Annotated in this window: 57 protein-coding genes (1 of these 57 running past the window's edge); 25 read left to right on the forward strand and 32 right to left on the reverse strand. The window is 72.4% G+C overall.

Annotated elements, in window-relative coordinates:
• On the reverse strand, window positions 1-353 hold the 5' end (the start) of the coding sequence (locus OG730_RS03255; RefSeq protein ID WP_327302700.1) for an S-(hydroxymethyl)mycothiol dehydrogenase. Its footprint begins 733 nt before the window's first position; the window shows 353 of its 1,086 coding nt (coding positions 1-353); it begins with the start codon at window positions 351-353; its stop codon lies off the left edge, out of view.
• A 238-nt stretch (window positions 354-591) separates the two neighbouring features.
• On the opposite strand from OG730_RS03255, the gene OG730_RS03260 reads away from it, so the two are divergent.
• Window positions 592-1,560, forward strand: a complete 969-nt coding sequence (locus OG730_RS03260; protein WP_327302701.1) for a phosphotransferase family protein — start codon at window positions 592-594, stop codon at window positions 1,558-1,560.
• 28 nt (window positions 1,561-1,588) lie between these two features.
• On the opposite strand, the gene OG730_RS03265 is transcribed toward OG730_RS03260, so the two are convergent.
• On the reverse strand, window positions 1,589-2,533 hold the full coding sequence (locus OG730_RS03265; protein ID WP_327302702.1) for a LysR family transcriptional regulator: 945 nt from the start codon (window positions 2,531-2,533) through the stop codon (window positions 1,589-1,591).
• A 70-nt stretch (window positions 2,534-2,603) separates the two neighbouring features.
• On the opposite strand from OG730_RS03265, the gene OG730_RS03270 reads away from it, so the two are divergent.
• Window positions 2,604-3,500: a dihydrodipicolinate synthase family protein gene (locus OG730_RS03270; RefSeq protein ID WP_327302703.1), complete on the forward strand. Its 897-nt coding sequence runs from the start codon at window positions 2,604-2,606 to the stop codon at window positions 3,498-3,500.
• A 111-nt stretch (window positions 3,501-3,611) separates the two neighbouring features.
• Here the strand turns inward: OG730_RS03270 and OG730_RS03275 are convergent, their stop codons facing one another.
• Entirely contained in the window at window positions 3,612-4,160 is a 549-nt protein-coding gene (locus OG730_RS03275; RefSeq protein ID WP_327302704.1) for a putative immunity protein, read from the reverse strand.
• A 423-nt stretch (window positions 4,161-4,583) separates the two neighbouring features.
• Between OG730_RS03275 and OG730_RS03280 the strand changes: the two genes are divergently transcribed.
• A complete protein-coding gene (locus OG730_RS03280; protein WP_327302705.1) occupies window positions 4,584-5,258 on the forward strand; it encodes a LysM peptidoglycan-binding domain-containing protein in 675 nt (224 codons plus the stop codon).
• Here OG730_RS03280 and OG730_RS03285 read toward each other — a convergent pair.
• From OG730_RS03285 to OG730_RS03295, 3 genes are all read right to left on the reverse strand, one after another.
• Complete coding sequence (locus OG730_RS03285) at window positions 5,252-5,617, reverse strand: 5-carboxymethyl-2-hydroxymuconate Delta-isomerase (RefSeq protein WP_327302706.1); 366 nt, start codon at window positions 5,615-5,617, stop codon at window positions 5,252-5,254. The two genes, OG730_RS03280 and OG730_RS03285, sit on opposite strands and share 7 nt — an antisense overlap.
• Before the next feature lie 121 nt (window positions 5,618-5,738).
• Window positions 5,739-6,383, reverse strand: a complete 645-nt coding sequence (locus tag OG730_RS03290; protein ID WP_327302707.1) for a MerR family transcriptional regulator — start codon at window positions 6,381-6,383, stop codon at window positions 5,739-5,741.
• Between the two features lie 60 nt (window positions 6,384-6,443).
• The gene (locus OG730_RS03295; RefSeq protein WP_327302708.1) at window positions 6,444-8,168 is read right to left on the reverse strand and encodes a serine/threonine-protein kinase; all 1,725 of its coding nucleotides are present in this window, start codon (window positions 8,166-8,168) and stop codon (window positions 6,444-6,446) included.
• Window positions 8,169-8,384: 216 nt separating this feature from the next.
• On the opposite strand from OG730_RS03295, the gene OG730_RS03300 reads away from it, so the two are divergent.
• The gene (locus OG730_RS03300) at window positions 8,385-8,870 is read left to right on the forward strand and encodes an NUDIX domain-containing protein (protein WP_327302709.1); all 486 of its coding nucleotides are present in this window, start codon (window positions 8,385-8,387) and stop codon (window positions 8,868-8,870) included.
• 21 nt (window positions 8,871-8,891) lie between these two features.
• Here the strand turns inward: OG730_RS03300 and OG730_RS03305 are convergent, their stop codons facing one another.
• The 4 genes from OG730_RS03305 to OG730_RS03320 form a co-directional block, all read right to left on the reverse strand.
• Window positions 8,892-9,158 carry a GlsB/YeaQ/YmgE family stress response membrane protein gene (locus OG730_RS03305; protein WP_327302710.1) on the reverse strand — a complete coding sequence of 89 codons (267 nt, stop codon included), beginning with the start codon at window positions 9,156-9,158 and terminating at the stop codon, window positions 8,892-8,894.
• A gap of 95 nt (window positions 9,159-9,253) precedes the next feature.
• Window positions 9,254-9,583 (reverse strand): hypothetical protein, encoded by a 330-nt coding sequence (locus OG730_RS03310; RefSeq protein WP_442814812.1) that lies wholly within the window; start codon window positions 9,581-9,583, stop codon window positions 9,254-9,256.
• Between the two features lie 5 nt (window positions 9,584-9,588).
• Window positions 9,589-10,482: a hypothetical protein gene (locus tag OG730_RS03315; protein ID WP_327302712.1), complete on the reverse strand. Its 894-nt coding sequence runs from the start codon at window positions 10,480-10,482 to the stop codon at window positions 9,589-9,591.
• Complete coding sequence (locus OG730_RS03320) at window positions 10,479-11,387, reverse strand: phosphatase PAP2 family protein (protein WP_327302713.1); 909 nt, start codon at window positions 11,385-11,387, stop codon at window positions 10,479-10,481. Before OG730_RS03320 ends, OG730_RS03315 begins: the two co-directional genes overlap by 4 nt.
• Before the next feature lie 195 nt (window positions 11,388-11,582).
• Between OG730_RS03320 and OG730_RS03325 the strand changes: the two genes are divergently transcribed.
• Window positions 11,583-12,227, forward strand: a complete 645-nt coding sequence (locus OG730_RS03325; protein WP_327302714.1) for a TetR/AcrR family transcriptional regulator — start codon at window positions 11,583-11,585, stop codon at window positions 12,225-12,227.
• 182 nt (window positions 12,228-12,409) lie between these two features.
• Here OG730_RS03325 and OG730_RS03330 read toward each other — a convergent pair whose 3' ends face one another.
• Together OG730_RS03330 and OG730_RS03335 are read right to left on the reverse strand one after the other, a co-directional pair.
• Window positions 12,410-12,946, reverse strand: a complete 537-nt coding sequence (locus OG730_RS03330) for a TerD family protein (RefSeq protein WP_327302715.1) — start codon at window positions 12,944-12,946, stop codon at window positions 12,410-12,412.
• Between the two features lie 127 nt (window positions 12,947-13,073).
• A complete protein-coding gene (locus OG730_RS03335; RefSeq protein ID WP_327302716.1) occupies window positions 13,074-14,255 on the reverse strand; it encodes a hypothetical protein in 1,182 nt (393 codons plus the stop codon).
• A gap of 253 nt (window positions 14,256-14,508) precedes the next feature.
• Between OG730_RS03335 and OG730_RS03340 the strand changes: the two genes are divergently transcribed.
• Window positions 14,509-15,324: a glutamate ABC transporter substrate-binding protein gene (locus tag OG730_RS03340; RefSeq protein ID WP_327302717.1), complete on the forward strand. Its 816-nt coding sequence runs from the start codon at window positions 14,509-14,511 to the stop codon at window positions 15,322-15,324.
• A 214-nt stretch (window positions 15,325-15,538) separates the two neighbouring features.
• On the opposite strand, the gene OG730_RS03345 is transcribed toward OG730_RS03340, so the two are convergent.
• Entirely contained in the window at window positions 15,539-16,111 is a 573-nt protein-coding gene (locus OG730_RS03345) for a DJ-1/PfpI family protein (protein ID WP_327302718.1), read from the reverse strand.
• Between the two features lie 235 nt (window positions 16,112-16,346).
• On the opposite strand from OG730_RS03345, the gene OG730_RS03350 reads away from it, so the two are divergent.
• Window positions 16,347-17,180 carry an endonuclease I family protein gene (locus tag OG730_RS03350; RefSeq protein ID WP_327302719.1) on the forward strand — a complete coding sequence of 278 codons (834 nt, stop codon included), beginning with the start codon at window positions 16,347-16,349 and terminating at the stop codon, window positions 17,178-17,180.
• A 25-nt stretch (window positions 17,181-17,205) separates the two neighbouring features.
• On the opposite strand, the gene OG730_RS03355 is transcribed toward OG730_RS03350, so the two are convergent.
• From OG730_RS03355 to OG730_RS03370, 4 genes are all read right to left on the reverse strand, one after another.
• Window positions 17,206-17,646: a GNAT family N-acetyltransferase gene (locus tag OG730_RS03355; RefSeq protein ID WP_327302720.1), complete on the reverse strand. Its 441-nt coding sequence runs from the start codon at window positions 17,644-17,646 to the stop codon at window positions 17,206-17,208.
• 91 nt (window positions 17,647-17,737) lie between these two features.
• Window positions 17,738-19,402: a beta-N-acetylhexosaminidase gene (locus OG730_RS03360; RefSeq protein ID WP_327302721.1), complete on the reverse strand. Its 1,665-nt coding sequence runs from the start codon at window positions 19,400-19,402 to the stop codon at window positions 17,738-17,740.
• Between the two features lie 123 nt (window positions 19,403-19,525).
• Window positions 19,526-19,960 carry a GlcG/HbpS family heme-binding protein gene (locus OG730_RS03365; protein WP_327302722.1) on the reverse strand — a complete coding sequence of 145 codons (435 nt, stop codon included), beginning with the start codon at window positions 19,958-19,960 and terminating at the stop codon, window positions 19,526-19,528.
• 73 nt (window positions 19,961-20,033) lie between these two features.
• On the reverse strand, window positions 20,034-21,260 hold the full coding sequence (locus OG730_RS03370) for an MFS transporter (protein ID WP_327302723.1): 1,227 nt from the start codon (window positions 21,258-21,260) through the stop codon (window positions 20,034-20,036).
• Window positions 21,261-21,439: 179 nt separating this feature from the next.
• Between OG730_RS03370 and OG730_RS03375 the strand changes: the two genes are divergently transcribed.
• From OG730_RS03375 to OG730_RS03390, 4 genes are all read left to right on the forward strand, one after another.
• Window positions 21,440-21,895, forward strand: a complete 456-nt coding sequence (locus tag OG730_RS03375) for a MarR family winged helix-turn-helix transcriptional regulator (protein WP_327302724.1) — start codon at window positions 21,440-21,442, stop codon at window positions 21,893-21,895.
• 223 nt (window positions 21,896-22,118) lie between these two features.
• Window positions 22,119-22,658 (forward strand): hypothetical protein, encoded by a 540-nt coding sequence (locus OG730_RS03380; RefSeq protein WP_327302725.1) that lies wholly within the window; start codon window positions 22,119-22,121, stop codon window positions 22,656-22,658.
• A gap of 83 nt (window positions 22,659-22,741) precedes the next feature.
• Complete coding sequence (locus OG730_RS03385) at window positions 22,742-23,971, forward strand: IS701 family transposase (protein ID WP_327302726.1); 1,230 nt, start codon at window positions 22,742-22,744, stop codon at window positions 23,969-23,971.
• Window positions 23,972-24,215: 244 nt separating this feature from the next.
• A complete protein-coding gene (locus OG730_RS03390; protein WP_327302727.1) occupies window positions 24,216-25,307 on the forward strand; it encodes an IS630 family transposase in 1,092 nt (363 codons plus the stop codon).
• Here the strand turns inward: OG730_RS03390 and OG730_RS03395 are convergent.
• From OG730_RS03395 to pdxR, 6 genes are all read right to left on the reverse strand, one after another.
• Window positions 25,304-25,834 (reverse strand): GNAT family N-acetyltransferase, encoded by a 531-nt coding sequence (locus OG730_RS03395; protein ID WP_327302728.1) that lies wholly within the window; start codon window positions 25,832-25,834, stop codon window positions 25,304-25,306. The genes OG730_RS03390 and OG730_RS03395 overlap by 4 nt on opposite strands.
• Before the next feature lie 9 nt (window positions 25,835-25,843).
• Complete coding sequence (locus tag OG730_RS03400; RefSeq protein WP_327302729.1) at window positions 25,844-26,830, reverse strand: AraC-like ligand-binding domain-containing protein; 987 nt, start codon at window positions 26,828-26,830, stop codon at window positions 25,844-25,846.
• Window positions 26,831-26,940: 110 nt separating this feature from the next.
• Entirely contained in the window at window positions 26,941-27,486 is a 546-nt protein-coding gene (locus OG730_RS03405; RefSeq protein WP_327302730.1) for a hypothetical protein, read from the reverse strand.
• The gene (locus OG730_RS03410) at window positions 27,483-28,145 is read right to left on the reverse strand and encodes a SigE family RNA polymerase sigma factor (RefSeq protein ID WP_327302731.1); all 663 of its coding nucleotides are present in this window, start codon (window positions 28,143-28,145) and stop codon (window positions 27,483-27,485) included. The genes OG730_RS03405 and OG730_RS03410 overlap by 4 nt, the downstream gene beginning before the upstream one ends.
• A gap of 8 nt (window positions 28,146-28,153) precedes the next feature.
• Window positions 28,154-28,645, reverse strand: coding sequence for an LPXTG cell wall anchor domain-containing protein (locus OG730_RS03415; protein ID WP_327302732.1), 492 nt, complete (start codon window positions 28,643-28,645; stop codon window positions 28,154-28,156).
• Between the two features lie 43 nt (window positions 28,646-28,688).
• The gene (gene pdxR / locus OG730_RS03420; RefSeq protein ID WP_327302733.1) at window positions 28,689-30,446 is read right to left on the reverse strand and encodes a MocR-like pyridoxine biosynthesis transcription factor PdxR; all 1,758 of its coding nucleotides are present in this window, start codon (window positions 30,444-30,446) and stop codon (window positions 28,689-28,691) included.
• Between the two features lie 113 nt (window positions 30,447-30,559).
• On the opposite strand from pdxR, the gene OG730_RS03425 reads away from it, so the two are divergent.
• Together OG730_RS03425 and OG730_RS03430 are read left to right on the forward strand one after the other, a co-directional pair.
• Complete coding sequence (locus OG730_RS03425; RefSeq protein ID WP_327302734.1) at window positions 30,560-31,570, forward strand: DMT family transporter; 1,011 nt, start codon at window positions 30,560-30,562, stop codon at window positions 31,568-31,570.
• 32 nt (window positions 31,571-31,602) lie between these two features.
• A complete protein-coding gene (locus OG730_RS03430) occupies window positions 31,603-32,568 on the forward strand; it encodes a helix-turn-helix domain-containing protein (protein WP_327302735.1) in 966 nt (321 codons plus the stop codon).
• Here the strand turns inward: OG730_RS03430 and OG730_RS03435 are convergent.
• Window positions 32,546-35,983, reverse strand: coding sequence for an endo-alpha-N-acetylgalactosaminidase family protein (locus OG730_RS03435; RefSeq protein ID WP_327302736.1), 3,438 nt, complete (start codon window positions 35,981-35,983; stop codon window positions 32,546-32,548). The two genes, OG730_RS03430 and OG730_RS03435, sit on opposite strands and share 23 nt — an antisense overlap.
• A 254-nt stretch (window positions 35,984-36,237) precedes the next feature.
• On the reverse strand, window positions 36,238-36,612 hold the full coding sequence (locus tag OG730_RS03440) for a YbjQ family protein (RefSeq protein WP_327302737.1): 375 nt from the start codon (window positions 36,610-36,612) through the stop codon (window positions 36,238-36,240).
• Between the two features lie 287 nt (window positions 36,613-36,899).
• On the opposite strand from OG730_RS03440, the gene OG730_RS03445 reads away from it, so the two are divergent.
• Window positions 36,900-37,400: a hypothetical protein gene (locus tag OG730_RS03445; protein ID WP_327302738.1), complete on the forward strand. Its 501-nt coding sequence runs from the start codon at window positions 36,900-36,902 to the stop codon at window positions 37,398-37,400.
• Between the two features lie 32 nt (window positions 37,401-37,432).
• Here the strand turns inward: OG730_RS03445 and OG730_RS03450 are convergent, their stop codons facing one another.
• The 5 genes from OG730_RS03450 to OG730_RS03470 all read right to left on the reverse strand — a co-directional run bounded on the left by OG730_RS03450 (window position 37,433) and on the right by OG730_RS03470 (window position 41,278).
• Entirely contained in the window at window positions 37,433-37,792 is a 360-nt protein-coding gene (locus tag OG730_RS03450; protein WP_327302739.1) for a PIN domain-containing protein, read from the reverse strand.
• A 45-nt stretch (window positions 37,793-37,837) separates the two neighbouring features.
• On the reverse strand, window positions 37,838-38,815 hold the full coding sequence (locus OG730_RS03455; protein WP_327302740.1) for a phosphatase domain-containing protein: 978 nt from the start codon (window positions 38,813-38,815) through the stop codon (window positions 37,838-37,840).
• Between the two features lie 4 nt (window positions 38,816-38,819).
• Window positions 38,820-40,034 (reverse strand): RNA ligase, encoded by a 1,215-nt coding sequence (locus OG730_RS03460; protein WP_327302741.1) that lies wholly within the window; start codon window positions 40,032-40,034, stop codon window positions 38,820-38,822.
• A 72-nt stretch (window positions 40,035-40,106) separates the two neighbouring features.
• The gene (locus tag OG730_RS03465; protein ID WP_327302742.1) at window positions 40,107-40,814 is read right to left on the reverse strand and encodes a Rossmann-fold NAD(P)-binding domain-containing protein; all 708 of its coding nucleotides are present in this window, start codon (window positions 40,812-40,814) and stop codon (window positions 40,107-40,109) included.
• A gap of 29 nt (window positions 40,815-40,843) precedes the next feature.
• Window positions 40,844-41,278: a VOC family protein gene (locus OG730_RS03470; RefSeq protein WP_327302743.1), complete on the reverse strand. Its 435-nt coding sequence runs from the start codon at window positions 41,276-41,278 to the stop codon at window positions 40,844-40,846.
• A gap of 176 nt (window positions 41,279-41,454) precedes the next feature.
• Between OG730_RS03470 and OG730_RS03475 the strand changes: the two genes are divergently transcribed.
• Complete coding sequence (locus OG730_RS03475) at window positions 41,455-42,168, forward strand: YoaK family protein (RefSeq protein ID WP_327302744.1); 714 nt, start codon at window positions 41,455-41,457, stop codon at window positions 42,166-42,168.
• Between the two features lie 384 nt (window positions 42,169-42,552).
• Here OG730_RS03475 and OG730_RS03480 read toward each other — a convergent pair whose 3' ends face one another.
• Complete coding sequence (locus OG730_RS03480) at window positions 42,553-43,500, reverse strand: tellurite resistance/C4-dicarboxylate transporter family protein (RefSeq protein ID WP_327302745.1); 948 nt, start codon at window positions 43,498-43,500, stop codon at window positions 42,553-42,555.
• Between the two features lie 309 nt (window positions 43,501-43,809).
• On the opposite strand from OG730_RS03480, the gene OG730_RS03485 reads away from it, so the two are divergent.
• The 10 genes from OG730_RS03485 (at window position 43,810) to OG730_RS03530 (ending at window position 53,686) form a co-directional block, all read left to right on the forward strand.
• Window positions 43,810-44,775 carry an urea transporter gene (locus OG730_RS03485; RefSeq protein WP_442814814.1) on the forward strand — a complete coding sequence of 322 codons (966 nt, stop codon included), beginning with the start codon at window positions 43,810-43,812 and terminating at the stop codon, window positions 44,773-44,775.
• 95 nt (window positions 44,776-44,870) lie between these two features.
• Window positions 44,871-45,176 (forward strand): urease subunit gamma, encoded by a 306-nt coding sequence (locus OG730_RS03490; protein ID WP_243332378.1) that lies wholly within the window; start codon window positions 44,871-44,873, stop codon window positions 45,174-45,176.
• A 54-nt stretch (window positions 45,177-45,230) separates the two neighbouring features.
• Window positions 45,231-46,073 carry a sirohydrochlorin chelatase gene (locus OG730_RS03495; protein WP_327302747.1) on the forward strand — a complete coding sequence of 281 codons (843 nt, stop codon included), beginning with the start codon at window positions 45,231-45,233 and terminating at the stop codon, window positions 46,071-46,073.
• Window positions 46,074-46,096: 23 nt separating this feature from the next.
• On the forward strand, window positions 46,097-46,669 hold the full coding sequence (locus OG730_RS03500; protein WP_327302748.1) for an urease subunit beta: 573 nt from the start codon (window positions 46,097-46,099) through the stop codon (window positions 46,667-46,669).
• Window positions 46,670-46,671: 2 nt separating this feature from the next.
• A complete protein-coding gene (ureC, locus tag OG730_RS03505; RefSeq protein WP_327302749.1) occupies window positions 46,672-48,396 on the forward strand; it encodes an urease subunit alpha in 1,725 nt (574 codons plus the stop codon).
• Window positions 48,393-49,118, forward strand: coding sequence for an urease accessory protein UreF (locus OG730_RS03510; protein WP_327302750.1), 726 nt, complete (start codon window positions 48,393-48,395; stop codon window positions 49,116-49,118). Before ureC ends, OG730_RS03510 begins: the two co-directional genes overlap by 4 nt.
• 55 nt (window positions 49,119-49,173) lie before the next feature.
• Window positions 49,174-49,797 (forward strand): urease accessory protein UreG, encoded by a 624-nt coding sequence (gene ureG, locus OG730_RS03515; protein ID WP_327302751.1) that lies wholly within the window; start codon window positions 49,174-49,176, stop codon window positions 49,795-49,797.
• Window positions 49,794-50,855, forward strand: a complete 1,062-nt coding sequence (locus tag OG730_RS03520) for an urease accessory protein UreD (protein WP_327302752.1) — start codon at window positions 49,794-49,796, stop codon at window positions 50,853-50,855. The genes ureG and OG730_RS03520 overlap by 4 nt, the downstream gene beginning before the upstream one ends.
• A gap of 48 nt (window positions 50,856-50,903) precedes the next feature.
• Window positions 50,904-52,277 carry an ammonium transporter gene (locus OG730_RS03525; RefSeq protein WP_327302753.1) on the forward strand — a complete coding sequence of 458 codons (1,374 nt, stop codon included), beginning with the start codon at window positions 50,904-50,906 and terminating at the stop codon, window positions 52,275-52,277.
• Entirely contained in the window at window positions 52,274-53,686 is a 1,413-nt protein-coding gene (locus OG730_RS03530; protein ID WP_327302754.1) for an ammonium transporter, read from the forward strand. The genes OG730_RS03525 and OG730_RS03530 overlap by 4 nt, the downstream gene beginning before the upstream one ends.
• Before the next feature lie 88 nt (window positions 53,687-53,774).
• On the opposite strand, the gene OG730_RS03535 is transcribed toward OG730_RS03530, so the two are convergent.
• Window positions 53,775-54,389, reverse strand: coding sequence for an RraA family protein (locus tag OG730_RS03535; RefSeq protein ID WP_327302755.1), 615 nt, complete (start codon window positions 54,387-54,389; stop codon window positions 53,775-53,777).
• Window positions 54,390-54,487 lie beyond the last annotated feature (98 nt).

Below are 54,487 nucleotides of genomic sequence, written 5' to 3' on the forward strand. Positions count from 1 at the left end.
GTCATGGGCTGGGTGGCGTTGTGCGTGGCGAAGCAGTACCAGGGGCGGCCGCGCTTGCAGGCCCGGCAACTGCCGCACACCGCGCGCCAGTTGAGGACGACGAAGTCGCCGGGGGCGACGGAGGTGACGTCCGGGCCGACCGATTCGACGACCCCGGCGGCCTCGTGACCGAGCAGGAAGGGGTACTCGTCGTTGATCCCGCCCTCCCGGTAGTGCAGGTCGGTGTGGCAGACCCCGCAGGCCTGGACCCGGACGAGCGCCTCGCCGGGGCCCGGGTCGGGCACGAGGATCGTCGTGGTCTCCACCGGTGCGCCCTTGCTCCGGGCGATGACCCCTCGTACGCGATGCGTCACGTGCTACCCCGATCTCGATCACGGTCTTGTCTACGGTAAGTCGCCTGAAACCGGAGGTCCCGAGAGGTTCCGCCGGTCCGGCCAACGTACACGCGCTGTCCCGCCCGCGGGAGTTGCCCCGCGTCCCGGCGCGCTGCGCCGGCGCCGTGGCGGCGCCGTGCCGCGCGGTCCGGCGCGGTGCCGGGCAGGGCACCGAAAACCCGTGTGGGGCCGGCGCCGCCGCTGGTCTCATGCGCCCATGGACAACCACCACCCGAAGGCCGATGCTCCGCCCCGCGACCCCTGGCTCGCGTACTTCGCCGATCGCGGGCATACGGGTGTCCACCGGATCGGCGCCGGGTCCGAGGGCGTCGTCTACGGGCTGGGCGGGGGCCGGGCCGCCAAGGTCTGGAGCGGTAGGCCGCCGGCCGGTCTCGATCTCACCCGCCAGGTGTACGCGGACCTGGCGCGCCGCCGCCTGCCCTTCGCCACGCCGGAGATCTTCGACGTCGAGGACCACGAGGGCGTCCTGGTGACGTATGAGCGCGAGCTGCCCGGTGACCCGATGAGGGTGGACTCCGCACACGCGGACTACGAGCGGGAGCTGCCCGCCGGCCAGAGCGAGGCGCTGCTCGCGGTCCTTCGCGGCCTGGCCTCCGTTCCCGGCACCGAGGCCATGCGCCGGTTGACCGTCCAGGGTGACGACCGTCCGCTGTGGCGGGATCACGACTCCTTCCGCGAGGCGCTCGCGGCCTTGGTCCGGCGGGCCGCGGCCCGGCACGGCGGCGCCCTGGCCGCTTGCGTACCGGACTTCGAGGCGGGCGTGGAACGGACCCGCGCGGCGCTGCTCTCGCTCCCCGACGCCCCGGTGACGGCGATCCACGGCGACCTCGTCCCGCCCAACATCCACACCGACGCGGCCGGCCGGCCCGTCGCCGTGCTCGACTTCGGCTTCTGCACCACCGCGGGCGACCCGGCCTTCGAGGCCGCCGTGACGGCTGCCGTCTGGGACATGTACGGGCCGCACGCCGAGGAACACGCCGCGGAACTCACCGGGCTGTTCGCCGAGGAGCTCGGGTACCCGCGGGCGACCCTCGCCACCTACCGGACGGCGTACGCCCTCACGACCTACGACCTCTTCGGCCTGGACGAGGGCGACGGGCACTTCCGGTGGTGCGCGCAACAGCTGCGCCACAGCCCGGTGTTCAGGGGTACACGGTCGGCCTGATCCCAGGGACCGTATCCGAGGGACCGCCTCAGACCCGCTGCCCGGACCCTGACAGTTCGGGCGGCAGCACGGCCCGCAGGGCCGCGTCGAAGGCGGCCACGGCGGGGTGGGCGGCGGCGCCGCTGCGGAAGGCCACGTTGGTGCGGCGCTCCATGACCAGGCGGGTGAGCGCGACGGCCGGATCCGCGTCCGCGGTGATCCCGAGCTGGGGCACCACGGCCACCCCCTGGCCGGCCGCGACCAGGGCGAGCACGGTGGCGAACTCGTCCACCTGGTGGCGGATCCTCGGCTCGAACCCGGCGTCCTCGCAGGCCCGTACCGTCATCGCGTGGCAGAGCGTGCCGGGTGTGGCGGTGATCCAGGGCGCGTCGGCATGCGTACGGAGCAACGCGCGCTGCCCCGGGCCCACGGGGCTCTCCCCCGCTCCGCCGGGCGCCGCCCGCTCCGGTGTCGCCAGGTACATCGCCTCCCGGTAGAGCGGCCGCGTGGCGAGCCCCGGCTCCTGTGGCGCGGGGACGAAGTCGTACGCGTGGATCAGGGCCACGTCCAGGTCCCCGGCGCGCAGCCCGTCCGCCACCGCCGCCGGGTCGGTCTCGAACACCATCGGCTCCAGTCCAGGGTGCCGGCGGGCCAGCTCCGCCAGGGCGGCGGGGACCACGGCCCTGGTCGCGGTGGGGAAGGAGCCGATCCGCAGCGCTCCGGCCAGTCCGCCGCGGGCCTCCGCGAGCTCGGCGTCGGCCCGCTCCAGCAGCTCCAGCACCGCGTCGGCGTGCCGGACCAGGTTCTGACCGGCGGACGTGAGCCGGACCCGGCGGCCGGTGCGCTCCAGCAGGGGCAGACCGGCCTCGCGTTCGAGGACCGAGAGCTGCTGGGACACCGCCGAAGGGCTGAAGGAGAGGGCCTCGGCCACCGCGGCGATGGTCCCCCGGTGGGCGAGTTCGCGCAGGAGGCGCAGGCGTCGTACATCGAGCATCGGATCAGCTTACGGTTCTGGTAAGAAACGCGAACTGGATTCGATGCTCGGGGACCGCCAGGCTCGACCCATGACCACCACGTATGCGCCGCACGGGATCCACGTACCGCTGATCACCCCCTTCACCGCCGACGGCGAGGTCGCGGCCGACGCCCTGGAGGCGCTCGCCCACGAGGTGCTCGACGCGGGAGCCACCGGGATCGTGGCCCTGGGCACCACGGGCGAGCCCGCCGCCCTCGACGAGGCCGAGCGCGACCTCGTCACCGACGTCTGTGCCCGGGTGTGCCGGGAGCGCGGGGCGACGCTGGTGGTGGGCGCCGGGGCGAGCGGGACGCGGGCCGCCGAGGAGTCGCTCGGGCGGCTGAAGCGGTGGCCCGAGGTGCGGGCCGCGCTGGTGACCGTGCCCGCGTTCGTACGGCCGGCGGCCGCCGGTGTGCTGGCGCACTTCGAGCGGCTGGCGCGGGTGAGTCCCGTACCGCTGATCGTCTACCACGTCCCGTACCGCACCGGGCAGCCGCTGGACGCGGCCCTGCTGCGGGAGATCGGGGCGCTGCCCGGGGTGGCCGGAGTGAAGTACGCCGTCGGTTCGCTCGACGGGGAGGCCGTGGCGCTGCTCGGCGATCTTCCGGACGGCTTCGCGGTGCTGGCCGGCGACGACACGTTCCTGTCGCCCCTGCTCGCGCTCGGCGCGGCGGGCGGGGTCCTCGCCTCGGCCCATCTCGCCACGGCGCGGTTCACCGAGCTCGCGGCCGCCTGGCGGGCGGGCGAAACGGACCGGGCCCGCGCCCTGGGCCACGCACTGGCCCGGCTCTCCGCGACCCTCTTCGCCGAGCCCAATCCCGCGGTGATCAAGGGGGTGTTGTACGCCCAGGGCCGCATCCCGACCCCTGCCGTACGCCTCCCCCTGCTGCCCGCGGGCGCGGAATCGGTCGCGGCGGCGCTGCGGGAACTGTCGCGCCTGACCTGACCCGCCCCCGGCCGGCGCCGCACCTCGGGGCCCGGCCCGGGACACCGGCCGCGACGGCGCACGCCGCGCAGCCGGTCCCGGGCGCCCGCGGCGCCTCCCGCACCGCCGGAGTCACTCGTCGAGGGTGAGCGAACGAAGGCCGTCGTCCAGCATCCGGATCAATTCACCGACCCGTCCACCGCCGCTCGGCGCCGCCGGGAAGCGTCCGAGCACGTCGACGACCACCGGTGTCGCACGGTGCACCGCCTGCTCGACGTACGCGGCACCCACGCTCCGATCGTCGTCGGCGACGAGCTCGGCCGCCCTGGCGGCGTGAGCGCCGGCTCCGAGAATGTGCTTGACCTGGGTGGCCTTGGCCAGTGGATGCAGGTAGGCGGCGCCCGCCGCGGACATCGCCGCCCGAGCCGCCTCGCGCGCGGCGGCCGTGTCGGCGCTCTGGGCCGCCTTCAGTGCCGCCCACGCGGTGTCGCGCAGGGCCTTCCCCCGCTCACCACCTCGCGCGAACTCCCACGCGGCGGCGATGGCCTCTCGAGGCCGCACGTCGTCCCGCCGGTCGCCCTCGAACACGTCGAGCACCGCTTCCGCACACGCCGCGGCGAACGCGGTGACCTCACGAAGATCTTGCTTGCTCACGGCGATCCCGCCCACGTCCCCTGTCATGGCTCCATCCTCGGCCACGGCGCCCCGGCGGCGGCCGAGGACGGCACGCCCGAGAACAAGGGGCGATTGACCCGGGATGGGCGATTCGCCGCCAACGGGCGGGTCGCCCGAATCGGCCCCGGCGACGGGCGACTTGCCCGAATTGAGCTTCCGGCCGCCGGCCCGTGATGTGAGTCACGCCGACGGCGTCAACATCATTTCCCCACGAGGGGCGATTCCCTTTTCCCGGTTGGATATTCGCGAATTCCCGGAGATCTTTTCAAGGTCACCCACCGGCCGGAATGCCGGAAGTTGATCTCCCGGTCGAATTCGTGTCTTGTTCCGGCCCGCAGGCCTCGCCTACGGTCACCTCATTCCAGGCGGTCAGCTGCCGAATCCGGCCTCCGCCAGGGCTCTTCCGTCCCCCACGTGAGGAATTCCGCCATGCCCGCACAGGGAAAGCACCGCCGGCCGAAGCAGCACCACGCACTCACCCGCAACCTGGCCCTCGCCGGTACGGGCAGCGCGGCGCTGGCCCTCCCGCTGATCAGCGCGACCACGGCCGGGGCGGCCGAGACGGCCATCGCCCCGACGACGTATTCGGTGGTCAGCGGTGACACCCTGAGCAAGATCGCGGCCGAGCACTCCATCGGCGGCGGCTGGCAGAAGCTCTACGAGGCCAACAAGGGCATCGTCGGCGCCAACCCCTCGGCCATCCGCCCCGGCCTGAAACTGAACCTCACCACGGCAGCCGCTCCCGCCGCCGCCCCGGCCGCGGCCAAGGCGGCCACCGGCTACGCGAACAACCTCGACGGCTGGATCCGCGAGTCGCTCGACGTCATGGCGGAGCACGGAATTCCCGGGAGCTACGACGGAATTCACCGCAACGTCATGCGCGAATCCTCAGGGAATCCACTGGCCATCAACAACTGGGACTCCAACGCCGCGGCGGGCATCCCCTCCAAGGGGCTCCTCCAGGTCATCGACCCGACCTTCCAGGCCTATCACGTGCCCGGCACCCCGATGGACTCCTACGACCCGGTCGCCAACATCACGGCCGCCTGCAATTACGCGGCGGCCCGCTACGGTTCGATCGACAACGTCAACGGCGCCTACTGAACGAGCTTGCGGTAGGCCGCTCCCAACTCGCCGACGTCCACCGATGCGTGCACGACGGGACCGGCCCCGTCCGCCCCGGTGGACAGGTGCTTGAACAGCAGATCGAGCACCGCCTCGCTCAATTCGGCCTGAACCTCCCCGGTCCGGCCCGCCAGCAGGCCGATCTGTACGTGGACGAGCGCGGATCCCGGCGCCCCGTCGGCCACGTACACCTCCTCCAGGCACCGGAAGCGGGTCTTGCAGTTCGCGACGGTGGCGGCCGCGACCTCCACGGTCAACGCGTGCAGGGCCGACGCGAATCCGCGCCGGTCGAAGGTGTCGGACAGGTTCGCCGAATAGTCGACGGTGATCTGCGGCATCGGGAGCTCCGATCGTTCTCGGCGACCCGGCCCCCGGAGGGCCGCGTCGCGTGGTGACGGGTGGGATCACTGGTGCAGAGTAGTGATCTTCCTTCGCGGGTGCCCGCCCCACGGCCCCGGTTCAGTCCAGCCCGTACCGCCTCGCCGATTCCTCCTCCTGTGCCAGCCGGTGCATGGCCTTCAGTACCGGCTGGACGAGGACGACCGCGGCCACCGCCGTCTCGACCTTCTCCTCCTCGGAGGGGTACGTCTCCATGAAGTCGAAGTCGCGTACGGCCGCCCCGTGCATCAACTCGGCATACGGGGCCATCAGTTCGGCGTCCCACGGATAGTCGAGCCGCAGGAGGGCGGCCACCGCCGACACGAGCGAGCGGTGGACGGGGGACAGCTCCCCCACCTCCCGGGCCGACGACCAGCCCAGCATCTCCAGCAGCCGGTCCACTTCGCGCCGTGCGGCGATCACCGCCGGGTCCTCGCCGTCCGGCTCGGGCCCCTGCGGCAGGGCCCACAGTGCGGCGCCTATCCGCATCGTCCGCCCCAGGGACTCGTCGTCCACGTGCGCGAGCACTTCCCGGGCCGTGGCCACCGCGATCCCGCCGACCTGGATCAGGGCACGGACCAGCCGCAGCCGCCGCAGGTGCCCCTCGTCGTAGTCCGCGGTCGTCGCGCTGACCCGGCGGCCCGGCGCCAACAGGCCTTCGCGCAGGTAGTACTTGATCGTCGCCGTGGAAACGCCACTGCGCTCGCTCAGCTCCGCCAGCCGCATCCGTTGAGCCCTCCCCCTTGGACAGTCCCGCTATCCAAGCATGCACGGAAGGGCTCCGCGTCAGCCCCCGTAGACTTTTTTGATCTTGAAGTCGGTGCCCGCGAGAACGTAACCGCCCTGCCCGTACGGGTCGTCGATGTACGGGCGGATCGCGGGAGCGCCGAGCCAGGGGGACACGTTGAGGTAGCGCGAGCTCGGGATCTCCACGCCGAGCTCCTTCTTCGCCTGGTCCATCAGGGCGGGCAGGCGGTCCCAGTCGATCGCGGCCATGTCCATCAGCTCGTCCTTGACGGTGCCGGCCGGGCCGGTGCGCTTGGCGACGCCGCCGCGGTACTGCCAGGAGTCGACGGTCCTGGCTCCGGGTGCGGTGGGGATGTCGGCGAGCACGTACTCGTCGTAGACCCTCATGTCGACGAAGGTGGTGGTGCCCGCCTGCTGCTTGAAGGCCGCGATGGCGGTACGGATGCCGGCCGGGGTGATCATGCCGCCCTGGGGCGGGGCGGCCGGCTTCGGCGTGCTCGCCTTGGGGGTGGGGGCCGGCGTCAGGGCCACGGCGGTGCCCTGGGCCGGGGAGGCCGATGCGGACGCGGACGGGGTGCGCGAGGGCTGTACGTCCGCGCCCTTGCCCGTGGAGCCGCCGTCGTTCCCGTCGGGCAGCCAGTTGACGAGCCCGACGACGCCTGCGGCCAGGACCACCGCGAGGAGCCCGGCGAGCAGGGCCGGACGGCGGCGCCGACGCGGGACCGGCGGCGCCGTGAAGGTCACGGGGACGGTGGAGGCGTAGGGGTTGCCCGCGCCCGGGACGAACGGCGTCGGCGGCGGCGTCGGTAGCGGTACCGGTGCGGAGCCCATGGCGTGCCCGTGGGCCGGGGTCGCCGGCCCGAAGCTGCCGAAGCCGCCCGGGGCCACCGGCGGTACCGCCGGGGCGGCGCCGCCGAGAGCACTGCTCGCACCGCGGAGCAGCGCTTCCAGTTCCTCGGCGTCGGGCCGCACGGACAGGTCCCGTACCAGCAGCCGTTCCAGTACGGGTCCCAGCGGGCCGGACCGGACCGGCGCGGGGATCGGCTCGTCGAGCACCGCGACCACGGTGGCCAGACTGGTGGCCCGGCGCAGCGGGTGCACCCCCTCGGCGGCCACGTAGAGCAGCATCCCGAGCGACCACAGGTCGGAGGCGGCCAGCCCCTCCGCGCCGCGCGCCCGCTCGGGGGCTATGTACTCCGGCGAGCCGATCAGGGCACCGGTCGAGGTCAGCCCGGTCGCGCCGTGCAGGGCGGCGATCCCGAAGTCGGTGAGCACGGCGGAGCCGTTGGGGCGCAGGAGCACGTTGGCCGGTTTCACGTCGCGGTGCAGCACCCCCTCCGCGTGCGCGGCCCGCAGCGCGGAGAGCAGGTCGAGCCCGAGGCGCAGCACGTCCGCCACCGGCAGCGGCCCGCCCTCCAGCCGGTCGGCCAGGGAGCCGCCCCTGACGAGCTCCATCACGATCCACGGATGGCCGTCCGAGCCGGGCTCGGGCTCCACGATGTGGTGGATGGTGACCACGTTCGGGTGGGCGAGCCGGGCGAGGGCCCGGGCCTCCCGGACGGCCCGTTCGCGCAGTTGGACGACGAGCCCGGGCTGCGCGGCGGCGGTCGCCGGGTCCGGCGGCCGCACCTCCTTCAGCGCGACCTCCCGGTCCAGCGCGATGTCGCGGGCGCGCCACACCGTCCCCATCCCGCCACTGCCCAGGGGCCGCGCGAGTTCGAAGCGCCCGTCGATCAACCGTCTGCCGGCCTCACTGCTGTCCATGGCCGGTCATCGTAGGCGCCACCACCGACGCCGGAGTACCCGTACCGGGACGTGGACATCACGGGCACGGGTCCGGGCACGGGTCCGGGGACGGGCACGGCTCCGGACGCGGGCACGGCTCCGGACGCGGCTGCATCCGGAGTGGACCGTACCCGGTCTGGGTAGTGAGCCTGCCCGATGTCGCCGAGGGGCCGAGGCCCGGACGGAGGTGGAACGGTGTCCGCATGGCTCCCGCCCGCCGAGTACCTCAAGACCATCCCCGCGGCGACCTCGTACGCCTGCCTCTACTTCACCGACACCGCCGGCCGCCCGGTGCAGCTCCGCGCGACGTACTCCACGGAGCTCTGGCAGTGGCCGGGCGGGAACATGGACCACGGCGAGACCCCGTGGGAGTGCGCGCTCCGGGAGTGCCTGGAGGAGACGGGCATCGCCTTCGAGGGCGAGCGGAAGCTGCTGGGCACGCAGTTCATCGCCGACCGGGGTGAGGCCTGGCCCGCGAACCACATCGGTTTCCTCTTCGACGGCGGCACCCTCACCGACGAACAGATCGCCGCCATCGTCCTGGACCCCGAGGAGCACAGCGAGGTGCGGGTCCACTCGGTGCGGGAGTGGGAGGCGCTGATGACCCCCTCGAACTTCGCCCGCCTGCGGGAGATCGACGTGGCACGGCGTACCGGCACCGTGGCCTACATGGAGGTCTGACCCGGCCCGCCGCTCCGCCGGTCAGTCGCGGGAGTTGCCGAAGATCAGGCGGTAGGCGACCAGCAGGACCAGGGAGCCCGCGATGGCGGAGCCCCAGGTCGCGAGGTCGAAGAAGTCGTTCTGGATCGACCGGTTCAGGAACTTCGCCGAGAGCCAGCCGCCGGTGAACGCGCCGGCGATGCCGATGAGGGTCGTGCCGATCAGGCCGCCCGGGTCACGGCCGGGCAGCAGGACCTTGGCGATCCCGCCCGCCAGCAGTCCGAGGATGATCCAGCCGATGATGCCCATGCCCGTTCGCTCCGCTTCGCTGTGCGCGCCTCGCCGTGCGCGCGATGTCCGTTCAGGTCTCACAGGAGGAGACGCGTGAACAGGCGAAACGGTTCTCAGACGGACCCGCGGGACCCGGGGGCCGGCTTGAGGAGGGCGATCGCGACCAGGCCCAGCACCGCGGCTCCCGCGGCTCCTGCGACTCCCGGCGCCAGGAATCCGCCGCGGGAGCGCCAGGACAGCACCGACCACGTCGACTGGGCGGAGGCGAACGAGCCCGCGCTCAGCACGGATCCCACCGAGGCCGCCGACAGGGCCGAGCCGATCGAGCCGACCGACAGCACGCTGCCGACCGACCCGATGGAGAGGATCGAGCCCACCGAACCGATGGAGAGGATCGAGCCCTTGGAGCGCAGCGAGAGGAACGAACCGTCGTCGGCAGCCATGCGGCTCATGCTGCCACACGGGCCATCGACGCGGCCTGAGCTACGGCTTGGGGCGCGGCCTGAGCCGGAACGGCCGCCGTCTGCCGCGGTGCCCGCGTGAGCAGCAGCACGCCCCGGGCCGCCGCGAGCGCTCCCGCCACGGCCAGCAGGACCCCGAACGCGCCCCCGTGGATCCGCTCGCCCAGCAGGATCATGCCGATCGCGGCCGCGGCCAGCGGGTTGGTCAGGTTGACCACCGCGAGCGGGGCTCCCAGGCCGCCCCGGTAGGCCCGCTGGGACAGGAGCATCCCGCCGACCGCGAAGACCACCACGAGCAGCGCCACCGAGACGACCCGGACGCTGAGCAGGGAACCGCCCCGGCCGCCCGCCACGGCCACGGTCTGGGTCAGGGCGGACGCAGCCGCGGAGGCCAGCCCGGACGCCGTCGCGTGGCGCAGCCCCGAGCGGGTGTCGCGCCGCGCGGTCAGCAGCATGATCACCCCGGCCGTGGCTCCGGAGACGGCGAGCGCCTCGGCCAGGGTCAGGGTCTCGTCGGGGGACGGGCCGGAGGCGGGCACCAGGAGCAGGCCGAGGCCCACGACGGTGGCCAGGGTGCCGCGCCACTCGGTGGCCACGACACGCCGCCCGGCGCCGCGCGCACCGAGCGGTACGGCGGCGACGAGGGTGAGCGCTCCGAGCGGCTGGACCAGGGTGAGCGGCCCGTACCGCAGCGCGGCGGCGTGCAGGAGCGCGGCGGCGGCGTTCAGGCCCGCCGACCACCACCAGGCGCCGTTGCCGAACAGCGCGGCGGTGGTGCGGGCGACCGCGCGGCGGGCGAGGCGTTCCTGGGCGACGGCCGCGGCCGCGTAGGTGACGGCCGCCGCGAGGCAGAGCAGGACGGCGAGGAGCGTGGCGTTCACCGGACCGCTCCTACGGGCTCCACCGCTCCTACGGGCTCCACCGGTTCGGCGGGTCTGACCATGCCCGCACCCGCACCCGCGGGAGCCGGCACCGGTGCCGGTGCCGGTGCCGGACGCCCGCCCGGCACGCTCCGCCGGGCGACGAGCGACCGGCCGGCGAGCGGGCCGGCGGCGAGCGGGCGGGCGACCGGGCGCGGGACGAGCCACAGGGCCGCCCCGAGGAGCAGCGCGGCGACGACCGCGTCGAGCCAGTAGTGGTTGGCCGTGCCGACGACCACCAGCAGGGTCACCAGCGGGTGCAGCAGCCACAGGGCGCGCCACCGCGACGAGGTCGCGGCGATCATGCCGAGGGCCAGCATCAGCGCCCATCCGAAGTGCAGCGAGGGCATCGCGGCGAACTGGTTGGCCATCGTGTCGGCGGCGGGCGCGGCCCCGTAGACGGTCGGTCCGTAGACCTGGCCGGTGTCGATCAGGTGCGCCGCTCCCAGCATCCGCGGGGGTGCGAGGGGGAAGGCCAGATGGATGACGAGCGCCGCGCCGGTCAGGACGGCCAGGACCCGGCGGGTCCAGAGGTAGTGCGCGGGGCGGCGTAGGTAGAGCCAGACCAGGAAGAGCACGGTGGCGGGGAAGTGCACGGCCGCGTAGTAGGTGTTCGCGGTGTGCACGAGGGCGTCGCCGTGCAGGAGCAGGCGCTGGACCAGGCCTTCGCCGGGCAGGTGCAGGGCGCGCTCGGCGTCCCAGACCCGCGCGGCGTTGCGGAAGGCCTCGTCCGTGCGTCCGGTCGCGAGCGTACGGCCGAACTTGTAGACGGCGAAGAGGCCCAGGACGAGCAGCAGCTCGCGTATCAGGCGGCGGCGGGCGCCCCGCCCCGTACCGGCCCCGGCGGGTGTGGTGTGGGAGGTCATCCCCCGGTCTCGCTTCCTGTACACGGCTTCATGACTCACAATCGACACACCAGTGTATCGATACATTCTCGTATCGATACGAGAATGTATCGATACGCTCGCGATCCCGTAGACTTTCACTAGAGAACGCCCCGCCGCGACCGAGATATCGCCGCACGGCAGGACGTGACACGCACCATCGAGGAGAGCCGCCCCATGACGTCGCCGACGCCGGAAGCCGTTCCGGCCCCCGCGCGCCGCTCCAAGATCACACCGGAGCGGGAGCAGCAGCTCTACGACGCCGTGCTGGAGCAGTTGCGCGAGGACGGCTACGAGGCGCTGACCATGGAAAAGATCGCGGCCCGGGCCACTTGCGGGAAGTCCACGCTCTACCGGCAGTGGAAGACCAAACCGCAGCTCGTCGCCGCCGCCCTGCGGGCGGACCGGCGCGGGACCCTCGCCGCGGTGGACACCGGAACCCTGGCGGGCGACCTGCGCGAGGCGGCCCGGATCGCCGCCTGCACCTCGGGGCGCGACACCCGGCTGATGCAGGCCGTCGGGCACGCGGTACTGAGCGACGAGGACCTGAAGGCGGCCCTGCGCGAGGCGCTGGTGGAGCCGGAGCTGGCGGCCTTCGACTCGATCGTGGCGCGGGCCGTGGACCGGGGCGAGCTCGCTCCCGGGCACCCCGCCGTGGAGTTCCTGCCCGCGCAGCTGATGGGCGTGCTGCGCATCCGGCCCGTACTGGAGGGCCGCTTCGCCGACGCCGAGTACCTCGTGCGGTTCGTCGACGCCTGCCTGCTGCCGGTGCTGAGCGCGGCCCCGCCCGAAGCGGCCCGGGCCCCTGAACCGGGCCCCTGAACCGGGCCCCCCGAACCAGCGGGCCGCCGTCCACGATGACCGGACGGTGACCCGCTCGCGCTGCCTCGTGGGGACGGTGGCAGCGCAGCCCCCGGACCGGACGGCGGGCACTCCTTCGCGGAGTGACCGCCGACCGGTCCGTGCGGCCGTCCGTGCGGCTGCCGCCTACCCGTGCGGCCGGCTCAGCTCCGGGCGGCGCCCATCGCCCGGGCGAACTCCTCAGGGTCGGCGTCGAAGCCCCGTACCGTCGGGTCGATCGACCAGACCCCGTCGGCGTCGCGGGTGAACTCGGCGACCGTGACCGCGCTCGCCGCGCCGAAGCCGGCGAGGTCGTCCACGGCGAGATCCGTGTAGCCCTCCCGGATGCGCAGCCCCTTGCCCGCGACCTCGGCGAAGGTCAGCGCCGGTCCGCCACCCGGCCGCTGGATCACCACGCCCACCACGACCCGGTTCGACGCGTCGGCGATCCGCGTCAGTTCGAGGGTCATGACCTCGTCGAAGCCCAGCCCCAGCCCGGTCCTGCTGTCCCGGTTCAGCGTGATGGTGCCGTCGGGCGACCGGCTGCCGAAGTGCACCAGGTGGACGGGCTCCCCGTACGGGTCCGCGGCCGGGTAGACCGCGGCGAGCAGGTCGAGGTCGTGGACGGGCGCTCCCGCCGGGCTGGGATCCCACCGCAGCGCGATCTCCACCTTGGCCAGGCCCTTGCGTACTCCGCTCACCGAACTCCCCCTCCGAACACCGTGCGTTGCCCCGCCATGCTGTCACGGGTCCCGCCCCGGGGCTCGAACGACCGTACGTTCCCGGCCAGTCCGGGGCACGGGGCGGGCGCACCGGGTTCGGCGCCGGCTACCAGTCCCCGTCCTGTACGGGCTCGCCCGGCCGGGGCCCGTTCCCCAGGGGCGCGATCTGGCCGGGGGCGGGCTGCGCCCACGGAGCCTCGTCGGCGCCGAGCCATTCGCCCACCGGCTGTACCTGGCCGAGGGTGCCGGAGGGGGCGAGGTCGGCGCCGTCCTCGTCGTAGTAGTCGAACCACGGCAGCCCGGCCTTGGTGTAGGCGGCCCGGTCCACGGGTGACGGGGGCGGCTCCTCTCCGGTGATCCTGCGCCACGCGGGCGGGGTCACCAGGTGGACGAAGACCCGCGCGGCCGGCTCGGACGCCCAGTCCTTCGCCTTGCGGTCGTCGCGATACACCTCCTGCCGCATGGAGCCGCCGACGCCGAGCCCCATCGCCGGCGCCGCCTGCGGAACCGGCCCGCCGCCCGAGCGCCGCAGCGGCCCCGCGGCGGAGGCCGGGGCCGCGGGGGCTCCGGGGGGCCCGCCCGGCGCCGGGGCCGCCATCGGCGGCGGCACCGGCATCCCGGGGGCCGCTCCGTATCCGCCGCCCGCGTAGCCGCCGCCCGCGTAGCCGCCCGGATGGCTCCCCGGCGGCAGGGTCCCGTACGGAAGGCCGCCGACCCGCGGGGCCCTGGCCGTGCGCGCCCGCTCGCGCTCCTCCTCCCGCCACCGCGCCAGCGCCTTCGCGCCGAGCGGGAAGGCCTGGAGCTGGACGCCGCCCGCGGTCTCCTCGCCGGTGACCTGGCCCTCGACGGTGGCACCGAGCCCCAGCGGGACGGCGACGAACTGGCGGACCGTCCCCGTGCCCGAATTGATCCCGTCCAGCCACGGCTGGCGCGGCAGCACGAGGTAGTTCTGCGGCCGGCGCCCGAGCCTGCCCGTCCACCGCTCGCCGGAGACGGCGCACACCTTGCCGACCCCGACCTGGAGCGCCGTGGGCTCCCTGGTGCCGCCGAAGCTGAGCCACATCGCCTCGCGCAGGTACACGGGGAGCATCACGCCTCCCTTGGCGAGCCAGTCCGCCGGAACCGTGTCCGGATAGTCCTCCACCCGCCGCAGCGGAAACTCCCCCAGCCCCGGGGGCAGATTGTGCGTACCGGTCTCCGGCAGCCGCAGCGTCCGCATGAAACGGACCTGCGCCCCCTCGCCCAGCAGCAGTGCGTTCCCCTCGACCCGTACTCCGCTTTCGGCCACTCGACCGGCTCCTCTCCCGTTCAAAGCCGGATTCGCAGCAAGATCTGCCGCCGTTCCGGATCGTGACCCTCAAGATTTGCTCAGATGTCGTGACACCGCGCCCGACGAGTTCCTAGCTTCCTCATATACGCGTCCACCAGCCTCCGCGGTTCCCCGCGCCCCGGCCCGGTCCCGGGTGCCCTCCGCGCGCTCCCGCGCGGCTCCGCCCGCCCGCGACGCCCGCGTATCCGTGTACCCCAGGAAAGAGTGCAGCATGAAGGTTCCCCAGGCCGGCGTGATCGCCGCAGTGATCGGTCTCTCCCTGACCGCATCGGCGTGTGGCGGTGACGACGACAAGGGGGCCCTCGCCGTCGGCATCAAGTTCGACCAGCCGGGCGTCGGCATGCGGGAGCCCGACGGCACCTTCACCGGTTTCGACGTGGACGTGGCGACGTACATAGCCAAGGAGCTCGGCTACCCGAAGGACAGGATCGTCTTCAAGGAGGTCCTGAGCAACGACCGCGAGCTCCTGCTCGAGTACAACGAGGTCCAGATCGTGGCGGCCAGCTACTCGATCAACGAGAAGCGCAAGCAGAAGGTCGACTTCGCGGGCCCGTACTTCCTCGCGCACCAGGACCTGATGGTCCGCGCCGACGACCGGACGATCACCAAGGCCGAGGACCTCAACAACCCGAACAAGCGACTGTGTTCGGTGACCGGCTCGACCTCGGCGGAGAACGTCAGGAAGAACCTGGCCCCCAAGGCGAGCCTCCTGGAGCTCGGCGGGTACTCCGAGTGCGTCGTCGCCCTCAAGGAGAACCTGGTCGACGCCCTGACCACGGACAACTCCATCCTGGCCGGCTTCACCGCCCGCAAGGGCAACGAGGGCAAGTTCCGGCTGATCGGGATGAGCCTGAGCAGTGAGAACTACGGCATCGGCCTGAAGAAGGGCAGCGGCGAACTCCAGGTCAAGATCAACAACGCGATCCGCAAGATGGTCGAGGACGGCACCTGGGACGCCGCCGTGAAGAAGAACTTCGGCCCGGACTACAAGTACGAGGCGGCGCCCGCCATCACCACGGGCAGCTGACACCCGTCGGGGCGGACCGACTGCCGGTCGCGGCCCGGCGCGCGGCCGGAACCCGCCCTCGGACCCCTCCCCGGGCCACGGTTCGGGCCATGATCCGGGCCACGGCGCCCGCGCCCGTCTCCCCCGCGAGCACGCCCGCGAGCGCCCGCGCGGGCGGCGCTCCCGGACCGACGGGCGCGGCGCCTTCCGGCGCCGCGGCCGCGCCGACCGGGGATCAGGCGCCCGAGACCGGGGCCTTGCCGCGCAGTACGGTCAGGAACTCCCGCATCCAGGCGGAGTGGTCGGGCCACGCGCGGGCCGACACCAGTGTGCCGTCGACCACGGCCTCGGAGTCCTCGAACGTGGCTCCGGACGCCTTCATGTCCAGCTCCAGCGCCGGATAGGCGGTGACCCTGCGGCCGTCGAGCGCACCAGCCGCGGCGGTGATCAGGGGGCCGTGGCAGATCTGCGCGATCGGCTTGTCCTCGCCGGCGAAGGCCGACAGGATCCGCCGCACCTCGGGGTCGTTGCGCAGGTACTCGGGGGCGCGTCCGCCGGGTACGACGAGCGCCGCGTACCGCGCCGGGTCCACGTCGGCGAAGGCGATGTCGGCGGGCCAGGTGTAGCCGGGCTTCTCGGTGTAGGTGTCGAAGCCGTCCTCGAAGTCGTGCACGACGAACCGCAGCTTCTTCACCGCGGGCGCCGCGATGTGGACCTCGTACCCCTCCTCGATCAAGCGCTGGTAGGGGTAGAGGACTTCCAGAGATTCCGCCGCGTCGCCGGTCACGATGAGGATCTTCGGTGCCATGGGCTGCTCCTGGTAGGGCTGTTCACGGTGTGGCCTCCGCTACCGTGCCCGCGCCGCCCGATCCTGCATAGGGATTCTTGCGCCAATCACCCACATGACGCGCGTAGAAAATCCCGGCTCCCGACACGTGCTTTTCACCTGTAGGGCACATGACAATGTGAACCTCGCTCTGTCACCTGATGCCCCGCCAATTCCCCGGGCGGGAGCGGTGCGTGTGGAGAGGTACCCCCACGTGATGAGAATCTCGCGCCTTACTCCCTGGGCAGCCGGCCTCGCGGCCGCGTCCCTCATATTGATCCCGGCCTCCGCTTCGGCCGGCCAGCGGAACGCGGCCGCCCCCGCGGCCGCCCCCGCGGCCGCCCCCGCCGCGGCTTCGGCCTCAGCCGTCGACACCTACTACGCCGCGGCCGAGGGCAAGACCGGCGCCGCGCTCAAGACGGCGCTGCACGGCATCATCAAGACCCAGTCCAAGGTGACGTACGACGGCGTGTGGAACGCCCTGAAGGTCACCGACCAGGATCCCGCGAACCCCAACAACGTCATCCTGGTCTACTCGGGCCGTTCGCAGTCGAAGTCCACCAACGGCGGCGGCGTCAACGACTGGAACCGCGAGCACGTCTGGGCCAAGAGCCACGGCGACTTCGGCACCGCCACCGGCCCGGGCACCGACCTGCACCACCTCAGGCCCGAGGACGTCACGGTCAACAGCACGCGCGGGAACAAGGACTTCGACCTGGGCGGCGGCCCCGTCTCCGAGGCCCCCGGCAGCCTGACCGACGCCGACTCCTTCGAACCGCGCAACGCGGTCAAGGGTGATGTCGCGCGCATGCTGCTGTACATGGCCGTGCGCTACGACGGCGGTGACGGTTTCGCCGACCTCGAGATGAACGACAAGGTCAACAACGGCAGCGCGCCCCTCTTCGGCAAGATCAGCGTCCTGAAGCAGTGGAACCTGCAGGACCCGCCGGACGCCTTCGAGCAGCGCCGCAATCAGGTCATCTACGACACCTACCAGCACAACCGGAACCCGTTCATCGACCACCCGGAGTGGGTCAACTCCATCTGGTAGGCGCGCGCCGGGACCCCTCGGCGCCCTACTGCGCGCCGAGGGCCATCCACTTGTCCGGTGCCCGGAGCGGCTCGAAGCCGGCCTTCGCGTACACCTCGTGGGCGTCCGCGGTCGCCAGCAGGATCCTGCGCAGCCCGTACGGGGCGAGGTGGTCCCGTACCGCCCCCGCCAGGGCGGTGCCGAGCCCCTTGCCCCGTACGCCGCGATCCACGTAGACGTCGCAGAGCCAGGCGAAGGTGGCGCGGTCGGTGATGACGCGCGCGTAGGCCACCTGGCGGCCGGACAAGGCGTCGTAGACCCCGTAGTTGAGCGACCCCTCGATGGCGGCGTCCTGCTTCTCGCGGGTCCGCCCGAGCGCCCAGTAGGCGTCCCCGGACAGCCACCGGTGGATCAGCTCCCGGTCGAGGCGGCCGGGGTCGGTGGAAATCTCGTAGCCCTCGGGCGGGGGCAGCGCGCTGTCGTCCATGCCCGCATCCAAGCAAAGCGGACGGGACCCGGCCAGCGGGTTTCGGCAGGCGGGACGCCGCGGCGCCGGGGCGCGGTGACGCGGTTTCGTACTACAGCCGGTCGGCCAGGGCCTTGAAGGCCGGCCAGTCCAGGGCCGGGGTGCGGGAGTCCCAGACCTTCTGCGACAGGGCGGCGAGCGGGAGCCGGATGCCGGCCGCGACCTGGTCCTGGGTCTGGGCTCCGGCGAGATCGCACCAGACGGCGAAGCGCGCGCCCAGGATCTGCCCCGCGTACCGGGCGGGCACGGCCGTGGTGCCGCGCAGGACGAGCGGGGTCCACTGCTCGTAGATGCGCCGGCCGTCGGGGTAGACGAACTGGTTCGGCTGCCCCAGCACGTAGTAGAGGTACTCGTCGTTGAGGTTGACGACCTTGCGGCCCTCGCGCAGGTACTCCAGCGGCGGCCGGGCCCCGTTCTCCTTGCCCGTCCAGTACTCCACCTGGATGTCCTTGGCCGGCTGGGCCATCCCGCCGGTGAAGAAGCCGTCGTTCCAGGCCGCCGGCGCACGGCCCGCCGAACGGACCACGTCCGCGCGGTCGTTCAGCCAGCCAGTCGCCAGGTCCTGGACCCGGGCGGTGGGCCCGTACCGCTGCCGGGCGGCGGCCGTGAGCTGCGGGAAGGAGCTCTCCGGATCCCGGTAGACCAGGGCCTGGTACTCGTCGGCGCCCACGTTCCAGATCGCGCCGGGGAACAACGGCAGGTACTCGCGCAGGAGTTCGTCCACGAGTTTCGCCGCCGCCGGGTCGGCTATGTCCACCGCGCCCTTGACCGCCCGGCCCTGGACGTCGCGCAGTTGCAGCGCGGGGTAGGCGCGCAGAACCGCTCCGAGGTGGCCCGGGGAGTCGATCTCCGGGACGACCGCGATGTGCAGGCGGGCGGCGAGCGCCGTGATCTCGCGCACCTGCGCCTTGGTGAGATGGGGGGTGGAGACGATCTCGGGGTGGGTGGTGGACTCGATCCGGAAGGCCTGGTCGTCGGAGAAGTGCAGGCCGAGCTGGTTCAGCTTCAGGTCGGCCATCTCGCGCAGCCGGTCCTCGATCCATGCCGGGGTGAAGTGCTTGCGGGCTATGTCGAGGTTGAGACCGCGCTGCGGCTTGGCCGGGGCGTCGCGCACCGTGCCCTCGGGAGCCGAACCGCCGCCGCTCACCTCCTGCTTGAGGGTGCGGGTGCCGTAGAACACCCCGGCCTGGTCGGGTCCGGTGATGCGGACCTTCCCGTCGCTCACGGTGAGGGTGTACGACTCGGGGGCGCCGGACCCCTTGGGCCCGAGGGCCAGTTCCACGTCACCCTTGCGCGGGGTGGCCGACTCGGCGAAGCCGATGCGCAGTTCCCCGGCCAGCAGCTTGCCCTCGTCCGCCAGGGCCGCACTGTCGCCCGGCGGTACGACGACCCGCGCGTCGGGGGCGGGCCGCCAGCCGGGGCCGCGGGCCGGCACGTGTTCCCGTACGGCGGGGATGGTGCGCGGGGCCTTGGACAGCGGAAGGGTGGGTGTCGGCGAGGGAGCCGGGGCCCGCGGGGTGGTGGGGGTGGCCGGGGTCGCGGCCGGGGTGGTGGCCGTCGTGCCCGGCGAGGTCGTTGCCGCGACCGGGGCCCGGGCGTTCCCCGGGGAGGGCGCCCCGGACGCGCAGCCGGGGACGGCGGCAAGCGTGACCAGCGCGGCGACCGTGGCCGTCGCTATGACGTGGCCGCGCCCGTAGTGCTGCTTGGTCTGTCGCATCACGCACCTGTCGCACGCACCTGGCCCCCGTACCAACCTGGCACGGGGGACCGAGGTGCGCGACCCGGGCGGCGGATCGGGCCGGGGATCGGGCGGGGAATCGGGTGGGAAATCGGGTGGGAATCAGGCCAGGACGCCGAGCGCGGACTCGGCGAACCCGTGGTCCTGGGCCGGGGCTCCGCCGCCGACACCGATGGCTCCGACGAGCCGGCCGTCGCGGTGGACCGGGAGCCCGCCCGCGATGAACAGCAGCGGCCGGTCCAGGGCGGTGGGGAGGGTGTGGAAGGGGCCGCCGGGCTGGACGGCATCGACGAGATCGGCGGTCGGGGCGTCGAGCTGGAGCGCGGTGAAGGCCTTGCGGGTGCTGGTCTCGCCCGAGATCAGGACGGCCCGGTCATCGCGGCGGAAGGCGAGCGGGTGGCCGCCCGCGTCGAGCACGGTGACGCTGACGGCGACCCCGGCCGCTCCGGCGGCGGCCGTGGCTGTGGCGACGAGCGCCTCGGCCTCCGCGGTGGTCAGGGGGGCGACGGCGGTACGGGTGGGGGTGGCGGTGGACATGCGGGGCTCCTGTGATGTGGGGGGGGTGCGTACGAGGGGTGCCGTACGAGGGGTGCGGTACGGGGGTGGTGGATCAGTGGTGGGCCGGGACGGCTGCGCCCGCCGGAGCGCCGGCCGTGATGACCCGGCTGCTTCCTTCGCCGCCCGCGCGGGTCCCCGTACGCCGTTCCAGCGCGCCGGACACCAGGGCGAGGGCGAGGGCCGAGGCGGCCAGCGCCGCGCCGACCCAGTTCGGAGCGGTCCAGCCGAGGCCGGCGGCGATGACGAGTCCGCCGAGCCAGGCGGCGAGGGCGTTGCCCAGGTTGAAGGCGCCGATGTTCACGGCGGAGGCCAGGGTGGGGGCGCCGGCGGCCTGGTCGAGGACCCTCTTCTGCAGCGGCGGCACGGTGGCGAAGCCGAGGGCCCCGATGAGGAAGATCGTGACGGCGGCTCCGGCCCGGGTGTGGGCGGTGACGGTGAAGGCGGCCAGGACCACGGCGAGCGCGCCCAGCGAGGTGTACAGCATCGACATCAGCGCGCGGTCGGCGAAGCGGCCGCCGACGAGGTTGCCGGCGACCATGCCGAGGCCCAGGAGGACGAGCAGCCAGGTGACGGAGGTGTCGGCGAAGCCGGCGACGTTGGTCATCATCGGGGTGATGTAGGTGATGGCGGCGAAGACCCCGCCGAAGCCGAGGACGGTCATCCCCATCGCCAGGAGCACCTGGACGTTGCGGAACGCGGCCAGCTCGTGGCGGATCCGTACGCCTTCGGGGCGGGGCAGGTCGGGGACCAGCCGCGCGATGCCGAGGAGGCCGAGGAGGCCGAGCGAGGCGACGATCAGGAAGGTGACCCGCCAGCCGAGGTGCTGGCCGACGAGGGTGCCGAGCGGGACGCCGACGACGTTGGCCACGGTCAGGCCGGTGAACATCATGGCGATGGCTCCGGCCTTCTTCTCGGGAGCGACGAGCTCGGCCGCGACGACCGCGCCGATGCCGAAGAAGGCGCCGTGGGCGAGGGAGGCCACGACCCGTCCGGCGAGCATGACGCCGAAGGCGGGGGCCAGAGCGGAGACCACGTTGCCCACGATGAACAGGCCCATGAGCAGCATGAGCATGCGCTTGCGCGGGATGCGGGTGCCGAGCACGGTCATCAGCGGGGCCCCGAGGACCACGCCGAGGGCGTAGCCGGTGACCAGGAAGCCGGCGGTGGGGATCGAGACGCCGTACGTGCCGGCGACCTCGGGGAGCAGGCCCATGATCACGAATTCGGTGGTGCCGATCCCGAAGGCGCCGATGGCGAGTGCGAGGAGTGCGAGAGGCATGAGGGGTGCCTTTCAGGAGCTGCGTGCGGGGGCTTCAGGGGAAGAGGGAGGCGGCGGGCCGGGCGATTGCCACAGCGGGTTGCCTGCGTCCACATTAATTGCAGACGCGGGATATTTGCAAGCGCGGGCAATTGCAGACGTGCCCTATCCTGGAGCCACACGCCTTCGAGGAGGAAGCCATGACGGCCACGGACAGCGCACTCACCGCCCTCTCCCAGGGCTGGTGCGCCCTCTCCCTCCTGCACGGACGGATCGAGGCGCACATCGAGCGCGCACTGCAGGCGGGACACGACCTGAGCGTGCGCGAGTACTCCCTGCTCGACGTCCTCAGCCGCCAGCACAGCGGCCCCGGCGGCCACCTGCGCATGCACCAGGTGGCGGACTCGGTGGTGCTCAGCCAGAGCGCGACGACCCGGCTGGTCAGCCGGCTGGAGGACCGCGGACTGCTCAGCCGCTACCTGTGCGACACCGACCGCCGCGGCATCTACACCGAGGTCAGCCCCGCCGGTCTCGCACTCCTGGACCAGGCACGCCCCACCAACGACACCGCCCTGCGCGAGGCCCTGGACGAGGCGGCGCGCAAGCCGGAACTCGCCCCCCTGGTGGCCGCGGTGCGCAACACTCCGGCGTCCTGAACCCCGGCGTCCGAGGCCGTCATCAACGCCTTCGCCGTCGAGGGCAACCCGTGCGACACCGCCGGCGGCCCAGGCCGAAAGGGACGGTCAAGCGCTGTGACCGGGAACCTTCACACGAGGGCACGAGATCCCGGACATCGGCCAGTGCGTGGATGCCCACTATGATCCAACTCTGATTGCTCACGGGGGAGCTGAGGCCATGAAGAGTCCGGGGTGCCTGGCGATGGCAGTGAGTGCAGTCGTTCTGCTGGGATTGCTCGGCTGGGGTGCGAAGTCGATGCTCGACTCATCGTTCGAGGGCCCGGACAACCATGTCGCGGCGACCGATCCCCGGGTCTGCCCGCAGACCGAGGGCAACAACGTCTCCCTCGCCGATGCGACCGAGCACTTCGGTCTGGCCGTGCCCGCCGACGCCACGAGCCTCGCCTTCACCGCAACGGCGGGTGGTTTGCAGGGAGAGAGCGACTTGGCGCTGCGATTCAACACTACGCCGGCGGATCTCGCCACGTTCCTCACGGCCAGCCATTTCGAACCGTCAGACGCGACCACGCAGGTACACGACAGCAGCTGGTTCGCCTACCGTTCCGGAGGAGCCGCCCTGCCTGCGCAGGGCCCGTGTGGCCTGACCCCACCGGGCAACTCCACCATGGTCTACAGCCAGGACGGTCCCGGTTATGCCAGGCGGACCAGTCCGCGGGACCTGGCGGTGGACAACACCGATCCCGCGCATCCCGTGGTCTGGATTTCGGGCTCGGACCTGTGAACCCGGCGAACCTTTCCGGTCACAGCACTAGTAGTGCTTCGTTACGTCGGGTGATCTCGCCTGGTGGTGGGCATCTTCCGGTTATGAGGCTTGGGGAGGTGGAACGACTCCGAGGTGAGTTGGCGGAGTTCGTTGCCGATGTGTTCGCTTCGCTTCCGCGGCGGGATCAGCGCAGGTGGGGCGGGTGTTATCTGCGGGGTTTGATGCTGGACGGGCGGCGTAAGTCGATCCAGCCGATGGCCGAGCGATTGCCGGACGGGAACATGCAGGCCCTGCAACAGTTCGTGAATCAGTCGCCGTGGGATCCGCTGCCGGTGCGGCAGCGGATCGCCGAACGGCTGACGGAGGCTGTCCGGCCTGAGGTGTGGGTGGTCGACGACGTGTCCTTCCCCAAGTGCGGGACGGCATCCGTGGGGGTGGCCCGACAGTACTGCGGCGCGTTGGGCAAGACGGCCAACTGCCAGGTCGCGGTCAGCGTCCACGCGGCAACCGACCTCGCGTCCTGCCCGTTGGAGTGGGAGTTGTTCCTGCCGGAGGACTGGGCGGCGGACGAGGGCCGGCGGCGCAGGGCCGGGGTGCCCGACGAGATCGGGCACGTGTCGAAGACCCGTCTGGCTCTGGGCCTGCTCGACCGCCTCGCCACCTGGTTGCCGCGGGTGCCGGTGATCGTGGCCGATGCCGGCTACGGCCGCAGCGTCTCCTTCCGGCTCGCGCTGGAAGAACGCGGCTGGTCCTACGTGGTGGCGGTCGATCCCAAAGAGGTCGCACGGCCTGCCTCCGCCGAGCCGTTCCGGCCGGCTTACGGCGGGCTGGGGCCGCCCACGCTGCCCCGCTACCGCGATGCGGCCCAGTCCCTGCAGAGTTTCATCGATCCCGGCACCTGTTTCCAGGACATCACCTGGCGCCAGGGCAGCAAGAGTGCGATGACCTCGCGTTTCGCTGTCCTGGAAGTGCGTCCGTCGGGCAAGGAAGCCTGCCGGACCGCCCAGGAACAGGCCGGTGGACGCAGCCAGTGGAACGGGGTCCTGCCGCTGCGAACCCTGCTGGTCGAACAGCCCGCAGGAGCGGACGAGCCGACCGGCTACTGGATGACCAACCTGCCCGCCACTACCCCGATCGCCGACCTGGTGCGGTGGGCGAAGATGCGCTGGCGGATCGAACACGACTACCGCGAACTCAAGCACGGCCTGGGCCTGGACCACTTCGAAGGCCGGACCTGGCGCGGTTGGCACCACCACGTCACCCTCGTCACCGCCGCACAGGCCTTCCTCACCCTCAGGCGGCTCGACCCAAAAGCACCCACGCCGGCCTGACCCTCTACCAGGTCCTGGACGTGCTCCAGAACCTGCTGAGGTGCTGGACCGGCACCTGCACCACCTGCGGCCGCCCCCTGACCGCCAGCAGATCCAGAACCTAACGAAGCACTACTAGGCCGTCTCTTTCGGATCTTGCCGGGCCCGCGACGCCAGGCACGGCACCAGACGCCGCGGACTCGGCCGACAAGATCCGAAAGAGACGACCTAGTGACCTGAGTCTGAGGTTTGTCGTTAGTTCGGCATGAGTCGTCCCGGTCCGAAGATTCCGCCGTTGTCGGTGACTGATGCCCAGCGTGCTGTGCTGGAGGGCTGGTTACGTCGTCGTTCGACAGCTCAGGCTCTGGCTCAGCGGTCGCGGATCGTGCTGGAGTGCGCGGGCGGGCATTCGGTGATGGAAGTTTCGCGGCGGCTTGGGATCGCGCCGGACACGGTCCGCACCTGGCGGCGGCGGTTTCTGGAGCACGGCCTGGACGGGCTGGGCGACGAGCCGCGGCCGGGTGTCCCGCGGAAGATCACCGACGCTGATGTCGAGCGGGTGATCGTCAAAACACTGGAAGAGACGCCGAAGAACGCGACGCACTGGTCGACGAGGTCGATGGCCGCGGCCACGGGAATGTCGCAGTCGACCGTCTCAAGGATCTGGCGGGCGTTCGCGCTGGCTCCGCATCGTTCGCAGACGTTCAAGCTGTCGACGGACCCGCTGTTCATCGACAAGGTCCGCGACGTGGTCGGCCTCTACCTGGACCCGCCGGAGAAGGCTCTGGTCCTCTGCGTGGATGAGAAGTCGCAGATCCAGGCCCTGGACCGGTCCCAGCCGGTCCTGCCGATGATGCCTGGCGTTCCAGAGCGCCGCAGTCACGACTACATCCGCGCCGGCACAACCACCCTCTTCGCGGCCCTGGAGGTCGCCACCGGCAAGGTCATCGGGTCTCTCCACCGCCGCCACCGGGCCGCCGAGTTCAAGAAGTTCCTGGCCAAGATCGACAAAGAAGTGCCGGCGGATCTTCAGATCCATCTGATCCTCGACAACTATGCGACCCACAAGACGCCGGACATCAAGAAATGGCTGCTGGCACACCCGCGGTTCCACCTGCACTTCACACCGACGAGCGCGTCGTGGCTGAACCTGGTGGAGCGGTGGTTCGCCGAGCTCACCCAGAAGAAGCTCAAGCGTGGAGTCCACCGCTCCGTCCAGGCTCTCGAGCGCGACATCCGTTCATGGCTGGCCGACTGGAACGACCAGCCCAAGCCCTTCGTCTGGACGAAGACAGCCGACGAGATCCTCGACAAAGTCGCCGCCTACTGCCACCGAATCTCTGACTCAGGTCACTAGACGCGCTGCTCCAGTACCTGGCCCGGCCAGGCGCCGGAGAGGAACGGGGCGGTGCGGGTGAAGCCGTTGCGCTCGTAGTACGCGACCAGTTCGCCCGTACCGCCCGCCCAGCAGTCGACCCGCAGCAGCTCCACACCGGCCAGCCTGGTCTCCTCCACGGCCCGGGCCAGCAGGGCGGCGCCGATGCCCAGCCCGGCGTACCGCCGGTCGGAGACCAGCAGCCGGACGTACCGCTCGGGTTCCCCGGCCGGTGCGATCATCGGCATCTTCGGGCTGGGCCCGGTGTCCAGTACCAGGGCTCCGACGGGCACCCCGTCCCGCTCCGCGATGTACGGGGAGTTCTCCGTCGCGTACCCCTGGACCCGCTCCACGCCGCCGGGAACGAGCGAGTACGGGGTCGTGCCCCACTGCTCGGTGTTCCCGCGGGCGTTCATCCAGGCCACCGCGGAATCGAGCATGTCCAGAATGGTCCGTACGTCCGCCGGGCCGCCCGGCCGGATCCGTATGCCGTGTGTGCTGTCGTTCATGGGGCGAGCCTATGCCGTGTCGCGGTGCGGGCTCACGGCGGTCAGCGCGCGGTACTCCGTGGGCGTGAGTCCGTACGCCTCGCGGAACGAGCGGCTGAAGACCTCGGGTCCGCTGAAGCCCCAGCGGGCGGCGATGGACTGCACCGGATGGGCGGCGAGTTCGGGCCGGCCCAGGTCGGTGCGGCACTGCTCCAGCCGGCGCCGCCGGATCCGGGCCCGGACGCTCTCCCCCTGCCCCTGGAAGAGCTGGTGGAGGGAGCGCACGGAGATGGTGTGACGGGCCGCGATGACCGGCGGTGCCAGCTCCGGGTCGCCGAGGTTGTGCTCGATGAAGGCGTGGATCCGGCGCAGGAGCACCTCCGCCCGGGCTTCGGCGGGGATCGCCTCCTCGGCGTCCAGGTGCTGGGCCAGGCAGGCGGTGGCGAGGTCGACGGCGACCGAGCCGAGCCTGGCCAGCTCCCGCGGTTCGCATTCGGCGGCGTGGTCCTCCAGGGCGGTCATGAAGGAGGCCAGGATCGCCGCGATGCCGCGGTCACCCGGTATGCGGCGGGCCAGCAGCCGTTCCAGCCGCTCGGGCCGCAGGGGCAGTACGTCCCGGGGGAGCATCAGGATCGTCGCCCGCACCTGGCCGCCCTCCGCGTGCATCGTGTTGTCGGAGGGGCGCGAGGTGTCCCACAGCATGAGGTCCCCGGCCCCGACCGTGCACGCGTTGCGGTGCTGGGACATCGACGTGACGCCCTTGCGCAGCAGGGCCAGTTGGTACTGCTCCGGATCGCCGCGCCGGATCAGCGCGGCGGTGCGCCGCGAACGCAGGGGCGACAGGGAGAACTTGGACGCGCGCAGGGACCCCAGGTCCACCACGGCGGCCTCGCCCTGGAACTCGGCCGGGCGCTCGCTGCTGAGGGCGGCCGGCATCACCTCGCGGGAGATGATGTCGGCATACCAGTCGAACCGCTCACCCGCGGGCACCCCGCCCGACGACACCACTGACCACATCCCGCGCCCCCACGCTCGAACTCATCGGCAGGCTCCAAGGATGCCGCCAATTGATCTCCGTCGGCGCATGGTTGCGGCCCGCGTGGCGCCGGTCCCCGTTCCGTGCCTCCTCAGCGGGGGCCCGGCGAAGTCGTGGGCGGCCGGGACGAGGCCGAGGGCGAGCCCCGCGTCGGGGTCGGGGTCGGGGACGGGGACGACGGAGCGGAGGCGGAGGAACTGGGCCGTGGCGTACCCGTACCCGCCTCCGGCGCCCGGGACGGGCTCACGGTGGGGCTGTACGAGTGCGTGGGCACGGCCGAAGGCGAAAGGCGCGACGGGGAGACGGACGGGGACGGACCGGCCGGGACCGGTCCCGGAGACGGACCGGTCGGCGTGGGCGTGGGCGGCGCGGCCGGCGGCGCAGGTACCGGCCCCGGGCGGACCGGAGCGTCCGGCGCCAGGACGGCGTACCCCACCACCGTCGCGGCGGCCGCCGCCAGCCCCGCCAGGGGCAGCGTGAAACCGCGGGGCCAGGCCCAGGACAGGCGCCGCACCCCCGGCTCCGGCGGCTGCGCCGGGCGCAGTTCGCGCACGGTGATCCCGGCCGCGCGGGCGTCCAGGGCCTGCCGCAGCCGGTCCTCGACCGGCCGCCCGCCCGGCTCCTGTCCACGCGTCATATCCGACCCTCCAGAATCCGTTCCAGCGCGTCCAGCCCGCGGCTCGCGTTCGATTTGACCGCGCCCCGGCTGATCCCCAGCGTCTCGGCTATCTCCGCCTCGCTGAGGTCGGCCCAGTAGCGCAGCACCAGGACCTGGCGCCGCCTCGGCGTCAGCCGCCCCAGCGCGGCGAGGACCTCGCGGTGTGCCTCGTCGAGGACCACGGAGGCTTCGGCGGAGGGCACATCGGCCGGCGCCTGCGGGGTCCACGCGCGGGCGGTCCGGCGGCGGCGCAGGACGGAGCGGGCCGTGTTGACGACGGAGGTGCGCAGGTAGCCCAGCGCGTTGTCCACCTCCGTGATCCGCTCGCCGTGGCGCCGGTACAGGGCCGTGAAGGCGTCCTGCACCACGTCCTCGGCGGTGCCCAGATCGTCCACCAGCAGCACCGCCAGCCGGACCATCCGCAGCCGGTGGGCGTGGTAGAGCTCGGTCACGGTGGGCGGCGGGCCGCCCGTCTCGGAGTGATGGCCGTACGTGTACCCGTGCCGGTACGGCTCCGACGGCGCGGGCGGGGCCTGCGCGGAGGAGCGCTCGCGGCGCAGCAGGAACGACCACAAGCCCCGCCGCGGCCGGTCGAAACCGAGCGCGGCGGGGCCGGCGGATGGTGCGAGATGGAGCACGGGGGTCCTCAGCCGTTGGCGCGGCGCCGCACGGTGTACAGGGTCGCGGCCCCGGCGGTGATCAGCACGGCGGCCCCGGCGCCGAGCGCGACCGTGGTGGCGGAGGAGCCAGTATGCGCGAGCTCGGAATCGCCGGGCGAAGCGGGGGCGGGGCTCGGAGCCGCGCTCGGGACGGCGGTCGGCGTCCCGCCCGGGGCGACGGTCGGGGACGCGCTCGGGCGGACGCTGGGGGACGTGCTCGGGCGGACGCTGGGGGCCGCGCTCGGCGTCGCGCTCGGGGGCCGGCTCGCCGAGGGCGCGGGGGACGAAGGAGCCACGCTCGGCGACGTGCTCGGCCTCGCGCTCGTCGCCGGTGCGGGCGCGGACACGGTGGGCGAGGCAGAGGACGCCCCTGCTGCGGCGGAGGCCGGCCCGGCCAGCGCGAGGGCCGTGCCGGCGGCGGCGACGGCGACGGCCGCCGCCCTGCGGACGGACAGCGGGGCGCGCTTCAGGTTCTTCACGGTGGTTCTCCACGGTCGGCTGCGGGGCGCGGGATCACGCCCTTCACCCCCGCACGACGCGCGAGTGCCCGGGAGGTTGCCGCCGATTCCGAAAAACTTTTCGCGGCCCTCCGGAAGGGCCCCGGAACGGCATCCGCACAGCATCCGCAGGACCCTCCGCAACGGCCCTCCGCACCGCCCCCGGCGCCACCCGCTCAGGCCCGGCGAGCGCCCCCGCCCCCCGCCGGCCCCGCACCCCCCGCAGGGCCGCGCCGATGACGGCCACGCCCTCCTCGATCTCCCCCGCCGTGCCCGCCGCGTAGCCGAGGACCAGGCCCGGAGCCCCCGGAGTCATCCGGTGCCAGGACAACGGATGCGCCTTGACCCCGAGGTCCAGGGCCGCCGCGGCGAGAGCGGTGTCGTCGAAGCCCGCCGGGGCGCCGGAGCCGCCCGCTCCCTCGAAGGTGACCATCAGGTGCAGCCCCGCCGCCGCCCCGTGCACCCGTGCGCCGGGCAGTTCGGCCGCGATCGCGCGGAGCATCGCGTCCCGGCGGGCCCGGTGGCGGCGGCGTACGAAGCGCAGGTGGCGCTCCAGTTCGCCCGAGGCCATCAGCCGGGCCAGCACCAGCTGGGCGAGGACGGGATTGCCGAGGTCGGCGTAGCGCTTGGCCTCGATGACGGCGTCCAGCCGGCGCGGCGGGACCAGCAGCCAGCCCAGACGCAGGGCGGGGGCGAGGAGTTTGGAGACGCTTCCGGTGTAGCAGACGGCCTCCGGGAGCAGGGCCCGCAGGGCGGGTACGGGGGCGCGGTCGTAGCGGTGTTCGGCGTCGTAGTCGTCTTCGATGACCACTCCCCCGCCAGCCGCCCAGCCGAGCAGCTCGCGGCGCCGTTCCCCGTCGAGGACGACACCGGTCGGGAACTGGTGCGCCGGGGTCAGCACCACCGCCTGGGCCGGGCCGGCCGCCAGGGCGGCGGTGTCGATGCCGCCCGCGTCCACCGGGACGGGCAGGATGCGCATGCCCCCGTGTTCCAGTTGCCGGCGCGTCCCGAGCGAGCCGGGGTCCTCGACCGCCACGTGCCGTACGCCTTCCGCGCGCAGCACCTGTGCCAGCAGTCCGAGCGCCTGCGCCACGCCCGCCACCACGACCACCTCGTCGGGGTCCGCGCGGATCCCGCGGTTCAGGGCGAGCCAGCCGGTGATCGCCTCGCGCAGCTCGGGGGTGCCCTGCGGGTTCCCGTAGCCGAAGGCGGCGGGGGTCAGCTCGGCGAGGACCCGGCGTTCCGCCTGGAGCCAGGCCGTGCGCGGGAACGCGGCCAGGTCCGGCGCCCCTGGCGAAAGGTCGATCGGGCCCGGGGCCGCGCGCAGCGCGTCGACGAGAACGCCCCATTCCCTCGTGCCGAACGGGTCGGCCGGATCCGGGAACGCGGAGCGCGCGGACTCGGACGGGCGCTGCCCTCCGGTCACCGGCGCGGCCACCACGACCGTCCCCGCACGGCCGCGGCCGGCCACCTGCCCGGTCTCCGCCAGCCGCTGGTACGCCTCGGTGACCAGCCCCCGGGAGACCCGCAGTTCGGCGGCGAGGACGCGGCTGGCCGGGAGGCGGCTGCCGACAGCGAGCGTGCCGTCCGCGATCGCCGCACGGAGCCGGTCGGCGAGCCAGTCGGTGCGCCCGCCGGCCGGGGCCCGGCCGATGTCCAGCTGGAGGAAGTCCGACCCCGCTGCTTCGGAACCCCCTGCTTCGGAACCCGCTGCTTCGGACCCCCCTGCTGCGACACCTGCTGTTACGGACCCCTCAATGGCGCTCTCTTTGGACCTGTCCATGGGTCCATTGTGGCGCCAGGCTCAACGGTATGAGCACCTCAGCACCTTCACATGCTTCGTACCCGTCACCGCCTGCACAGCCTGCACAGCCTTCGCCGCCTTCGCCCCGGCACTTGCGCGACCTCGCTCCCGGCATCGCCGGCATGGTCCTCGTCGGCAGCAGCGTCACCCTCTCCCGCTCCCTCGTGGACGCCCCGCTCTTCGGCGTGCAGGCCGTCCGCTACACGATGGCCGCGCTGCTCCTCTTCGGTCTCGCCCGCCTCGCCCGGGTGCGGATCACCGCCCCGCGCGGCCGGGAGTGGCTGTGGCTGGCCGGGGTCGCCGCGACCGGGCTGGTGCTGTTCAACGTGGCCGTCGTACGGGGCGTCGCGCACGCGGAGCCAGCCGTCATCGCGGTCGCCGTGGCCTGCGCGCCGGTCCTGCTCGGGGTGATCGGTCCGCTGATGGAGGGCCGCACGCCCAGCCGCCGGGTGCTGCTGGCCGCTCCGGTGGTCGTTGCCGGGGCCGTGCTGGTGGAGGGAACGGGCCGGACGGACGCGGCCGGGGTCGGATGGGCCGCGCTCGCGCTGGGCTGCGAGGCGGGGTTCACCCTGCTCGCGGTACCGGTGCTGCGCCGCCACGGGGCGTGGGGGGTGTCGCTGCACGCGGTGTGGATGGGCGCGGTGATGCTGGCGGTGCTCACGGTGTGCGTGGAGGGGCCCGCCGAACTCGTCTCCGTGAGCCCGCGCCAGTGGGCCGCCGCCGGCTACCTCGCCGTGATGGTGACCGCGGTGGCCTTCCTCCTCTGGTACCGCACGGTGGCCGCGGTGGGTTCCGGCCGGGCCGGGCTGCTGACCGGGGTGGCCCCGCTCGCAGCGGCGGGCGCGGGGGCCGTCACCGGCGGCGGGCTCCCGGGGCCGGCGGTGTGGCTGGGCCTGGCCGTCGTGGTCGCCGGGCTGGCGGCCGGACTACGGCCGGAACGGACCCCGGGCGGGCCGGCGGGCGCACCGGACACACCGGCCGAACCGGTCACGCGGCCCGCACCCGCCATGTCCGTCATGCCCGTCACACCGGTCACGTCCGCCCCTCCCCTCACCCCCGTCACGCGAAAGCCCCGTAACGCCCAGGAGTCCACGGCCCCTTGAGCACCCCCCGCCTTGTGGATCACAATCCGCAGATGGCAACGCCTCCGTACAGCAGCTGGATGCGGTACTTCTCGCCGACCGCCAACCACCGCCGGCTCGGGCTGGTGTGCCTCGGCGTGGGGGTACAGCAGGGCGAGCTGCCGGTGGTCGGCCCGCGCGTGCTCGACCACCACGTCGCGGTGGTGGTCTGCGGCGGCCGGGGCTGGTTCAGCCACGGCGGGCGGGCCCCGCAGCCGGTGACGGCCCCGGCGCTGCTGTGGCTCGTGCCCGGGGTGGAGCACCACTACGGCCCCGATCCGCGGACCGGCTGGGACGAGTGCTTCGTGGATTTCACCGGGCACAGCGTGGAGGCGCACACCGACCTCGGCTACCTCACCCCCGACCGGCCGCTGGTCCCGCTCAGCGGCACGGCCGGGGTACGGCACGTGGTCGACGGGATCGTACGGGCGGCCCGGCTCGGCGGCCCCCTGCTGGAGGTGGAGGCCGCCGCGGCCGTGCACGGGCTGCTCGTGGCGCTGCGCTACGCCCGGGCCGGGGTGTCGCGGCAGGGGGACACCGTGATGGACACCCTGGCCCGGGACGCGCTGCTGCCGATCTCGGTGGCCGAGCACGCCGCCCGGCTCGGGATGAGCCTCCCCGAACTGCGCGGGGCGGTGCGCGGCAGCACCGGGGAGGGGGTCAAGGAGTACCTCCTCGGCATCCGCCTGAGCCGGGCGAAGGAGCTGCTGGCCCGCACCGACCTGCCGGTCGCCGGGGTCGCCCGGCGGGTCGGTTACGAGGACGCCGCCTACTTCAGCAGGCTGTTCAGCCGCCGGGTGGGCATGGCACCCGTCCGGTTCCGCCAACAGCAGTCGGTGCAACAGCAGTCGGCACGATGGCTCCTCTCTCCCCGGGAGTCACAGCCCTCCGAACCGCGACCCTCGGAACCCCAGCCCCCGGATCCGTCACCCCCGGCCCCGGCCCCGCTCGAAGCCGTCACGGCAGGTAGCCGATGTTGAGTTCCGCGACCGCCGTCCACGGGTTGCCCGAAACCTCGCTGGTGGCCTTGAGCTTGACGTAGCGGGCGGTGCGCGCCGTGAAGGTCACGTCCTGCTGCGCGGTGGTGTTGGGATAAGTACCCGAGGCCGCCGCGGTCCCCCAGGTGACCCCGTCCGTTGACGTGAGCACCTGGTAGGCGGCGATGCGCCCGTTGCTCTGCGTCTGCCGGGGCAGGTAGTGCAGGGCGGAGACGTTGTACGAGGCCCCCAGGTCGAGGGTGATCTCGTGCGGCATCGGTGCGGTGGCCTGGTACCACTGGGTGTGCCAGATGGTGGCGCCGTCCCCGTCGAGCACGTTGGCCGCGGCGCCGTTTTCGCCGGCGGTCTCCTGGCTGTCGACGGCCTTGACGCTCATCTGGGTCTGAGGAACGAGGAGTTCGCCGCCGGTCCCGGAGCCGAGGTCGTCGACGGCGAGGTCGTCGAGGATGAAGTCGGCCTCGTTGTGGGAGCCTTCGCCGGTCACCTTCCGTACGCCGATCCAGGCGTCGGTGCCCGCGGTGAAGGTCTTGGTGAAGGTGGTGGCCGTGCGGGCCTGGTTCAGCGCGGTGGCCGTCTCGGTGCTGCCGGAGCCGGTGATGAACTGGTAGTCGCCGCTGAAGCCGTTCTCGTAGCTGAAGGTGACCTTGTACGAGCGGCCGGGCGTCAGCCGCAGGGTCTGCGGGAGGGTGCGGTAGACGAGGCCCTGGCGCTCCTCGTGCGACTTCAGCGAGTTCTGCCCGCCGATCACGTCATCGACCAGCTTCCCGCTCCAGCCCGCCTGGGTGTACGGGGCGTTGCGCTGGGCGATGTGGGTGCGCGGGTCGGTGGCGGAGCCGCCGGCGCCGCCGAAGGCGAAGGGCCCCCAGCCCGCGTCGACGTTCTCGAAGTCCTCGGTGAACCAGTGGCCGTTCAGCGGGGTGCGGGCAGAGCGGACGACCCGTACGTCGTCCAGGTAGACGGTGCCCGGCCCGGAAGCCGCGGACAGCTTGAGGGTGGCCGTCGACTGTCCCGAGGGGACGTCGAAGAGCACCTTCATCCGCTGCATCTTGGTGCCGTTCTTCTCGCTGCCGCCCAGGCTGTTGGTCAGCGTCGAGGAGTCGGCGTAGACGGAGGCGGCCGTGCCTCCGGCCGGGGTCACGGTCAGAGTGGCGGCGCGTCCGGCCGGGGTGGTGACCCAGACGGAGGCGGCGTAGGTGCCGGGGGTGAGTCCGGTGAGCTGCTGGGAGACGGCGGGCGCGGTGCTCGCGGCCATCGTGAGCTCGTTCTGGCCCTGGGCGTTGCGGGTGACGGCGGCGCCGGTCCCGGTGACGCTCCAGGCGTTCAGGTTGCCGGAGAAGAAGGAGGGGTCCTTGACGGGGGCGCCCTCGCCCCAGTTCGGGTCGGCCTGGACGGGGGCGGCGCCGTTGGTGACGACGTAGGCGGTCTTCGCTGCGGCGTTGATGGTGACCTGCCCGCCGGTGACGGCCAGGTCGCCGACCAGCTGGCGGCCGGTGTCGGTCAGCTTGTACAGCTTGGGCGAGGACCAGCCGGCCGGCAGGGTCCAGGTGGTGGAGGCGGCCTTGTCGTTCCAGTGGTAGAGCTTGCCGTCGCGCGGGAGCAGGTAGGCGGAGCCGTCGAGGACGGTGCGGCCGGCCGTAGTGATCTTGCGGGTGTTCCCGCTGGTGGTGACGGTGGTGCCGTTGGCCAGGGTGACCGCGTTCGCGGTCCACTTCACGATCGGGGATTCCTGGAGGTACTTGGTCGGTAGGTTGGTCCCGAAGGTGGTGTTGACGAAGGCGGTGTAGTCCCGCTTGCCCTGCCAGCCCTCGTAGGCGGTGATCTCGGCGCCGCCGAGCAGCGGGTTGGCGGCGATCCAGTCGTCCTTGGTGTGGTTGGCGATGAAGCGGGCGATGTTCGAGTTGATGCCCTTGAGGTCGCTGCCGCCGTAGTTGACGTCGGTGGCCCAGTGGTGCCAGAGAGACTGTCCGGTCATGGAGGCGGGGAACTCGGTGGCGAGCTGGAAGCCGAGGCCGCCGATCTCGCGTTCGAGCTTGCGCGAGAGGTAGCCGTCGCCGTACCAGACGTCCACGTACAGGAAGTCCAGGCCGGGCGCGGCCGCCTTGAGGTCCTGGAACCGCTTGAGGCGCTCGCCGGACTGGCCGTCCTTGCGGGTGTCCACGTAGTACGACTGGTCGAGCCAGTCCCAGCCGAGCCCGCCGGTCTGGTGCGCCGGGTCGAAGGTGGCCGAGACCGGGTACTCCTCGGTGGCGTTGACGTGGACGCCGAAGTCGGCGTTGTAGGTGTGGCCGACGGTGGTGAGGGTGTTCAGGTCGGTGGCGCCGCCGAGCTTGGAGCCGATGTTCTTGTAGTCCATGTGGGCCGAGTCGTGGCCCTCGGAGGCGTACCCCTTGAGCAGGACGAACTGGCCGAGGCCGTCGGTGGCGAGGTTGACCCGCTTGGTCTCGTCGAGGGTCTCGGCGAAGGGGTGGGTGGCCGCGGAGGCGAAGTTGAAGGGGATGCGCTGCACGACCCGGTCGGCGGTCTGCTGCCAGCCGGTGGGAGCGGTCCAGATGTCGCGGTAGGCGACCGCCGCGTCCTGCCAGTCCACGGTGGAGTCGGCGTTGCGGTCGGCGGTGATCGCGACCCGGACGTAGGGCAGCGGCTCGGTGTCGGTGTCGGCGGCGCCCGTGGACCGGTAGAGCCAGGATCCGCTCCACAGGCCGGCCCGGCGGTAGGTGCCCTTGTCGGTGACCTGCTTGCTGATCCGGCCGTTCTCGTTGGACGTGCCGCCGGAGGGGGCGTCGTAGTACGAGTTGGAGTCGATGGCCGCGGCCAGCTTGCCGGTGTTGGCCAGCCCGTACATCACGGTCGTCGCGGAGGCGTCCACCGGGGTGCTCGCGGTGATCGAGGTGAAGGTGTCCCCGGTGCCGGTGGTGGCGGTGTGCATCTTCGCGGTGGAGAGCGCGGCGCCCGCCTGGCTGCTGCGGACGCTGACGAGGTTGTGGTCGGGGATGGCGAAGCTGCGTACGCGCAGGGCGGCCGTGTCCTCGATCGCCGTGACCTTGAACTCCACGACCGAACCGGACACCGAGAGCCGGGACCTGATGGTCACTCCGGAGAAGGCCAGTGCGTAGTCCACGCCGGAGGCGGAGGGGGTGGAGGTGACGGTGGGGGTGTAGGTGGTTCCGTTGACGACGATCGCGCCGATGGTGTCCTCGTTGCCGTTCAGCACGTCCCCGGTGGCGGTGCGGGTGTAGCTGATGACGCGGGGGAAGGCGCTGTCCACACTGACGGACAGCTCGGGCGAGGAGATCGTCACGGGGCCGGCCGCCACGGCTGGGGCGGCGGGCACGGCCACGACCAAGGTGGCCACGAGACCGGCCACCGCGGCTGCGGCCGGCCAGAGGGGGGTGCGCATCGGACCTCCGGGAGTCGGCGCTTCCTGGGCGGAAGACCGCCCACCGTGGAGGCCGGCGGTCCGCTCACTGACCTGACAGCCTGCGGACCGCGCACCGGGAGGCCCATGGACAAAGCCGCGCACCGTCCTGGACTTCTGTGACGGGTGGGTCGGCGGACGCACGCGTCAGCCCGCTCCGAAAGGGCACGCCCGCGGCCCGCCGCGCCCCCCTCCACCCTCGGGGAGCCGGATACGGGGCCGCGGGCCCGACGCCGTCAGCCGCTCGCCGGCACCAGGACGACGGCCGTCCCGTACGCACACACCTCGGTTCCCACGTCGGCCGCGTCCGTCACGTCGAAGCGCATCATCAGCACGGCGTTCGCACCGCGTGCCTTCGCCTGCTCGATGAGGCGTTCCATGGCCTGGTTGCGGGTCTCCACCAGGGTCTTAGTGAGGCCCTTCAGCTCGCCGCCGATCATCGATTTCAGGCCCGCGCCGATCTGACTGCCCAGGTGGCGGGAGCGCACGGTGAGGCCGAAGACCTCTCCGATGACCTGCTCGACCCGGTAGCCGGGGACGTCGTTCGTCGTCACCACCATGACACCGGTCTGCTGCGCGCCGGGTCCGCCGCCGTAATCATCGATACCCATGCCATCCACTCTGGCGGCGCCGCCCGGTGCCCGCATCCGGGGGCGAGGGGTGGGGCTGGGGCTGGGGCTGGGGCCGGGGCTGGGGCCGGGGCTGGGGCCGGGGCTGGGGAGCGATCGCCGTGGTCTCCCGACCACACTCCGCATATTGGGCATATCGGGCGACGTCACGGTGCGTCAACGGGATGTCACGGCCCGCCGTCGCCATAGTCGTCCGTGGCAACCGTCTGGTTGCCGCCCCGTGTCGCGCGACGCGGCCGGGCAGACGCTTTTCTCGGAGGAGCCGGCTCATGCTGAAGCCCACCAGGACCATCCTCGCCCTCACCGCCGGAAGCCTGGTGCTCGGCCTGGTCGGTGCGGGCACGGCCGTCGCGGCCGATCACTCGGCGCCGCGCGGCCCGGTCCTGACCGCCTCCCCCGCCGAGGACGACGAGGACGGCTTCGGCCGGGACGACGAGGACGGCTACCGCAAGCACGCCCGCGGCGTCGTCATCTCGCGCGGCCCGCTGACCGTCCGCAGCCGTCCGACCACCCACTCCCACAAGGTGGGCCGGGTGCACCCGCACGAGAAGCTCGCCATCGAGTGCAAGACCCGCGGCGAGCGGGTCGACGGGAACAACATCTGGTACCTGCTCGAGGAGCGGGACGAGCGTCAGTCCCTGGACGAGGACCGCAAGGGCGCGATGACGCCCAAGTCGGCGAAGTCCGCGGCCGCCAAGGACCGCGACGACAACTGGGTCGCCGCCCGCTACGTCAAGAACCTCGGCGAGGTCGAGTACTGCCGCTCGTAGTCGCCCCGCCGCCGTGACCCGGCGGCCGGCTCCTACGCTTCCGGGCGTACGGTCCGCGGTCCCACGCACCGCGCACCGTACGCCCGTACCCGTTCCCGCAGTTCCCGGTCCGCCGTGACCACGACGCAGCCGCCGCTCCGCGCGCGGGCGGCCACCAGCTCCACGATGCGGTCGTCGCCGCTGCCCGGGGCCTCGTCCACCCGTACGCCGGGCACCGAGGCGACGCCGCGGGCCGCGCCTTCGAGGACGAGGACGATCTCCTCTCCCCCGTCGCGCAGGGCCAGCCGGTCGCGCAGCCGCTCGGCGGCGCCGCGCCGGTCGCGCCACCAGCCGTCCGGCACGGACCCGACGACGTTGGCACCGTCCACGATCAGTACGTTCGGCTCGTCCACGGCTCCAGTATGGCGAGCCGGCCGGAAGCCGCCGCGCGCGACCTTCTAGAAGTCGCCGTAGTTGACCTGCCAGGTCGCCAGACCCATCCGGCGCCAGATGGCCACCACGCGGTCCCGGTCGTCCAGGGAGACCCGGACCGCGTACCGCTCGCGCACGTGCGCGTTGAACAGCTCCGCCTTGACGATGTCGTCGCGGCGCGTGTCGCCCGCCGCCCGCATCCACAGTTCGTCGTACGGGACTTCGTGCTCCCGCAGCCAGGCCTCGGTCGGCTCCCGGTGCTCCTCGCCCCGCCCGGACAGCAGCACGACGGTGTCGCCGTCGGCGCGCCGGAAGGAGTCCAGCGCGTCGCGCACGGGGGTGTTCAGCGTGTCGAGGCCGCAGCGCGAGAAGTCGTACGGATTGCGGTCTCCGGTCATCGCGAGCGTGCCGTCGATATCGCACATGACCGCCGTGGGCAGCGCCGGGTCGGGGACGTACGGGGACACGTCCGGCTGGTCGTCCAGCCACTCCGCGGTCAGCCGCCAGCCGCCCTTCTTCGCCTTCGCGTGCTTCTCCGCGAGTATCCGGATGATCTCCTCGCCGACCTGGCGCTCGCGCGCGGCGTCGCGCCGCAGGCACTCCTCCACGGGCACGTCGGTGAAGTCGTGCACCACGAAGGTGGCCCGTCCCGCGACGGCCGCCTTCAGCCGCTTGGGGATGTGCGAGGTCAGGTGGGTGTTGTCGACGACCACGTCGAAACCGCCCTCGACGGCCGCGCTGACGGCCGCGTCCTGGATGTCCAGCACGGTCTGCTCGTGTTTGTACGAGCGCCCGCGCTCCGGGTCCGGCACGTCGAGCATGGCCCGCAGGTCGTCGAGGTTGACGCGCCGCATCCGGCCGCCGGACTCCGCCTGGAGGGCGCGCGCGGCGGTGGTCTTCCCGGAGGCCGGCAACCCGGTCATGATGTGGACCACCGGGAGCGCGGGGGGCGCCGGGGACGCTGCCGGGGGCGCGGGGGTCTCGGTTTCCGATACGTCGGCCACGGGTTCAGTTCTCCTCGTCGTTCGTGAAGGGGTCGGAGGCCTCGGGCCGCACCTGCCGCCAGGTGATGAGCTCGGTCGTCCTGCCGTCGAGGCGCTGGAACAGCGCGCCGCGGATCCCGCTGTCGCGGATCGTCGTCTTGGCGGCGCGCGCGAACGCGCCCCGGTCGGCCGCGAGATGGGCCAGCGAGGCGTACGCCTCGTCGATGGCGCGCTCGCGGAGCGCGGCCTCGGCCTCCAGTCGTTCGATCACCGACCGCACCCAGTGGTCGAACTCGTCCGGCACCTGCTCCAGCAGGGCGTCGAGCGGCTTGCCGCCCGAGGCCTCGATGTCGGCGACGGTGCAGTTCAGGCCCTGGGCGAGCTGCTTGAGGGGCAGGCCGGCGAACCGCTGGATGCCGTGTCCGCGCCAGATGTCCCGCTCGGTCGCTCCGGTGAGCACCTTGTGGAGGCGTACGTACTCGGCGATCTTGGCCTTGGCCCGGACGCCCGAGGCGAAGCGCAGGACGTAGCCCTCCGCGTCGGTACCGGTCGAGGGAGCGCCGCCCGGCAGGGTGCTGGAACCGGTCAGTTCGAGCAGTTCGCCCAGCGGCATGGCGGGCCACACCTTGACCACGGAGCCGATGCCCTCCCAGTGGCCGGCGGCTTCGGCGAGCGGCACCTCGGCGCCGCCCGCTCCGTAGGCGGCGAGCAGGACCAGGTCGCGGCGGTTCCCGTAGTCCACGACGATGCGGTTCTGCGGGTACACGATCTCCGCGAGGTAGGTGGTGCCGGGGACCAGCGCGGAGGTGTCGCGTCCGTCGAGGCGGCGCTGCGCCCAGACGGCCTGCGTGCTGGTGAAGGAACCCCTGGAGGCGGCCCGCCACTTCCCGGCGTAGTGGAACAGCACCCCGAGACTGCCGTCGACCTTGTCGTACACCTCGAACGGCTCGTCCTGCGGCAGGGCCGGCGCGTACGGCCGGCCCGCCTCGTGCTCGCCGACGTTGAAGAACTTGGGCAGCGGCAGCGCGACGACCTCGCTGGTGACGTCGTCGGCGACGAGTCCGCGGCAGCGCGTGGTGACCTGGTTCCAGACCTGCTCGTACTGGGCGGTCCGGGTGTAGCTGTAGAGGGACAGCGGCAGCTCGGGGTGGGCCTTGCGGGCCACGTGTCCGGCGTCGATGGCCTCGGTCAGCGCCTGCGCGGGCATCAGGTCGTGCAGAGTCAGGCGGTCCTGGCTCATGGGGTTCCTCCCGGTTCGAGATGCCTCATTCTCGGGTGCGGGAGGCCCTGGCCGAAACCGAATATCGACTCGTTACCGCAGGTCCTTCGCCCTGTGCGGGCCTTCGCCTCCCAGCCGGTTGATGTCTCGGGGGCGCAGGATCCGCTGGGTGTCCGCGTCGCCGGGCCCGGCCGCGGCGACGGCGATCATGGCGCGGCCCAGGGCCCCGGTGGTGGTCACCAGGTCGGGTGCGAAGCGCCGCAGGAGCGGGAAGAGCGGCGCGGTGACGGCGTACCCGGCGCGGTAGAGCGGGGTCTTGGAGGGAATGCCGCGGTCCGGCTGCACGATCCCGGGCCGGAACATGTACGCCTCGAAGGGGAGCTTCAGCAGGTCGTTCTCGGTCTTCCCCTTGACCCGGGCCCACATGGAGCGGCCGCTCTCGGTGCTGTCGGTGCCCTCGCCGGACACGTAGGCGAAGGTCAGCCGCGGGTTGGCGGCGGCGAGGGGGCGGGCGGCGGCGAGCGTCAGGTCGTGGGTGATCCGCCAGTACTCCTCCTCCTTCATGCGGAAGGAGGAGATGCCGAGGCAGAAGAAGCACGCGTCGTACGAGGCGAGGTCCGGCCCGCCGGGCAGCGACAGGTCGGTCGGATCGGCCCGGACGAGCTGGCTCAATTTGGGGTGGGAGACGGCGAGGGGACTGCGGCCGACGGCGAGCACGCCGTCGACGGACTCGTCGCGCAGGCACTCGCGGAGCACGCCCCGGCCGATCATGCCGGTCGCACCGAAGAGGATGACGTTCACGGGCCCAGCCTAGGCCGCCTGGGTGCGGCTCAGTGGGAGACGCACAGCTCGTTTCCCTCGGGGTCGGCGAGGGTGGTCCAGGTGGAGGGGCCCTGGTTGCCCTCGTGCAGGTGCTCGGCCCCCTTGGCGAGGAGGCGTTCGACCAGGGCCCGCGGGTCATCCTCACCGGTGCGGACGTCGAGGTGCACGCGGTTCTTGACGGTCTTGGGCTCCTCGATGAACTGGAAGAGGATGCGGGGCGCCCGCTCGAGGCCCTCGGGGTGGCGGATCCCCTGGCCGGCCTTCCAGACGAGGACGCCACGGTGCGTGGTGGTGTCCTCCTCGGTCGCCCGCCCGGCGGCGATCATCTCGCGGATGAACTCCTCGTTGCGGGGCTCGACTTCCCACCCGAGGGCATCGGCCCACCAGTCGGCGAGGGCGTGCGGTGTGGCGGAGTCCACCGTGACCTGGAATGTGTAAGCCATGTCGCGACCCTACCCGCGACGCCCCTCCGGCCCCGGAGGGAAGCGCCGTGGGCCCGCCGCAACCCCGCGGGTCGCTCCTGCGCCCGTGCGCCCGGCATCGCTAGCATTTCCGGGGACGAGTCCCCTCCGCTTCCGCCGGTCGCCGGACCGGCCCGCGCGATGACCGGAGGTACTCCATGGCCTCCACCCCGCCCCGGCGACGCGGGATCCTGCACCCCCTGGCGGCGCGGCTGTTCCCGCCGGAGGCGGAGGGCGCCGAGTCACCCCACGGGGTGCTGCCCCCGCTGCTGATCGCCCTCACCTTCGTCAGCGGAGTGGTCGACGCGGTCAGCTACCTGGGCCTCGGCCACGTCTTCGTGGCCAATATGACGGGCAACGTGGTCTTCCTCGGCTTCGCGATCGCCGGGGACCGCTCCCTGTCCGCCCCGGACTCGCTCCTCGCCGTCGGCGCGTTCCTGGCCGGAGCGGCGGCCGCCGGGCGGCTGCGGCGGACCACCGGGGCGGCCGTGATGTTCGCGCCGCTGGTGGCGGTGCAGACCGTCCTGGTGGGCGGGGCGCTCGCCCTGACCGCGCTCGGCGCGGGGCCGCCGGCCGTCATCGCCCTGCTCGCCCTCGGCATGGGTCTGCAGAACGCGGTCGTGCACCGGCTCGCCGTCCCCGATCTCACCACCACCGTCGTCACCAGGGCCCTGACCGGCCTGGCGGCCGACCCGTGGGGGCCGGGACCGCTCCGCCGCCTGGTGACGGTCGTGGCCCTGCTCCTCGGAGCCCTCGCCGGCGGTTTGCTGACGCTCCGTCACGGAGCGGTGTGGGCACTGGCCTTGGCCGCGGGTCTACTGGGCTGCGTAGCCCTCGCCCCCCGGTGGGACGGCGCCGGGCGGCGACCGTAGGACCGGAACTCGCCTCCGGGGCACGGAGGCCGCCGGGGGCGTCGGGCTCGGCAAACAAACTCCGCTGGGGGCGAGTTGGGCCACGCGCGCCTCACCTGCCCGCACGCCCTTTCCGGCCGTGCGCGGCGGAATTCCGGGTGGCGGCGTTTCGGCGGCAGGAGTTTCCAGGCCGGCGCTACCATGGCGCCGTTTTCGGGGTGGCTTTTCCAGGTCGCGATTCCGGAGTGGCGCTTCCAGAGCGGATATTCCAGACCGACGTGCCGGTGGTGTCGCTGCGATCCGGTATTTCGATCCGGTCCCACCCCGCGCCCCCTCCCCTCGTCCGCCCCGCCCTGCCCTGCCCCGCCCCGTCGGGAACACAGCCGAATGCCGCCGCCCACTCGCTCAGTTCCGCGGACGGGTCCGCCCGTGTTCCACGAGGAACGCCGCGAAGGTCAGGACCCATGCCCCGACCGCCACCCAGAGCAGCACCGTACCGAGGGGCCTCAGCCACTCCACGCCGGTCGGGACGGCCGCCGCGAGGCAGGCGGTCGCCGTCATGCCGAGCGGGAAGACGCTCGCCCAGCGCCGGACGTCGTAGCGGGGGCGCGGCCGGACCGCTTCGGCGGCGAACAGCACGGCGTACCAGGCCAGGGAGAGGCCGAGGGTCACCAGGGTGACGGTGCGCAGCCCCGCGTGCACCCATCCCGTCCACAGCGGTGACGCCGTGAGCCCGGATCCGGCCAGGGCTGTGATGGAGAGCGCCCCGCCGGCCACCCAGTGGTCGCCCGCGCCCGAGACCACCTGGCGGAAGTCGAAGCGTGCGAGCGCCTCGACGTAGAGCAGCAGTCCCAGGCAGAAGGCGGCCAGCGCGGCCCGGCCGAGCCAGTCGTGGCCGGTGGGGGCGGCCAGGGTGCCCGCCAGGACGGCGAGCCCCTGGGTGGCCACGCAGACGAGGAAGGCCGCACCGGGCATCCGGTAGCCCCAGTGCCGCAGTACGGCGACCAGCAGCCCCGGCCAGAGCGCGGCGGCCAGCGCCAGCAGCCCGAGGGCCAGGGACTGCCACCCGAGGAGGGAGAGCCGGTTGCCGAGCACGGCCGTGGCGGCCACGGCGGTGAGCGCCGCCGGGGTGTCGGCCTCGGCGCAGAACCGCCGGCGGTCGCCCATGAGCCGGGCGGCGAAGTCGGCGGCGAGGACGAGCCACAGCGCGGCGCAGACGACCAGCGCGCCGATCGACAGCGCGTCCCGGCCGATCAGGTGCAGCCCGGCCGAGATGATCCCGGCCGCCATGACGGCGGCGCCGGCGGCCGGCGACAGCTGGGCCCACCACCTGGCACCCGCAAGGATTCGCACCCTGCCAAGGGACACCACCACGGTGGGTCAGGGCGCCGCGGCGCGCCATCGCGGTGGCTTCGATGACCCTTCCGGGCTCGGCCGACGCCCCCTCCCCCGCCATTCGATATCCGATATTCCGATCCTCTTCCCTTTCTCCGGAACGGGAATGACGAACACACTTACGACAACCGTGCCGCATTCTCCGGCTTGCCCCGACACGCCCATACCCAGGCGGAATTGGTCCGATTCACCGCTACTGTCTTCGTCAACGCACCGCAGATTCACGGGCCCTTCAGGGCCCTCTCTTTTTGCACATTGGAGAAGGAAATGCAGGCCTTGGCAACGGAGCCCGCACGCCCGGTTCCCGCTCAACCCGCGAGCTTCATCCAGGAAGTCCTGCGCGGCGTCGCCCAGGTCGACTTCATGCCGAACGCGATCACGGGCATCTTCTTCCTCGCCGCCCTCGCCGCCGCCGGCTGGCAGTACGCCCTCTACGGCCTCCTCGGCGCTGTCGTCGGGACCGCCACCGCCTACGCGTTCGGCATCGACCGCGAGATCGTCTCGGCGGGACTGCGCGGCTTCAACGGCACCCTCGTCTCGCTCGGGTTCGCCGTCTTCCTCGGGTGGGACCACCTGTCCACCCTGCTGCTCGCGATCGGCGGCAGCATCACCGTGGTGGTCGTCACCTCGGCGCTGGCCACTGTCCTCGATACCTGGAACATCCCCACGTTCACGGCGCCGTTCTGCATCATCGCGAGCGTCATGACCATCGCCGCACCGAGCTTCTCCCGGGTGTGGCACACCGGCCCCGATCTGGCGGCGCTGCCCGCGGCGGCGGGCGGAACCACCTCGCTCGACTGGGGCCAGCTCTGGCGTGCCTTCTTCGCCAACGTCGGCCAGATCTTCTTCATGCCGCAGTGGTACGTCGGCCTGATCTTCCTCGCCGGCATCTTCGTGGCCAGCCGGGTCGCCGGGGTCATGGCCTGCGTCGGCAGTGTCACGGCCATCTTCGTTGCCTGGGCGATGGGTTCACCGTCCGAAGCCGTCTCGCAGGGGCTCATGGGCTACAGCAGCGTGCTCGTCGCGATGGCCCTGTGCGGTGTCTTCCTCGTGCCCTCCAACTGGAGCTTCGGGTTCGCCGTACTCGGCGCCGCCGCCGCGACCGGGCTCACGGCCGCGATGACCGCCTTCTTCGACCCGTTCGGCGGCCACACCTTCACCTGGCCGTTCGTCCTGACCACGGTCGTCTTCGTCGCCGCCGTGCCCCAGATCCCCCGGCTGCGGCGGACCTGACCCCGCCCCGGCCGAGGCCGTCGCGGCAACACCAGCACCACATGCGCAGCACCAGCGGTACCTGAACCATCTTGAGAGCCGAAAGTGAGTGACCGATGAATCTCGCTCCCCGTGAGATGGACAAGCTCTGGATCTACGTCGTGGCCGACCTGGCCCGCAAGCGGCGGGACCGGGGCGTCAAGCTCAACTACAGCGAGGCCTGTGCCCTGATCAGCGAGGGCATCCTCGAAGGAGCGCGCGACGGCAGGACCGTCGCCGAGTGCATGGAACTCGGCAAGCAGATCGTCTCCGCCGCCGATGTCATGAAGGGCGTACGGGAGATGCTCCCGCTGCTCCAGGTCGAGGCCGCCTTCGTGGACGGCACCAAGCTCGTCTCCTGCCACGACCCCGTCGGCGCCTGAGCGGTGGCGGCCATCGCACCCGAACGGCCCAGCCGTGCAACGGAATCGGCGGCCTTGGTCATCCTGGCCGGCGGTCACGAGGGCGGCGCCGCGGCAGGTGGCGTACACCCCGGCCGACCGCTGTCCGAAGCGGTGCGCGCGGCGCTCGCCGCCTCGCCCGAGCCGGTGTGCGTGGTCCCGATGACCCTGGGGCGCGACCCCGGGCTGATCGCCGACTGCGCCCGCGCGCTGCGCTGGCTGAGCCGGGAGGAGGGACCCGGGCGGCTCGTACTGGCGCCGCCCTTCGCCACGGTGGACCACCTCACCGCGTGGCTCCGTACCGCCGCCCTCAAGGGGGTGCGCGAGGCTCCCGACACCTCCGCCGTGCTGGTCACGGCACCGGTCGCGGGTCCCTTCGAGGACGCCGATCTGTTCCGGGTGGCCCGGCTGGTGCGCCAGTACGGGCACCACCGCTGGGTCGAGGTCGCCTTCGACGGCGGCGATCCCGACCTGGCGGAGGGGGCGGAGCGCTGCCGCCGTCTCGGCGCCGGTCATGTCGCCGTGGTCCGGGCCGCGTTCGCCCCGCCGGCCGAGCTTCCGGCCGGGGTCCTGGACACGGGTCCACTGCTCTCCGACGCGGCGATCGCCCAGGTCGTACGGGCCCGCACGCAGGAGGCGCTGCACCGGCTGGCCCACGGGCACGACGGTGTGGCCGAGGGGCTGGACGCCGAGCACGGGCACGGGTACGCGCACTCCCACGGCCCGGGCGGCGACCACGAGCAAGACCACACCCACACGGACCCGGACCCGGACGCGCACCACACGCACGCGCACACCCGCGCTGACGGCGAGAGCCACCGCCGCGCGGACGGCCGGGGTCACGGTCACGGTCACCCGCACGGCCATTCCCCCCACTGATCCGAAGGAAGGGAAGTACCACCATGTCCGGTGGCGTCTCATACCTCTACGGCGAAGGCTCCGTAGAGATCAACGCCGGCCGCCGCAAGGCCAAGGTCACCGTGTCGAACACCGGTGACCGCGCGGTCCAGGTCGGCTCGCACTACCACTTCTTCGAGGTCAACCGAGCCCTCGACTTCGACCGCAACGCCGCCTACGGCATGCACCTCGACCTCCCCGCGGGCACCGGCGTCCGCTTCGAGCCGGGCGACACCCGCGAGGTCGAACTCACCGCGTACAGCGGCCACGGCCGGCTGATCGGCTTCAGCTCGCTGACCAACGGCGGTCTCGGCTCCACCGACACCCGCGTCCGCGCGATGAACCGGGCCGTCGAGCTCGGATTCCTGGGGGCCCGGGCGGAGTCGGCCCAGCAGGCCGCGGACGCACAGGCCGCCTCGCCGGCCATGCAGGTCGCGAAGGGCGCGAAGGGCACGAAGGCCGCGGCGAAGCCGGCCTCGAAGACCCCGGCCAAGCCCGCGGCGAAGCCCGCCGCCAAGGCACCCGCCAAGACCGCGGCCGCCAAGAAGGCCAAGACCTCCAAGAAGGGCGACAAGTAGCGATGGCTGTCCTGAGCCGCAAGCAGTACACCGACCTGTTCGGGCCGACCGTCGGCGACCGCTTCCACCTGGCGGACACCAACCTGGTCATCGAGGTCGAGAAGGACCACAACGAGGGCCACTACGGCGACGAGGCCGTCTACGGCGGCGGCAAGGGCATCCGCGACGGCATGGGGCAGGACCCGCAGGCCACCAACCTGCAGGGGGCCCTCGACCTGGTCATCACCAACGTCGTCGTCATGGACGCGATCCTCGGCGTCGTCAAGGGCGACCTGGGCATCAAGGACGGGTTCATCGCGGGTCTCGGCAAGTCCGGCAACCCGCACACCCAGTCCGGCGTCCACCCCAAGCTGGTCATCGGCCCGGGCACCGAGGTCATCTCCGGCGAGCACATGATCGCCACGGCCGGCGGCATCGACAGCCACATCCACTTCATCTCCCCGCAGCAGGCCGAGCACGGCCTGTCCAACGGCATCACCACCCTGATCGGCGGGGGCACCGGCCCCTCCGACGGCACCAACGGCACCACCTGCACCCCGGGTCCGTGGAACATCGGCCGCATGTACCAGGCGTCCGAGGACCTGCCGGTCAACGTCGGCCTGCTGGGCAAGGGCAACGGCTCGCTGCCGGAAGCGCTGATCGAGCAGGTCGAGGCCGGCGTCTGCGGCCTGAAGGTCCACGAGGACTGGGGCACCACCCCGGCCGCGCTGAGCCGGGCCCTGGACGTGGCCGACGCCTACGACGTCCAGGTCGCGGTGCACACGGACACCCTGAACGAGTCCGGCTTCTTCGAGGACACCCGCTCGGCCATCGACGGGCGCACCATCCACACCTTCCACACCGAGGGCGCGGGCGGCGGCCACGCCCCCGACATCATGCGGGTGGCCGGCGAGCCCAACGTCCTGCCGTCCTCCACGAACCCGACCCTGCCGTACACGGTGAACTCGGTCGACGAGCTCCTCGACATGGTGATGGTCTGTCACCACCTGTCGCACGACATCCCGGAGGACGTCTCCTTCGCGGACTCGCGCGTGCGCGCCGAGACGATCGCCGCCGAAACCGTGCTGCACGACGAGGGGGTCATCTCGATCTTCTCCTCCGACTCCCAGGCCATGGGCCGCATCGGCGAGTCCTGGACCCGCGCCTTCCAGACCGCGCACCACTGCAAGGACCAGCGCGGCAAGCTCGACGGCGACACCGAGCGCAACGACAACTTCCGCGCCCTGCGCTACCTCGCCAAGATCACCATCAACCCGGCGATCGCCACGGGCACCGCCGAGCACATCGGCTCCCTGGAGGCGGGCAAGCTCGCCGACATCGTGCTGTGGCCCATCGGCTCCTTCGCCGCCAAGCCGAAGATGGTCATCAAGGGCGGGCTGATCAACTGGGCGCTGATGGGCGACCCGAACGCCTCGCTGCCGACCCCGCAACCGGTCTACTACCGGCCGATGTTCGGCGCGTACGGCAAGGCCAAGCAGGCCACCCGGGTCTCCTTCATGTCGCAGGCCGCGATCGAACTCGGCGTTCCGGAGAAGCTGGGCCTGGACAGCAGGGTCCTGCCGGTGCGGCACTGCCGCACCGTCGGCAAGCAGCACATGGTCCGCAACGACGCCCTCCCGGTCATCGCCGTCGACCCGGAGACCTACAAGGTCACCCTCGACGGGGTGCCGGCCACCATCGAGCCGGCCCGCGAACTGCCCCTGAACCACCTGTTCTACCTGGCATGAGCGCAGCCGATGAGGCCGTGAACCCCGCGGCCGGGACGCCGGTGCGGGCCCTGCTGGTCAGCCTCCAGCTCACCGACTCGGCCTTCCCCAGCGGCTTCTACACCCTCTCCCACGGCCTGGAGGGCTACGCCCAGGCCAAGGCCGTGACCCCGGAGGGCGTACCGGGGCTGCTGGCCGACCTGCTGCGGCATTCGGTGGGGCCCTCCGACGCCACCGCGCTGGCGCTGGCCCACCGGGCCGCGCTGGCCGGTGACTGGGAGGCCCTGGCCGAGACCGACCGGCGGCTGAACGCGGCCAAGCTGAACGAGGGGCTGCGCCGCGCCGCCACCCGTACCGGCCGCCAGCTGCTGGACATGGCCCGCGAGTGCGTCGGCGGGGAGCCCCTGGAGCGGTACGCGGAGCTCGTGGCCGCCAAGCGGGCCCCCGGCTCGCAGGCCGTGGCCGCCGGGGTCGCGTACGCGGCCGCCGGCGTCCCGGCCGAACAGGCCGTCGTGAGCGATCTGTTCGCCTACGCGGCCAGTTTCACCGGGGCCGCGCTGCGGCTGCGGCTCACGGACCACCGCAAGGCGCAGGTGGTGCTGCGCGGGATCGCACCCGTCATCGAGGAGGTGGCGGGGGCGGCGCTGCACCGTGAGCTCGCCGATCTCGGCGGGTGCGTTCCGATGGCCGACATCATGTCGGGCCGTCATGAACGCGCAGAGGCACGGCTGTTCGCCACCTAGTCCGCTGTCCCCCTTCCTTTCATCAAGCTGTCTTTACTTGAGGTGTGTGACTTTGATGACCGAGGACAACGTCCTGCGCGTCGGCGTCGGCGGCCCCGTCGGCTCCGGCAAGACGGCGCTGATCGAGGCGCTGGTACCCGTGCTCATCGCGCGGGGCCACCGGCCCGCCGTGATCACGAACGACATCTACACCCAGGAGGACGCCCGCCAGGTCCGCCGCACCCTGGCCGGGGTGCTCGACCCCGAGCGCGTCGTGGGCGTGGAGACCGGCGCCTGCCCGCACACCGCCGTGCGCGACGACCCGACGATGAACCTGGCCGCGGGCGCGGAGATGCTGGAGCGGTTCCCCGATGTCGACACCCTGCTCTACGAGTCGGGCGGCGACAACCTCACCCTCACCTTCAGCCCGGTCCTGGTCGACCTCTTCCTCTTCGTCCTGGACACCGCCGAGGGCGAGAAGATGCCCCGCAAGCGCGGTCCGGGCATCACCGAGTCCGACCTGCTCGTGATCAACAAGATCGACATCGCCCAGTACGTCCGCTGCGACATCGGCGTCATGGAGTCCGACGCGCACCGCGTGCGCGAGGGCCGCCCCGTGGTCCTGACCAACTGCCTGACCGGGCAGGGCCTGGAGGACGTGGCCAACTTCATCGAGTCCTTCCGCCGGGTACCAGCGTGAACGTGGTGGCGGAGGCGGACCCGGTGGCGGACCGGGTGGCGGACCCGCCCCACACTCCGCCCCGCGGTCTCCTGCCGCCGGCGCGCCTGGAGGCCGCGCACTACGAACCACCGCGCGTCCCACCGGAGGTCCTGCGGCACTCCTCGGTGCCCGACACCCTCGGTGTCGGGCGCCCCGGCAAGGTCGGCCTGCTGGAGCTGGCCTTCGAGCGGGTCGGCGACCGCACCGAGCTGGTGCGGCACTACCAGAAGTCCCCGCTCCAGATCATGCGCCCGCTCTACTTCGACCCGTACCGCCCTGATCTGCCCATCACCTTCCTGATGTCCACGGGCGGCGGGGTCATCCAGGCCGACCGGCTGCGCACCGACCTGTCGTTCGGCCCCGGCACCTCGGCGCACGTCACCACCCAGGCGGCCACCAAGGTCTACCGGATGGAGCACGACTACGCCGTCGCCCAGACCCTGCTGACCGCCGGCCCGGACGCGTACGTGGAATACCTGCCGGACCCGGTCATCCCCTACGTCGACTCCCGCTTCTACCAGCGCACGGTGATCACCGCCGACCCCACGGCCACCGTCCTGGTGAGCGAGACCGTCCTGTCCGGCCGGCTCGCGCGCGGGGAGCGCAACGCCTACCAGGTCTTCGCCTCCGACTTCGAACTTCGGCGGCCGAGCGGTGAGTTGGTCGCACTGGACACCGTGCGACTGGAGCCGGGCGGGGCCGCGGGGTCCGCCGGCCGCTCCGGCTCCGGCTCCGGCTCGTTCTCCGGCTCCACCTCCATCGACGGGCCCGCCGTGCTGGCCGGCCATTCGGTGATGGCCTGCTTCTTCGCGGTCAGCCCGCTCGCCCCCGCCCGCGAACTCGCCGACCTGCTGCACGCGACCCTGGCCGGCCGCGGGCTCGCGTACGGGGTCAGCGTGCTGCCGCAGGACTGCGGGGCCTGGGTGCGGGTGCTCGGGGAGCACACCGAGCCCGTGACCCGGGCGCTCGGGGCCGCCTGGGACGCGGTGCGGCGCAGGCTGATCGGCGTACCCGCCCCGGACCTGCGCAAGACCTGAACTCCCCGCCCCCTCCCGCCTGTTCACGACCAGAGAGAGCTCCACCAGATGCCCAGTGGCTACGATACGGGTAATACCGCCTGGATGATGGCGAGCACCGCCATGGTGCTGCTGATGACCCCCGGCCTCGCCTTCTTCTACGGGGGCATGGTCCAGACCAAGCACGTGCTGGTGATGCTCAAGATGAGCTTCGCCTGCCTGTCGCTGGTGACCATCCTGTGGGTCGCGGTCGGTTACTCCCTCGCCTTCGGCAAGGACTCCGGCGGCGGCATGATCGGCAATCTCGACTACGCCTTCTTCCGCGGCATCGGAATGGACTCCCTGCACGGATCCATCCCCACCGTGATCTTCGCCTGCTTCCAGATGTCCTTCGCGATCATCACGGTGGCGCTGATCAGCGGCTCGATCGCGGGCCGCGCCACCATGAAGGGGTGGCTGGTCTTCGTCGTCGCCTGGACCATGCTGGTCTACGTGCCCACCGCGCACTGGGTGTTCGCCTCCGACGGCTGGATCAACAAGTCCCTGGGCGCGCTCGACTACGCCGGCGGTCTGCCGGTCGAGCTCAGCTCGGGCGCCTCCGGGCTCGCGGTGGCCATCGTGCTGCGCAAGCGCAAGGACTTCGAGCGCGAGACGATCCGCCCGCACAACCTGCCCCTGGTCGTGATCGGTCTGGCGCTGCTGTGGTTCGGCTGGTTCGGTTTCAACGCGGGCTCCGCGCTCCAGGTCGAGGGCAGCGCACCGACCACCTTCCTCAACACCCAACTGGCCGCCGCGGGCGCGATGATCGGCTGGCCGATCATCGAGAAGTGGCGCCTGGGCCATGTGGAGATGCTGGGCGTGGCCTCGGCGGCGGTCGCCGGCATGGTGGCCATCACCCCGGCCTGTGGCGAGGTCTCCCCGCTCGGCGCTCTGATCATCGGGTTCACCGCCGGTGTGGTCTGCTGCTTCGCCATCAACATGAAGTTCAAGATCGGTGTCGACGACACCCTCGACGTGGTCGGCGTGCACGGCTGGGGCGGCATCGTCGGCGTCCTCTCCATCGGCTTCTTCGCGACGGCCGCGATGAGCGGGAAGAAGGGCCTCTTCTACGGGGGCGGCCTGGACCAGCTCTGGCGTCAGGCCGTCGGCGTCCTGGCGGTGGGGTCCTTCGCCTTCGTGATGACCTGGCTCATCGCCAAGGTGATCGACAAGGCCGTGGGCTTCCGCGCCTCGGAGGAGTACGAGAACGTACCCGGCCGGGAAGAGGAGGTCGCCTACGACAACGCGACCCTGGACGAGATCCGCGACCGGATCGGCGGAGCCGCGGCCTCGCCGCGCGAGCCCGCCGCGGTGGGAGCCGCCAAGGACGGGGCGGAGCAGCAGGACGCCGCGCTGCTCTCCGAAATCGTATCCGTGCTGGACCGACGAGAGCGTGACAAGTGACCGCGCACACGATTGCCGCGACCGTCTCCACGGTCTCCGCCGCACCCGCCGTCGCCGACTCCGGCAACGCGGCCTGGCTGATGATGGCCACGGCCCTGGTGCTGCTGATGGCTCCCGGAGTGGCCTTCTTCTACGGCGGCATGGTCCGCACCGGCCAGATCGTCGCCATGCTGAAGATGATCTTCTTCTGCATGGTGATCGTCACCGTCCTCTGGTTCGCGATCGGCTACTCGCTGGCCTTCGGCCCCGATGCCGGCGGGCTCGGGGTCATCGGCACGCTCGACAACGCCTTCCTGCGCGGGATCGATGTCGATTCGCTGACCGGCTCGGTGCCCACGGTCACCTTCGTGGTGTTCCACCTGTCCTTCGCGGTGGTCACCGTGGCCCTGATCGCCGGTTCCATCGCGGGCCGCGCGAAGATGGGCGGCTGGATCGTCTTCGTCATCGCGTGGACCCTGCTGGTCTACATCCCCATGGCCCACTGGGTGTTCGACCCGGCCGGCTGGGTCGCCAAGCAGCTGGGCGCCGTCGACTTCTCCGGCGGCACCGTCGTGGAGATCGGCTCGGGGGCCGCCGGACTCGCCCTCGCCATCGTCGCGGGCAAGCGGGCGGACTTCGACCGCCAGGGCATCCGGCCGCACAACCTGCCGCTCGTGGTCATCGGGCTCTCGCTCATGTGGTTCGGCTGGTTCGGCTTCAACACCGGTTCCTCCCTGGAGACCCCGGGCGGCGCGGCGATGGCCTTCCTCAACAGCCAGCTCGCGGCGGGCGCCGCGATGGCCGGCTGGGCGGTGACCAGCTGGTGGCGCACCCGGCAGGTCGGCCTGCTCGACATGTGCATGGGCGCCGTCACGGGACTGGTCGCCATGACCCCGCTGGCCGGCGGGGTGAGCCCGGTCTGGGCCACCGTCATCGGCTTCCTCGCCGGACTGACCTGCGCGTTCGCGATCAGCTGGAAGTACCGGCTGGGCGTGGACGACACCCTGGACGTGGTGGGCATCCACGGCTGGGGCGGCATCGTCGGCATGGTCATGGCCGGCCTCTGCGCGACCGGGACCCTGACCGGCCACAAGGGCCTGTTCTACGGCGGCTCCTGGGACCTGCTGAGCAAGCAGCTCACCGCCACGGTGGTGCTCGGCCTGTTCTCGTTCGTGATGACCGCGCTGATCGGCAAGGCCATCGAGGTCACCATCGGGCTGCGCCAGCCCGGCGGAATGGTGGAGAAGGAGCAGGCCTACGCCGACGCGCTCTCCGACAACCTGGAGGAGCTGTCGACCGGCGACTCCCGCGCCGAGGGGGGCGGCGAGGAGCCGGAGAGCGCCTCCGCCCTGGTCGCCCGTCTGCGCGAGGTCCTGCTGACCGCCCCGCAGGGCGGCGGCGACCGGCAGGACGGCGGCGACCGCGGCTGAGCAGGGCCGCACACAGGGCCCCGGCCCCGGTCGCGCGACGCGGCCGGGGCCGAGTCACGCCGCCCGCGGGGGCCCGGCGCACGTGCGGTCAGCCGGTGAAGCCGAGGCCGCCGAGCGCCTTCTCGATGCGCGCGCGGTGCTGCTCCTCCCAGGCGTCCAGGGACTCCCCCGCCTCCTTGGCCAGCTTGTCCAGGGCGGCCCGCAGGATCTCGTCCTGCCGGGCGGCCGGGGTGACCACGACGCCCTCTTCGTCGGCGACCACGATGTCACCGGGGCGGACGGTCACTCCGCCGACCCGCACGGCCTCGCCGAGGGAGCCGAGCTTCTTCTTGCCGCCCGGGATGGGGATGACACCGCGGGCGAAGACCGGGAAGCCCGCTTCGCGCACCTCCGCGAGGTCGCGCAGGAGCCCGTCGAGCACGAACGCGGCGATGCCCCGGCGCTGGGCGACGGCGCACACGTTGCCGCCGGCGAGCGCGTAGTCCAGGTCGCCCGATTCCACGACGATGACCGAGCCGGGCTCGGCGCGGTAGATGGCCGCGTGGAGCATCAGGTTGTCCCCGGGCTCGCACCGCACCGTGTACGCCGGTCCCGCGACGCGCGGCGCGTCCCACAGCGGGCGGATGCCGATGTCCATGACCTGCTCGCGGCCCAGGAAGTCGGCGAGGGTGGTGGGCGGGACGCCCTTGAATCCGTTTGGCATGTCAGTCCTTGCTCTCGGTACCGGCCGCCCGTGCGGCGGGCCGCCCGGCGCAGCAAGATCGTAGGTCACCCCACCCCGGGAGGGCGCGAACGGGCCCC

It is taken from the genome of Streptomyces sp. NBC_01298, assembly GCF_035978755.1.
In the GTDB taxonomy this organism is placed as follows: Bacteria; Actinomycetota; Actinomycetes; order Streptomycetales; family Streptomycetaceae; genus Streptomyces.

Bases quoted from the DNA above. Each gene is read 5' to 3' on its own strand.
- OG730_RS03370 (WP_327302723.1), bottom strand. From the start codon at position 21,260: ATGCCTCTCGCACTCCTCGCACTCGCCATCGGCGCCTTCGGGATCGGC.
- OG730_RS03320 (WP_327302713.1), bottom strand. From the start codon at position 11,387: ATGACCTCCCACACCACACCCGCCGGGGCCGGTACGGGGCGGGGCGCC.
- OG730_RS03460 (WP_327302741.1), bottom strand. From the start codon at position 40,034: ATGAGCCAGGACCGCCTGACTCTGCACGACCTGATGCCCGCGCAGGCG.
- OG730_RS03390 (WP_327302727.1), top strand. From the start codon at position 24,216: ATGAGTCGTCCCGGTCCGAAGATTCCGCCGTTGTCGGTGACTGATGCC.
- OG730_RS03385 (WP_327302726.1), top strand. From the start codon at position 22,742: ATGAGGCTTGGGGAGGTGGAACGACTCCGAGGTGAGTTGGCGGAGTTC.
- OG730_RS03380 (WP_327302725.1), top strand. From the start codon at position 22,119: ATGGCAGTGAGTGCAGTCGTTCTGCTGGGATTGCTCGGCTGGGGTGCG.
- OG730_RS03350 (WP_327302719.1), top strand. From the start codon at position 16,347: ATGAGAATCTCGCGCCTTACTCCCTGGGCAGCCGGCCTCGCGGCCGCG.
- OG730_RS03285 (WP_327302706.1), bottom strand. From the start codon at position 5,617: ATGCCGCAGATCACCGTCGACTATTCGGCGAACCTGTCCGACACCTTC.
- OG730_RS03510 (WP_327302750.1), top strand. From the start codon at position 48,393: ATGAGCGCAGCCGATGAGGCCGTGAACCCCGCGGCCGGGACGCCGGTG.
- OG730_RS03280 (WP_327302705.1), top strand. From the start codon at position 4,584: ATGCCCGCACAGGGAAAGCACCGCCGGCCGAAGCAGCACCACGCACTC.
- OG730_RS03360 (WP_327302721.1), bottom strand. From the start codon at position 19,402: ATGCGACAGACCAAGCAGCACTACGGGCGCGGCCACGTCATAGCGACG.
- OG730_RS03345 (WP_327302718.1), bottom strand. From the start codon at position 16,111: ATGGCACCGAAGATCCTCATCGTGACCGGCGACGCGGCGGAATCTCTG.
- OG730_RS03265 (WP_327302702.1), bottom strand. From the start codon at position 2,533: ATGCTCGATGTACGACGCCTGCGCCTCCTGCGCGAACTCGCCCACCGG.
- OG730_RS03400 (WP_327302729.1), bottom strand. From the start codon at position 26,830: ATGTGGTCAGTGGTGTCGTCGGGCGGGGTGCCCGCGGGTGAGCGGTTC.
- OG730_RS03445 (WP_327302738.1), top strand. From the start codon at position 36,900: ATGCTGAAGCCCACCAGGACCATCCTCGCCCTCACCGCCGGAAGCCTG.
- OG730_RS03325 (WP_327302714.1), top strand. From the start codon at position 11,583: ATGACGTCGCCGACGCCGGAAGCCGTTCCGGCCCCCGCGCGCCGCTCC.
- OG730_RS03310 (WP_442814812.1), bottom strand. From the start codon at position 9,583: ATGGCTGCCGACGACGGTTCGTTCCTCTCGCTGCGCTCCAAGGGCTCG.
- OG730_RS03275 (WP_327302704.1), bottom strand. From the start codon at position 4,160: ATGACAGGGGACGTGGGCGGGATCGCCGTGAGCAAGCAAGATCTTCGT.
- OG730_RS03295 (WP_327302708.1), bottom strand. From the start codon at position 8,168: ATGGACAGCAGTGAGGCCGGCAGACGGTTGATCGACGGGCGCTTCGAA.
- OG730_RS03435 (WP_327302736.1), bottom strand. From the start codon at position 35,983: ATGCGCACCCCCCTCTGGCCGGCCGCAGCCGCGGTGGCCGGTCTCGTG.
- OG730_RS03340 (WP_327302717.1), top strand. From the start codon at position 14,509: ATGAAGGTTCCCCAGGCCGGCGTGATCGCCGCAGTGATCGGTCTCTCC.
- OG730_RS03290 (WP_327302707.1), bottom strand. From the start codon at position 6,383: ATGCGGCTGGCGGAGCTGAGCGAGCGCAGTGGCGTTTCCACGGCGACG.
- OG730_RS03405 (WP_327302730.1), bottom strand. From the start codon at position 27,486: ATGACGCGTGGACAGGAGCCGGGCGGGCGGCCGGTCGAGGACCGGCTG.
- OG730_RS03365 (WP_327302722.1), bottom strand. From the start codon at position 19,960: ATGTCCACCGCCACCCCCACCCGTACCGCCGTCGCCCCCCTGACCACC.
- OG730_RS03525 (WP_327302753.1), top strand. From the start codon at position 50,904: ATGCCCAGTGGCTACGATACGGGTAATACCGCCTGGATGATGGCGAGC.
- OG730_RS03375 (WP_327302724.1), top strand. From the start codon at position 21,440: ATGACGGCCACGGACAGCGCACTCACCGCCCTCTCCCAGGGCTGGTGC.
- OG730_RS03500 (WP_327302748.1), top strand. From the start codon at position 46,097: ATGTCCGGTGGCGTCTCATACCTCTACGGCGAAGGCTCCGTAGAGATC.
- ureC (WP_327302749.1), top strand. From the start codon at position 46,672: ATGGCTGTCCTGAGCCGCAAGCAGTACACCGACCTGTTCGGGCCGACC.
- OG730_RS03260 (WP_327302701.1), top strand. From the start codon at position 592: ATGGACAACCACCACCCGAAGGCCGATGCTCCGCCCCGCGACCCCTGG.
- OG730_RS03305 (WP_327302710.1), bottom strand. From the start codon at position 9,158: ATGGGCATCATCGGCTGGATCATCCTCGGACTGCTGGCGGGCGGGATC.
- OG730_RS03490 (WP_243332378.1), top strand. From the start codon at position 44,871: ATGAATCTCGCTCCCCGTGAGATGGACAAGCTCTGGATCTACGTCGTG.
- OG730_RS03270 (WP_327302703.1), top strand. From the start codon at position 2,604: ATGACCACCACGTATGCGCCGCACGGGATCCACGTACCGCTGATCACC.
- OG730_RS03485 (WP_442814814.1), top strand. From the start codon at position 43,810: ATGCAGGCCTTGGCAACGGAGCCCGCACGCCCGGTTCCCGCTCAACCC.
- OG730_RS03535 (WP_327302755.1), bottom strand. From the start codon at position 54,389: ATGCCAAACGGATTCAAGGGCGTCCCGCCCACCACCCTCGCCGACTTC.
- OG730_RS03470 (WP_327302743.1), bottom strand. From the start codon at position 41,278: ATGGCTTACACATTCCAGGTCACGGTGGACTCCGCCACACCGCACGCC.
- ureG (WP_327302751.1), top strand. From the start codon at position 49,174: ATGACCGAGGACAACGTCCTGCGCGTCGGCGTCGGCGGCCCCGTCGGC.
- pdxR (WP_327302733.1), bottom strand. From the start codon at position 30,446: ATGGACAGGTCCAAAGAGAGCGCCATTGAGGGGTCCGTAACAGCAGGT.
- OG730_RS03475 (WP_327302744.1), top strand. From the start codon at position 41,455: ATGGCCTCCACCCCGCCCCGGCGACGCGGGATCCTGCACCCCCTGGCG.
- OG730_RS03440 (WP_327302737.1), bottom strand. From the start codon at position 36,612: ATGGGTATCGATGATTACGGCGGCGGACCCGGCGCGCAGCAGACCGGT.
- OG730_RS03430 (WP_327302735.1), top strand. From the start codon at position 31,603: ATGGCAACGCCTCCGTACAGCAGCTGGATGCGGTACTTCTCGCCGACC.
- OG730_RS03355 (WP_327302720.1), bottom strand. From the start codon at position 17,646: ATGGACGACAGCGCGCTGCCCCCGCCCGAGGGCTACGAGATTTCCACC.
- OG730_RS03395 (WP_327302728.1), bottom strand. From the start codon at position 25,834: ATGAACGACAGCACACACGGCATACGGATCCGGCCGGGCGGCCCGGCG.